Annotated in this window: 50 protein-coding genes and 1 pseudogene (1 of these 51 running past the window's edge); 33 read left to right on the top strand and 18 right to left on the bottom strand. The window is 52.0% G+C overall.

Going from position 1 to position 57671, the window contains the following annotated elements; all coding sequences use genetic code 11:
• Nucleotides 1-450: 450 nt before the first annotated feature.
• A complete protein-coding gene (locus EAH77_RS22925; RefSeq protein ID WP_140475439.1) occupies nucleotides 451-1140 on the top strand; it encodes a FadR/GntR family transcriptional regulator in 690 nt (229 codons plus the stop codon).
• Here the strand turns inward: EAH77_RS22925 and rbsR are convergent.
• The 7 genes from rbsR to kup all read right to left on the bottom strand — a co-directional run bounded on the left by rbsR (nucleotide 1123) and on the right by kup (nucleotide 9059).
• Nucleotides 1123-2133: a ribose operon transcriptional repressor RbsR gene (gene rbsR, locus EAH77_RS22930; RefSeq protein WP_140475441.1), complete on the bottom strand. Its 1011-nt coding sequence runs from the start codon at nucleotides 2131-2133 to the stop codon at nucleotides 1123-1125. The two genes, EAH77_RS22925 and rbsR, sit on opposite strands and share 18 nt — an antisense overlap.
• A complete protein-coding gene (gene rbsK / locus EAH77_RS22935) occupies nucleotides 2134-3063 on the bottom strand; it encodes a ribokinase (protein ID WP_140475443.1) in 930 nt (309 codons plus the stop codon). It lies immediately after the preceding gene.
• Between the two features lie 92 nt (nucleotides 3064-3155).
• Nucleotides 3156-4046, bottom strand: a complete 891-nt coding sequence (rbsB, locus tag EAH77_RS22940) for a ribose ABC transporter substrate-binding protein RbsB (protein ID WP_140475445.1) — start codon at nucleotides 4044-4046, stop codon at nucleotides 3156-3158.
• A gap of 23 nt (nucleotides 4047-4069) precedes the next feature.
• Complete coding sequence (rbsC, locus tag EAH77_RS22945; RefSeq protein ID WP_140475447.1) at nucleotides 4070-5041, bottom strand: ribose ABC transporter permease; 972 nt, start codon at nucleotides 5039-5041, stop codon at nucleotides 4070-4072.
• Nucleotides 5042-5047: 6 nt separating this feature from the next.
• On the bottom strand, nucleotides 5048-6553 hold the full coding sequence (rbsA, locus tag EAH77_RS22950; protein WP_140475449.1) for a ribose ABC transporter ATP-binding protein RbsA: 1506 nt from the start codon (nucleotides 6551-6553) through the stop codon (nucleotides 5048-5050).
• Nucleotides 6554-6560: 7 nt separating this feature from the next.
• On the bottom strand, nucleotides 6561-6980 hold the full coding sequence (gene rbsD, locus EAH77_RS22955) for a D-ribose pyranase (protein WP_140475451.1): 420 nt from the start codon (nucleotides 6978-6980) through the stop codon (nucleotides 6561-6563).
• Nucleotides 6981-7190: 210 nt separating this feature from the next.
• Complete coding sequence (gene kup, locus EAH77_RS22960) at nucleotides 7191-9059, bottom strand: low affinity potassium transporter Kup (RefSeq protein ID WP_140475453.1); 1869 nt, start codon at nucleotides 9057-9059, stop codon at nucleotides 7191-7193.
• 275 nt (nucleotides 9060-9334) lie between these two features.
• On the opposite strand from kup, the gene ravA reads away from it, so the two are divergent.
• The 18 genes and pseudogenes from ravA to rluF all read left to right on the top strand — a co-directional run.
• Nucleotides 9335-10843, top strand: a complete 1509-nt coding sequence (gene ravA, locus EAH77_RS22965) for an ATPase RavA (protein WP_140475455.1) — start codon at nucleotides 9335-9337, stop codon at nucleotides 10841-10843.
• A 3-nt stretch (nucleotides 10844-10846) separates the two neighbouring features.
• On the top strand, nucleotides 10847-12316 hold the full coding sequence (gene viaA, locus EAH77_RS22970; protein ID WP_140475457.1) for an ATPase RavA stimulator ViaA: 1470 nt from the start codon (nucleotides 10847-10849) through the stop codon (nucleotides 12314-12316).
• A 148-nt stretch (nucleotides 12317-12464) separates the two neighbouring features.
• A complete protein-coding gene (asnC, locus tag EAH77_RS22975) occupies nucleotides 12465-12926 on the top strand; it encodes a transcriptional regulator AsnC (protein ID WP_140475459.1) in 462 nt (153 codons plus the stop codon).
• 89 nt (nucleotides 12927-13015) lie between these two features.
• Nucleotides 13016-13459, top strand: coding sequence for an FMN-binding protein MioC (gene mioC, locus EAH77_RS22980; RefSeq protein ID WP_140475461.1), 444 nt, complete (start codon nucleotides 13016-13018; stop codon nucleotides 13457-13459).
• A gap of 379 nt (nucleotides 13460-13838) precedes the next feature.
• On the top strand, nucleotides 13839-15728 hold the full coding sequence (mnmG, locus tag EAH77_RS22985) for a tRNA uridine-5-carboxymethylaminomethyl(34) synthesis enzyme MnmG (protein ID WP_140475463.1): 1890 nt from the start codon (nucleotides 13839-13841) through the stop codon (nucleotides 15726-15728).
• Between the two features lie 131 nt (nucleotides 15729-15859).
• Nucleotides 15860-16480, top strand: a complete 621-nt coding sequence (rsmG, locus tag EAH77_RS22990; RefSeq protein ID WP_140475465.1) for a 16S rRNA (guanine(527)-N(7))-methyltransferase RsmG — start codon at nucleotides 15860-15862, stop codon at nucleotides 16478-16480.
• A gap of 647 nt (nucleotides 16481-17127) precedes the next feature.
• Nucleotides 17128-17526: a F0F1 ATP synthase subunit I gene (atpI, locus tag EAH77_RS22995; protein WP_140475467.1), complete on the top strand. Its 399-nt coding sequence runs from the start codon at nucleotides 17128-17130 to the stop codon at nucleotides 17524-17526.
• A gap of 19 nt (nucleotides 17527-17545) precedes the next feature.
• Nucleotides 17546-18325: a F0F1 ATP synthase subunit A gene (atpB, locus tag EAH77_RS23000; RefSeq protein WP_140475469.1), complete on the top strand. Its 780-nt coding sequence runs from the start codon at nucleotides 17546-17548 to the stop codon at nucleotides 18323-18325.
• A gap of 49 nt (nucleotides 18326-18374) precedes the next feature.
• The gene (gene atpE / locus EAH77_RS23005; protein ID WP_004093904.1) at nucleotides 18375-18614 is read left to right on the top strand and encodes a F0F1 ATP synthase subunit C; all 240 of its coding nucleotides are present in this window, start codon (nucleotides 18375-18377) and stop codon (nucleotides 18612-18614) included.
• A 65-nt stretch (nucleotides 18615-18679) separates the two neighbouring features.
• Complete coding sequence (gene atpF / locus EAH77_RS23010) at nucleotides 18680-19150, top strand: F0F1 ATP synthase subunit B (RefSeq protein WP_056775959.1); 471 nt, start codon at nucleotides 18680-18682, stop codon at nucleotides 19148-19150.
• A gap of 14 nt (nucleotides 19151-19164) precedes the next feature.
• The gene (gene atpH, locus EAH77_RS23015) at nucleotides 19165-19698 is read left to right on the top strand and encodes a F0F1 ATP synthase subunit delta (protein ID WP_140475471.1); all 534 of its coding nucleotides are present in this window, start codon (nucleotides 19165-19167) and stop codon (nucleotides 19696-19698) included.
• A 12-nt stretch (nucleotides 19699-19710) separates the two neighbouring features.
• Nucleotides 19711-21252 carry a F0F1 ATP synthase subunit alpha gene (gene atpA / locus EAH77_RS23020; RefSeq protein ID WP_140475473.1) on the top strand — a complete coding sequence of 514 codons (1542 nt, stop codon included), beginning with the start codon at nucleotides 19711-19713 and terminating at the stop codon, nucleotides 21250-21252.
• Nucleotides 21253-21323: 71 nt separating this feature from the next.
• The gene (atpG, locus tag EAH77_RS23025) at nucleotides 21324-22187 is read left to right on the top strand and encodes a F0F1 ATP synthase subunit gamma (protein WP_140475475.1); all 864 of its coding nucleotides are present in this window, start codon (nucleotides 21324-21326) and stop codon (nucleotides 22185-22187) included.
• Nucleotides 22188-22219: 32 nt separating this feature from the next.
• Nucleotides 22220-23602 carry a F0F1 ATP synthase subunit beta gene (gene atpD, locus EAH77_RS23030; protein WP_140475477.1) on the top strand — a complete coding sequence of 461 codons (1383 nt, stop codon included), beginning with the start codon at nucleotides 22220-22222 and terminating at the stop codon, nucleotides 23600-23602.
• Between the two features lie 27 nt (nucleotides 23603-23629).
• Nucleotides 23630-24052 carry a F0F1 ATP synthase subunit epsilon gene (locus EAH77_RS23035; RefSeq protein ID WP_034794353.1) on the top strand — a complete coding sequence of 141 codons (423 nt, stop codon included), beginning with the start codon at nucleotides 23630-23632 and terminating at the stop codon, nucleotides 24050-24052.
• 271 nt (nucleotides 24053-24323) lie between these two features.
• Complete coding sequence (gene glmU / locus EAH77_RS23040) at nucleotides 24324-25694, top strand: bifunctional UDP-N-acetylglucosamine diphosphorylase/glucosamine-1-phosphate N-acetyltransferase GlmU (RefSeq protein ID WP_140475479.1); 1371 nt, start codon at nucleotides 24324-24326, stop codon at nucleotides 25692-25694.
• 211 nt (nucleotides 25695-25905) lie between these two features.
• Complete coding sequence (glmS, locus tag EAH77_RS23045; RefSeq protein ID WP_140475481.1) at nucleotides 25906-27735, top strand: glutamine--fructose-6-phosphate transaminase (isomerizing); 1830 nt, start codon at nucleotides 25906-25908, stop codon at nucleotides 27733-27735.
• Nucleotides 27736-27845: 110 nt separating this feature from the next.
• Nucleotides 27846-28574 (top strand): annotated as a pseudogene (rluF, locus tag EAH77_RS23050) (23S rRNA pseudouridine(2604) synthase RluF); the annotation flags it as partial.
• A gap of 55 nt (nucleotides 28575-28629) precedes the next feature.
• On the opposite strand, the gene EAH77_RS23055 reads toward rluF, so the two are convergent.
• The 3 genes from EAH77_RS23055 to EAH77_RS23065 form a co-directional block, all read right to left on the bottom strand.
• Nucleotides 28630-30258, bottom strand: coding sequence for an MFS transporter (locus tag EAH77_RS23055; RefSeq protein ID WP_140475485.1), 1629 nt, complete (start codon nucleotides 30256-30258; stop codon nucleotides 28630-28632).
• 111 nt (nucleotides 30259-30369) lie between these two features.
• Nucleotides 30370-32040, bottom strand: a complete 1671-nt coding sequence (locus EAH77_RS23060) for an MFS transporter (protein ID WP_140475487.1) — start codon at nucleotides 32038-32040, stop codon at nucleotides 30370-30372.
• A gap of 152 nt (nucleotides 32041-32192) precedes the next feature.
• The gene (locus tag EAH77_RS23065; RefSeq protein WP_140475489.1) at nucleotides 32193-33842 is read right to left on the bottom strand and encodes an amidohydrolase; all 1650 of its coding nucleotides are present in this window, start codon (nucleotides 33840-33842) and stop codon (nucleotides 32193-32195) included.
• Nucleotides 33843-33976: 134 nt separating this feature from the next.
• Here EAH77_RS23065 and EAH77_RS23070 point away from each other — a divergent pair, with 134 nt between their 5' ends.
• The 6 genes from EAH77_RS23070 to phoU all read left to right on the top strand — a co-directional run bounded on the left by EAH77_RS23070 (nucleotide 33977) and on the right by phoU (nucleotide 40242).
• Nucleotides 33977-35455: a PLP-dependent aminotransferase family protein gene (locus EAH77_RS23070; protein ID WP_140475491.1), complete on the top strand. Its 1479-nt coding sequence runs from the start codon at nucleotides 33977-33979 to the stop codon at nucleotides 35453-35455.
• Between the two features lie 196 nt (nucleotides 35456-35651).
• A complete protein-coding gene (gene pstS / locus EAH77_RS23075; RefSeq protein ID WP_140475493.1) occupies nucleotides 35652-36692 on the top strand; it encodes a phosphate ABC transporter substrate-binding protein PstS in 1041 nt (346 codons plus the stop codon).
• Nucleotides 36693-36790: 98 nt separating this feature from the next.
• Nucleotides 36791-37747 carry a phosphate ABC transporter permease PstC gene (pstC, locus tag EAH77_RS23080; protein WP_140475495.1) on the top strand — a complete coding sequence of 319 codons (957 nt, stop codon included), beginning with the start codon at nucleotides 36791-36793 and terminating at the stop codon, nucleotides 37745-37747.
• Nucleotides 37748-38635 (top strand): phosphate ABC transporter permease PstA, encoded by an 888-nt coding sequence (gene pstA, locus EAH77_RS23085; protein WP_140475497.1) that lies wholly within the window; start codon nucleotides 37748-37750, stop codon nucleotides 38633-38635.
• Between the two features lie 97 nt (nucleotides 38636-38732).
• Nucleotides 38733-39500 (top strand): phosphate ABC transporter ATP-binding protein PstB, encoded by a 768-nt coding sequence (gene pstB, locus EAH77_RS23090; protein WP_140475499.1) that lies wholly within the window; start codon nucleotides 38733-38735, stop codon nucleotides 39498-39500.
• 10 nt (nucleotides 39501-39510) lie between these two features.
• Nucleotides 39511-40242 (top strand): phosphate signaling complex protein PhoU, encoded by a 732-nt coding sequence (phoU, locus tag EAH77_RS23095; protein WP_140475501.1) that lies wholly within the window; start codon nucleotides 39511-39513, stop codon nucleotides 40240-40242.
• A gap of 119 nt (nucleotides 40243-40361) precedes the next feature.
• On the opposite strand, the gene yieH is transcribed toward phoU, so the two are convergent.
• The gene (gene yieH, locus EAH77_RS23100) at nucleotides 40362-41027 is read right to left on the bottom strand and encodes a 6-phosphogluconate phosphatase (RefSeq protein WP_140475503.1); all 666 of its coding nucleotides are present in this window, start codon (nucleotides 41025-41027) and stop codon (nucleotides 40362-40364) included.
• A gap of 161 nt (nucleotides 41028-41188) precedes the next feature.
• On the opposite strand from yieH, the gene EAH77_RS23105 reads away from it, so the two are divergent.
• The gene (locus tag EAH77_RS23105; RefSeq protein WP_140475505.1) at nucleotides 41189-42526 is read left to right on the top strand and encodes an NCS2 family permease; all 1338 of its coding nucleotides are present in this window, start codon (nucleotides 41189-41191) and stop codon (nucleotides 42524-42526) included.
• A 70-nt stretch (nucleotides 42527-42596) separates the two neighbouring features.
• On the opposite strand, the gene EAH77_RS23110 is transcribed toward EAH77_RS23105, so the two are convergent.
• Nucleotides 42597-43169, bottom strand: coding sequence for an NADPH-dependent FMN reductase (locus tag EAH77_RS23110; protein ID WP_140475507.1), 573 nt, complete (start codon nucleotides 43167-43169; stop codon nucleotides 42597-42599).
• A gap of 96 nt (nucleotides 43170-43265) precedes the next feature.
• The gene (locus tag EAH77_RS23115) at nucleotides 43266-43991 is read right to left on the bottom strand and encodes a 4'-phosphopantetheinyl transferase family protein (protein WP_140475509.1); all 726 of its coding nucleotides are present in this window, start codon (nucleotides 43989-43991) and stop codon (nucleotides 43266-43268) included.
• A gap of 331 nt (nucleotides 43992-44322) precedes the next feature.
• On the opposite strand from EAH77_RS23115, the gene EAH77_RS23120 reads away from it, so the two are divergent.
• From EAH77_RS23120 to EAH77_RS23130, 3 genes are all read left to right on the top strand, one after another.
• On the top strand, nucleotides 44323-46218 hold the full coding sequence (locus EAH77_RS23120; RefSeq protein WP_140475511.1) for a methyl-accepting chemotaxis protein: 1896 nt from the start codon (nucleotides 44323-44325) through the stop codon (nucleotides 46216-46218).
• Nucleotides 46219-46342: 124 nt separating this feature from the next.
• Nucleotides 46343-47629 carry a c-type cytochrome gene (locus EAH77_RS23125; protein WP_206664900.1) on the top strand — a complete coding sequence of 429 codons (1287 nt, stop codon included), beginning with the start codon at nucleotides 46343-46345 and terminating at the stop codon, nucleotides 47627-47629.
• A 302-nt stretch (nucleotides 47630-47931) separates the two neighbouring features.
• Nucleotides 47932-48525 (top strand): hypothetical protein, encoded by a 594-nt coding sequence (locus EAH77_RS23130; protein ID WP_140475515.1) that lies wholly within the window; start codon nucleotides 47932-47934, stop codon nucleotides 48523-48525.
• A gap of 259 nt (nucleotides 48526-48784) precedes the next feature.
• On the opposite strand, the gene mnmE is transcribed toward EAH77_RS23130, so the two are convergent.
• The 5 genes from mnmE to rpmH all read right to left on the bottom strand — a co-directional run bounded on the left by mnmE (nucleotide 48785) and on the right by rpmH (nucleotide 52654).
• Nucleotides 48785-50149: a tRNA uridine-5-carboxymethylaminomethyl(34) synthesis GTPase MnmE gene (mnmE, locus tag EAH77_RS23135; RefSeq protein WP_140475517.1), complete on the bottom strand. Its 1365-nt coding sequence runs from the start codon at nucleotides 50147-50149 to the stop codon at nucleotides 48785-48787.
• Between the two features lie 128 nt (nucleotides 50150-50277).
• Nucleotides 50278-51912 (bottom strand): membrane protein insertase YidC, encoded by a 1635-nt coding sequence (gene yidC, locus EAH77_RS23140; protein WP_140475519.1) that lies wholly within the window; start codon nucleotides 51910-51912, stop codon nucleotides 50278-50280.
• 2 nt (nucleotides 51913-51914) lie between these two features.
• A complete protein-coding gene (gene yidD / locus EAH77_RS23145) occupies nucleotides 51915-52172 on the bottom strand; it encodes a membrane protein insertion efficiency factor YidD (protein WP_072009927.1) in 258 nt (85 codons plus the stop codon).
• Nucleotides 52136-52495 (bottom strand): ribonuclease P protein component, encoded by a 360-nt coding sequence (rnpA, locus tag EAH77_RS23150; RefSeq protein WP_034794314.1) that lies wholly within the window; start codon nucleotides 52493-52495, stop codon nucleotides 52136-52138. Before rnpA ends, yidD begins: the two co-directional genes overlap by 37 nt.
• Before the next feature lie 18 nt (nucleotides 52496-52513).
• Nucleotides 52514-52654, bottom strand: a complete 141-nt coding sequence (gene rpmH / locus EAH77_RS23155) for a 50S ribosomal protein L34 (protein WP_140475521.1) — start codon at nucleotides 52652-52654, stop codon at nucleotides 52514-52516.
• A gap of 697 nt (nucleotides 52655-53351) precedes the next feature.
• Here rpmH and dnaA point away from each other — a divergent pair.
• The 4 genes in view from dnaA to gyrB are tightly spaced (at most 19 nt apart) and all read left to right on the top strand, a layout consistent with a single transcriptional unit that may run on beyond the window.
• Nucleotides 53352-54749 (top strand): chromosomal replication initiator protein DnaA, encoded by a 1398-nt coding sequence (dnaA, locus tag EAH77_RS23165; RefSeq protein ID WP_140475523.1) that lies wholly within the window; start codon nucleotides 53352-53354, stop codon nucleotides 54747-54749.
• A 4-nt stretch (nucleotides 54750-54753) separates the two neighbouring features.
• Nucleotides 54754-55854 carry a DNA polymerase III subunit beta gene (gene dnaN / locus EAH77_RS23170; RefSeq protein WP_140475525.1) on the top strand — a complete coding sequence of 367 codons (1101 nt, stop codon included), beginning with the start codon at nucleotides 54754-54756 and terminating at the stop codon, nucleotides 55852-55854.
• Nucleotides 55855-55863: 9 nt separating this feature from the next.
• Nucleotides 55864-56952 carry a DNA replication/repair protein RecF gene (gene recF, locus EAH77_RS23175; protein WP_140475527.1) on the top strand — a complete coding sequence of 363 codons (1089 nt, stop codon included), beginning with the start codon at nucleotides 55864-55866 and terminating at the stop codon, nucleotides 56950-56952.
• 19 nt (nucleotides 56953-56971) lie between these two features.
• Nucleotides 56972-57671: the 5' portion of a DNA topoisomerase (ATP-hydrolyzing) subunit B gene (gene gyrB / locus EAH77_RS23180; RefSeq protein WP_140475529.1), read on the top strand. Its footprint extends 1715 nt past the window's final position; 700 of the gene's 2415 nt are visible here — the first part of the coding sequence; it begins with the start codon at nucleotides 56972-56974; its stop codon lies beyond the right edge, outside the window.

Here is a 57671-nt window from a genome sequence, read left to right on the forward strand (position 1 = left end):
TCTTTAAGACTTGATATTTTTTGCCACCGAGGTGGCTGATATCGTCTTGTGAGTGCCCACACAGATTGTCTGATAAATTGTTAAAGAGCGTTCGTTACCGGATAAGTTCTCGGTAACGCGGGAGGCAGATAATACGCTTTCCCGCTGAAGAGTCAACCTTTTTCTCTTACGAGACGCGGTGTTTTCACCGGGTTGAGACTTCCTGACTGGGCGACTTGGTTCTCGTTAGAGGAGTCGTTGTTCCCGGTCAGTGGAGGCGCATTATAGGGAGTTCTCAGACAGTGGCAACCCTTAATTTAAAATAATTTACTGACCGTTCTTTTTTTCTACAAACAGCGTAAAAACGCACAGCAAGCGTACATTTTTCACCATAAACCCCCCGCGGTAGCCCGCTACGGTGGAGTAAACTGTTTCTTATAATAAGACCACTGCTTATCTGGAAGAGCCTATATGTCCCTCAATGCCCAACAACAAGCTGCCCAACGTAACCTTTCTTATTTATTAGCCGAGAAAATAGCCCAACGTATTTTATCCGCAGAGTATGCCGAGGGCAGCATTCTGCCTGGAGAGATTGAACTGGGTGAGATTTTCGGTGTGAGCCGCACTGCGGTTCGTGAAGCCGTCAAGATTCTGGCGGCCAAGGGCATGTTATTACCACGCCCGCGCATTGGCACCCGGGTCATGCCACAGGGAAACTGGAATTTTCTCGATCAGGAGTTGCTGAACTGGTGGATGACGCGGGAAAACTTTGATCAAGTGATGTCTCACTTTGTCGTTTTGCGACGCGCACTCGAACCTCAGGCTTGCGCGCTGGCGGCGATAACCGCAAGCAAGGAGCAGAAAGAGCAGCTTTCTCTTTATATGGATGAAATGAGGCGATTACATGCATGCTTCGACCGTGAACGCTGGATCAGCGTGGATACTCAATTCCACCAGCTTATCTATGAGGCCGGAAATAATCCGTTCCTCACCTCGTTCTCGAATCTTTTCAGTTCGGTTTATCAAAGTTACTTTCGTGCCATCACGGGCAACGAAGTCATCAAGCTGGAACATCATCAGACATTGGTGAACGCCATTCTGGCCAGTGATAGCGAGAGGGCATTACAAGCCTGTCATCAGTTGTTAATTGCCGTTGAGTGATCCCACCGACTCGCGTACGACCAATTCAGGCGTCAGGACCAAAACCTGCGGGTCTGCACCAGGTTCCTGCAAACGATGCAACAGCGTATCTATTGCCAGTTCACCCAATGAATCTTTCGGTTGATGAATAGTCGTGAGGGGTGGCGTCATATACTGCGCCAATTGAATGTCGTCATAACCTATCACCGCCACGTCCTCCGGCACCCTGAGTCCTTTCTTATATAGAGCCTGATAGACGCCCACAGCCATCGCATCATTGCTGGCAAAGACCGCATGTGGGCGCTGAGGTAACGCCAGCAATTTATCCATAGAGGATAACCCACCTTCAAATTCGAAATCTCCGCACACCTCATACCCGGGCAGAACAGATAACCCCGCGCGATGCATCGCCTGGCGATAACCGTTAAGGCGTTCAAGCGCGGTGGTTTTATCCAGCGGGCCGGTGATACAGGCAATTCGCTGATAACCCCGGCGGATGAGATATTCCGTCGCCATCTCGCCACCCAGCAGGGCGTTATCCTGGATCACATCATTGGCCGCGCCAAAAGGTGCCCAGTCCATCATCACAATCGGTAAAGAAGGATAGCGGCTCAGCGCCACCTGAGAAGGGCGATGATTTTCGGTACACATTAATAGCAAGCCATCGACGCGCTTTTGCAGCAGCGTTTCCATGCTGCGGTTCATACGTTCGGCGTCACCATCAGTGTTGCACAGAATCAAACTGTAGCCGCGCTCGTAACAACTGCGTTCCACGCCACGAACCACTTCCGAATAAAATGGGTTACTGCTGGCAGTCAATAACATGCCAATGGTACGTGTTTGATTAAGTTTGAGACTACGGGCCAGTGCAGAGGGCGCATAGTTGAGGCTATCAATAGCAGCGGTCACTTTGTCGCGGATAGCCTCGCTGACAAAGCGATTGTTATTAATCACATGAGAGACGGTCGAGGTTGAAACGCCCGCCATACGAGCGACATCTTTCATGGTGGCCAATCAGGACTCCTGATGCGCGAGAAAATCATCGATTTCTTTACGCCATGGCACCGATGGCTGCGCACCGGGACGGGTCACGGCGATGGCGGCAGCCGCGTGAGCAAAACGTACCGCACTGTCCATCGGCTTGCCTTCCAGCAATGCAGTGACCAGTGCACCATTAAAGGTATCCCCGGCAGCAATGGTATCCACCGCTTTTACGCGAAAACCGACCACCTGTTTACCTTCACCTTTCTGGCTCAGCCAGACGCCTTTGCTGCCAAGCGTAATAATGACGGTGTCGATGCCTTTATTATGTAGCGCGCACGCTGCCAGAGCAGCATCTTCATTATTATTGACGGCTATACCCGTCAGGCGCTCAGCTTCTGTTTCATTAGGAGTAATAATATCCACCAGCGACAACAGCTCATCGGGCAGGTCACAGGCGGGTGCAGGGTTGAGGATCACCTGGGTCTGATGTTGATGGGCCAGTTTGGCCGCCGCTAATACCGTGTCGAGCGGCGACTCCAGTTGCATCAGCAGCGCAGAGGCATCAATGATATTCTGTTGATACCGATTCAGGTAAGCAGGAGTCACCGCATTGTTGGCACCAGCATCAATACCGATAACATTTTCACCTTCGGCATTCACAAAGATTAACGCAACACCGGTCGTGGTGTCTGAGATGGCTTCCACAGGCGATGTATCGATGTTGTCACTCGCCAATTGTTTGCGAACGCGCTCACCAATATCATCCCCCCCAACGCAGGCAATAAATGAAATATCAGCACCGGCTCGCCCTGCGGCAACCGCCTGATTTGCACCTTTGCCGCCAAAAGCCACCGTATACTGGTTACCGATCACCGTTTCGCCAGGCTGAGGGAATTGTTTGATATTGAGAATATGGTCGGCATTGATGCTGCCGAGAACCACCAGTTTACCTGTTTCCATTTGCGTTCCCTGAGTCATGTTGCGCCACCCGAGAAGGGCAGCGCAGATACTGCAAAGCTATTAAGATAAATTAAAACTGTAAAGCAAAGGTGTTATGGCTGAGCAACCAGTTTCAGATCCACCGGGATAACCGCCGGGACTTTTTCGCCCTTCAGCACTTTATCCGCAGTCTGAACGCCAATCACGCCAATCTGATCGGGACGCTGAGCCACCGTTGCACCCATTTTACCGCTATTCACTGCTTTCATACCGTCTTCGGTGCCATCAAAACCAACCACCAGCACATCGGTTTTACCTGCCGTCTGCAAGGCGCGCAGTGCACCCAGCGCCATTTCGTCATTCTGCGCGAACACAGCTTGTACTTCAGGATGTGCAGTCAGCAAGTTCTGCATAACGTTCAGGCCTTTAGTACGGTCGAAGTCAGCCGGCTGGCTGGCGAGCATCACGAAATGATGTTTTTCAGCAGATTGTGCAAAACCTTTGCCACGTTCGCGGGCAACAGAAGTCCCGGCAATACCTTCAAGTTCGATAACTTTGGCATTCTCACCGATTTTCTTAGCAATGTAGTCACCGGCCATCTTGCCGCCGAAGGCGTTATCAGAAGCAACGTGGCTGGCAACAACGCCTTTGGTCGCCTGGCGATCAAGGGTGATGACCGGGATTTTCGCCTGGTTTGCCATCGCCACAGCGTTACCTACTGCGTCAGAGTCGGTTGGGTTGATCAACAGCAGCTTGGTGCCGCGCACAGTCAGGTCCTGTACGTTAGCCAACTCTTTCGCCGGGTTGTTCTGAGAATCCAAAACCACCAGGTTATAGCCCAGTTTGTCAGCTTCTTTCTGCGCGCCGTCTTTCATCGAAACGAAGAATGGGTTATTCAGCGTGGAGACCACCAGCGCGATGGTGTCTTTTGCCAGCACATTGGCACTGAAAGAGGCGGTGATAGCCGCTGCGGAAACCCAAACTGCCAGTTTTTTCATATTCATGGTCATAATTCCTGTAGGAGAGATTATTTGTTGCTTTTGTTATCTACCAATACCGCCAGCAAAATGACGACTGCTTTGACGATCATCTGGTAGTAGGAGGAGACACCTAATAAATTCAAACCGTTATTCAGGAAACCGAGGATCAGCGCACCGATCAACGTTCCGACAATGCGCCCTTTACCACCTGACAGGCTGGTTCCCCCCAAAACAACGGCGGCAATTGCGTCCAGCTCGTAACCGGTACCGGCAGTCGGTTGCGCGGAAGACAAACGCGCCACTTCGATAATGCCGGCTAAAGCTGCTAATAGACCACACAGGGAGTAGACGATAATTTTTACTTTATCAACGCTGATACCTGACAGACGCGTGGCAGACTCATTACCGCCCAGCGCATAGATATAACGTCCGAGACGGGTGTGATGCAGCATGTACCAGGTCGCTGCGAACACCACCGCCATCAGCCAGACTGGCGTCGGAATACCCAGCGGGCGCCCGATACCAAACCAGCCAAATGTATCGGCAACATCGGTAAATCCGGTGCTGATCGGGCTGCCGTTGGTGTACACCATGGTGACCCCGCGCAGCAGCAGCATCATGACCAGCGTAGCGATGAACGCCTGAACCTTACCTTTGGCGACAATAATTCCGGTCACCGCACCGACAGCGGTACCGACAGCCAACGCCGCCGCCACGGCCACCAGCGCATTCACTTCCAGCCCGACAACCGACGCTGCTACTGCGCCGGTCAGCGCCAGAAGCGAACCCACCGACAGATCAATACCCGACGTCAGGATCACCAGCGTCATGCCGACAGCCATAATGGCGTTGACGGAGGTCTGCTGAAGAATATTGAACAGGTTATTTACCGTGAAGAAATTCGGGCTCATTGAAGAGACCACGGCAATCAATACCAGCAGCGCAATTAGCGATTTCTGCTCCAACAACCATTCTTTAGTGATCCAGCTTTTTTTTGCTGGCAATGTCTGAGAACTCATAGTTGATTACTCCTGCGTCACGCCGTATTGCTTGCCGACAGCGGCTGCCATCAACACTTCTTGCGTAGCCTGTTCTATCGGGAATTCACCGCTTAAGTGGCCTTCGTGCATCACAAGAACCCGGTCACTCATGCCAATCACTTCCGGCATTTCTGAGGAAACCAAAATGATGCTCAAACCCTCGCGCTTGAACTGGTTAATAAGTTGGTAAATCTCTTTCTTGGCGCCGACGTCAACGCCACGCGTGGGTTCGTCGAGGATCAATATTTTTGGCCGGGTCATCAACCCGCGGGCAATCGCCACTTTTTGCTGATTACCACCAGACAGCAAGCCGATCGGCTGCATCATCGACGGCGTTTTGATGTTGAACATGCGGATAAAATCACCCACCGCCTGCTGCTCTTCTGCATGTTTCAGTCGCCCGCCCGCACGGCTGAAATAGCGCAAAGCCGTCAGTGACATGTTCTCTTTCACCGACATGCCGAGCACCAGTCCGTCTCGCTTGCGGTCTTCAGAAATATAGACGATGCCGTTAGCGAGGCCGTCCTGCGGCGAGTGAGTCACCACTTCGCGGCCGTCGAGAGCGACATAACCGGCTTTCCGCGGCAGCGCACCGTAGAGGATCTTCATCAGTTCGGTACGCCCTGCGCCCATCAAACCGGAAACGCCGAGAATTTCGCCGCCGTATAAATTGAAGCTCACGTCCTCAACGCCGGGGCCGGAAACGTTACGCACCTGCAAACGCAGCGCACCGCGTTCCTGATTCAGGCGGGGATACTGCTCTTCCAGTTTGCGACCCACCATCATTTCAATCAGTGTATCTTCCTGCAATTCGCTGACCGGGCGTTCGGCGATGAACTGGCCGTCACGAAATACGGTCACGTCATCGCAAATTTCAAAAATCTCTTTCAGGCGGTGCGAGATATACACCACGCCGCAGCCCGCTGATTTCAATTCACGGATCACGTTAAATAAGGAGGCGGTTTCGGTATCGGTCAGCGCATCGGTCGGTTCATCCATGATGATGACGCGCGATTCAAAGCTCAGCACTTTGGCGATTTCCACCATTTGCTGATCGCCGATCGACAGTTCACCGACCAGCCGATGACTGCTATAACGCAGATTCAGGCGGGCAAGCAGTTTGTCCGCTTCGGCATACATCTTCTTCCAGTTAATGCGGCCAAAACCGTTAACGAATTCGCGACCCAGAAAAATATTCTCCGCGATGGTCAACTGAGGGATCAGGTTCAGTTCCTGATGGATGATCCCAATCCCGGCTTCCTGCGAAGCTTTAGGGCCGCTAAATGCGGCCTCTTTACCGAGAAAATGGACTGAACCGGCATCCTTTTGGTAGATGCCGGTCAGCACTTTCATCATGGTGGACTTACCCGCGCCGTTTTCACCCACCAGCGCCATCACACGTCCCGGATAGACGCTGAGCGCCGCGCCAGAAAGTGCTTTCACGCCAGGAAACGCTTTATCAATCCCTGTCAGTTGCAGCAAAGGTTGCATAAAGGCCTCAGAAGGTTACGCCGGCACACAGAATAACGTTCGCGTAAGGCGAACATTCCCCGCTGCGGATCACAGCCCGGCTTTGTTCAGTTTGTGCCTTGAAAGCATCATGGCTGATGTAATCCAAGGTAATGGTGTTTCCCTGGTGCTGCTCTAGTTGTTTCAACTGCGCGAGTAACGCTTCATGGAGTTGAGGATTCTTTTCGACTATTTCCCCGGCGAGTATCGCCCGCTCAACCTGCATCTCATGTGTCACGACCTTTAAAACTTGTAAAAAGGTGGGGACACCTGCAGTCAGCGCCAAATCGATGCGTTGGGAAGATGCGGGTACCGGTAAACCGGCATCGGCAATAACCAGCTGATCGGTGTGACCTAACCTGGCAATGACATGTGAGATTTCGGCATTCAACAGCGGTGATTTCTTCATGGTTAACTCCTACAGCGAAACGTTTCGCTCACTGATGAGTTTAGGAATCTGCCAGAAACTGGCAATGGGCTTGTGATGAAATTGTGATCACCGTCGAAACGTTTCGCTGGGTTATTTAGAAATGGTCTGAAATTTGAGTTAATGCTTTTAGCCGAGGTTCAAAAAAGCAAAAGGGCATCCGAAGATGCCCTCTTTTGTCTTATCGCAGGATCAGATTTCGACCTGCGTTCCCAGCTCGATAACGCGGTTCGGCGGAATCTCGAACTGGTCCGGCGCACGCAGCGCATTACGGCTGAGCGCCATAAACAGTTTGCCACGGAAGTAGAGATACCATGGCCGTTTGGTCAGGATCAGCGACTCGTGCGACATAAAGAACGAGGTTTCCATCATCCTGCACGGCAAACCTTCCAGACCACAGCGGTGGAAGATCTCTTCCACATTCGGCGTCTCTTTGAAACCGTAACTGGCGAGCACCCGCCAGAAGGTCGGCGATAATTGCTCAATGGTCACACGCCGGACATTATGGACATAAGGCGCATCTTCCGTACGCAGCGTCAGTAACACCACGCGCTCGTGCAACACTTTGTTGTGCTTGAGGTTATGCAGCAACGCAAACGGGATAACATTAATGGCACGCGACATGTACACCGCCGTACCAGGAACGCGCACTGGCGGTGACTTTTCCAGCGAGGCTATCATCGCTTCCAGTGAGTTGCCGTGCTCATGCATACGGCGCATAAGGCGGAAACGCTCGCTTTTCCAGGTCGTCATGACGATAAACATGCACAAGCCCAGCGTCAGCGGCAACCAGCCACCGGAGAATAATTTGGTGGCGTTCGCCGCAAACATCGGCACGTCGATAAACAGAAGAACGATCAGCAAAATCCCCACCAGAAACGGCTTCCAGTGCCAATTTTTCAACGCCACAGTACAAAAGAGAATGCTGGTCAGCACCATGGTGCCGGTGACAGCAATACCGTACGCCGCTGCCAGGTTGCTGGAGTGCTCGAAGCTGGCGATAACAATCACCACGGCGATATACAGCGTCCAGTTGATGGCCGGGATGTAGATCTGTCCCGCTTCCATTTCCGAGGTATGAATAATGCGCATCGGTGGCAAATAGCCCAGACGCACCGCCTGTCGGGTCAGGGAGAACACGCCTGAGATCACGGCCTGCGAGGCAATAATGGTGGCCAGCGAGGCAAGGATCAGCAGCGGAATGAGTGCCCAGTCAGGTGCCAGCAGGAAGAAGGGGTTCTTAATCGCTTCTGGATTTTTCAGCAGTAATGCGCCCTGACCGAAGTAGTTGAGCACCAGCGAGGGCAACACAAAGGTAAACCATGCCAGACGAATAGGGAATTTGCCGAAGTGGCCCATATCCGCGTACAGCGCTTCCACCCCAGTGATTGATAGCACGACTGCGCCCAATGCAAAGAACGAGAAGGATTTGTGCTCAATAAAGAAGTTAACCGCCCACATCGGGTTCATGGCCTGCAACACTTCAGGATTTTGAGCAATACTGTTGATCCCGAGCGCAGCCAGTGTCAGAAACCACAACACCATCACCGGGGCAAACAGCTTGCCGACAATCCCGGTGCCGTGCTTCTGAATAATGAACAACAATGTCAGCACGGTAATAGAAAGAGGAACGATATAGGGGTCAAGCGACGGGGCAGCAATCTCTAAACCTTCCATTGCGGATAGGACTGAAATCGCGGGGGTGATCACCACTTCGCCATAGAAGAAGCTGCCGCCTATTAATCCGAGAATAACCAGCACCGCGGTTGTTCGGGAGGAGGTGTTTCTGCCTGCCAGCGACATCAGCGTCAGGATCCCACCCTCACCGGCGTTGTCTGCGCGCATCACATAAGTGAGATATTTCAGTGAAACAATCAGGATCAGCATCCAGAATATTAGCGACAGAAAGCCGAAAACAACGCTGGGCTCAACATTAAAGCCATAGTGGCCGGAAAAACACTCTCTCAGGGTATAGAGAGGGCTGGTGCCAATGTCGCCATACACCACGCCAATGGCGGCAAGGGTTACTGCCGGGAGTGACCGTTTATGTTCTGTGCTCATAATTGGTTTCTTATGCTGCTCTTTTATGACAAAGAATTCCGTAAGCGAAAGTACGCTCAATCCTTGATGCCCACTAAACGGCGCACAGTATGCACGAATAAAATAGATTGCCTACCTTATATGAGCTGAAAAAAAACCGTCAGGCAGAAAGGAGTCGCAATGTTGATAATAGAAAATTTCTAGTAATCAACAAGCTATCCTACTAAAAAAAATCATGGTTTATTATTCTCGCCCAGTTCACTATTCATTCACTATTGGAAACCGGAAGACTCAGTATGGCGCATTCTCCCTTACTTGCAGAACGGATTGCCCGTCTTGCCAATGCTTTAGAACACGGCTTGTATGAGCGTCAGGAAGCTATCCGTCTGTGCCTGCTGGCCGCGTTGTGTGGTGAAAGCGTGTTTCTGCTTGGGCCGCCAGGAATCGCCAAAAGCCTGATTGCCCGTCGCCTGAAATTTGCCTTTCGCCACGCCCGCGCATTTGAATATCTGATGACCCGCTTTTCCACCCCAGAAGAGGTGTTCGGCCCACTGTCTATCCAGGCGCTTAAAGATGAAGGCCGCTATCTGCGTCTGACGCAGGGTTATCTTCCTGAAGCAGAAATCGTCTTTCTCGATGAGATCTGGAAAGCAGGCCCGGCTATTTTGAATACCTTGCTAACCGCCATCAACGAACGGCGTTTTCGTAACGGTGAACGCGAAGAGGCGATTCCTTTGCGGCTGCTGGTTAGCGCATCCAACGAATTGCCCGAAGCTGACGGCAGCCTGGAGGCGCTCTACGACCGTATGTTAATCCGCCTGTGGCTGGACAAAGTGCAGGATAAACAGAATTTCCGCTCACTGCTGACTACCCGTCAGAACGAAAGCGCCAATCCTGTGCCCGAAGCGCTGAGTATCAGCGACGAAGAGTATCAACAGTGGCAACCTGAAATTGACAAGATTGCCCTCCCAGAACCCTGTTTTGAGTTGATCTTCCAGTTGCGTCAGCGGCTGGACGCGCTGGATACCGCACCCTATGTTTCAGACCGGCGCTGGAAAAAGGCCCTGCGCCTATTACAGGCCAGTGCCTTCTTTAGCGGCCGTCCGTCCATTACACCTATCGATCTGATCTTGCTGAAAGATTGTCTGTGGCACGATCTGAATACCTACACTCTTTTGCAGACGCAAATCGAACAGATGATCACCGAACAGGCGTACCAGCAGCAGACACTATTAATGAAGCTGCGCCAACTGAATCAGGAGTGGATGCAATATCAGCAGCAGCAGAGCTCCCGCCAGTCGATTAAGGTCAACAAGAAGGCCGGTATGTTCAGCCGCAAACCGCAATACACCTTGCCTGATTCACTGTCCGCCACCAGCCTGACGCTGTTATTGCAAACACCACTGCATCTGCACGATATTTCGGTCTCTCATCTGCTGGTGGAACGTCCGGTGCTGGAAGAGTGGCTCAATAAAGGCGGGGCATTGAAAGTGAAGCTCAACGGCATCGGTTTTGCGCAAAATATTGATGTTGAGGTCGATGAAAAGCTGCAACTGGTGGTTCGTGATATCAGCCGCCAGGCAACACCGCTGACCATGCCAGGCAAAGAGCACATTGCCGTACCTGAAGAGATGAAAAATACCCTCGAAGGGCTTAACGCCAAACTCAATCAGCAGCGGCATGAATTCGGCCAGCATCAGAACTGCCTGTTTGTGGCCGCCGAGTGGACCGCAAAAATAGAAGCCAGTCTGGTCGCCGTCTCCGAACAGTTACATCATCAGCAACAGCTGTTCAGCGGGCACTGACAGATGTTCAGCCTGGAATCACTCGATCTCTTACTGTCGATCAGCGAAGGCGAACTGATCGACGAATTGATCATCGTGTTACTGGCAACGCCACAGTTGGCGGTTTTCTTCGAGAAATTCCCCAGACTCAAGCGTGCGCTGACCAAAGATCTCCCTGAGTGGAAGTTCCGCCTGCGCCAGAGGATCCACGACACCCCCGTGCCACCGGACTTAGCCAAAGAGTTCTACCTTTATCAGCACTGTCAGCAGATTGACGCCGCCACTTTTCAGTCTGAGCTGGCAACGCTGGTAGATTCGCTGGAAACGCTGAACTCTCCCTTTATTACCGAAGCCCGTTCACTACAGCAAAATGCCGATGAAACGCGAAGCCCGCGAACCGGCAATAGTTTCCACACCCTGTTCTTACAGCGCTGGCGGCTGAATCTCACCTTCCAGACGGTGACCGTTCATCATCAGCTGCTCGAACAAGAACAGGAACAGTTACAGGAAGAGCTCCAGCAGCGGCTGGAACTGAGTGGTGAACTCTCTCCTTTATTAGCAGAGAACGATGCCGCCGCCGGTCGCTTGTGGGATATGAGCAAAGGCCAGCGCCAGCGCGGTGAAGTACAGTCGCTGGCACGTTACGGCAGTTTTTTGCAGCAACAACCTGAATTACAAAAGCTGGCAGAACAGCTGGGACGCAGCCAGACGGCCAAAACCAGCCCGCATGATGACGCAAAAATGGAAGAGCACCGGCTGATGGTACGAGAACCGGCCACCGTGCCGGAAGAGGTCAACGGTATCCATCAGAGCGATGACATTCTGCGGCTGATGCCAACCGAACTGGGCACGCTGGGCATTCCTGAACTCGAATATGAATTTTACCGGCGGCTACTGGAAAAGCGTCTGATGACCTATCGCCTGCAAGGTGACGTCTGGCGGGAAAAAGTGGTTAAACGGCCCGTGGTGCATCAGCAACAAGAACCCCAGCCGCGCGGGCCTTTTGTCGTTTGTGTGGATACATCAGGTTCCATGGGTGGGTTCAACGAGCAGTGCGCCAAGGCGTTCTGCCTTGCCTTGCTGAGAATAGCCCTGGCTGATAACCGCCGCTGCTACATCATGTTGTTTGCCAGCGATGTCATTCACTACGAACTGACCTCATCCAACGGCCTGGATCAGGCACTGCGTTTTCTGGGTCAGCATTTTCGCGGCGGTACCGATTTGGCAGCCTGCCTGACGGCCACGCTGGATAAACTCTCTTCACCGGAATGGCAAGACGCCGATGCGGTGATCATCTCTGACTTCATCGCCCAAAGGCTGCCAGATGACGTAAAGAAGAGGGTGAAGCGTTTACAGCAGGATAAACATCACCGCTTTCATGCCCTGGCCATGTCCCATTATGGCAAGCCTGGCATCATGCGCATTTTCGACCACATATGGCGCTTTGATACCGGGATGAAAAGCCGCGTTCAGCGCCGCTGGCAACGACCATAAACTTGCAGGTGAACAACACGGAGAGTGAGTACCCCATCAATAAAATGGGCCTAATGCTTAACATCCAACAATAAATATTGCCTCGAAATTCTTATTCCTTCATTTTTAGGAGGAATTCGTAATGAAATAAGAATCTCTGAGGAAAAAGATGACTGAAATTTATCAGATCGATAATCTCGATCGCGCCATTCTTAACGCCCTAATGGAAAACGCCCGCACGGCCTATGCTGAACTGGCAAAGGTGTTTGCCGTCAGCCCGGGAACCATTCACGTGCGGGTGGAAAAAATGAAGCAGGCGGGGATTATCACCGGGGCCAATGTCACCGTGAACCCGAAACAACTGGGCTACGACGTGTGCTGCTTTATTGGCATCATTCTCAAAAGCGCCAAGGATTACCCTTCTGCACTAAAAAAGCTGGAAAGTATTGAAGAAGTCGTCGAAGCCTATTACACGACGGGGCATTACAGCATCTTCATCAAGATCATGTGCCGCTCCATAGATTCGCTGCAACACGTACTTATCAACAAGATTCAGACCATTGACGAGATCCAGTCAACTGAGACCCTGATCTCCCTGCAGAACCCCATTATGCGTACCATCAAGCCATGAGACAAAATTTATATCCCCCTATTATCCACAGGTAGATCCCAGCTGATTCACAGCGTACAATGTCGTTTCTTTTATCGGGTGAGAGCATTATGTCTGACATTACCCTGATCAGTGGCAGTACGCTTGGCAGTGCTGAATATGTCGCTGAACACGTCGCAGAAAAATTGGAAGAGGCGGGTTTCAGCACTCAGACGTTTCATGGCCCTGAGCTGTATGAAGTGCCGACTGAGGGCATTTGGCTGGTAGTGTGTTCAACGCATGGTGCCGGTGATGTTCCCGATAATCTTCAGCCTTTCCTTGAACAGCTGGAAGAACAGCAGCCGGATCTGTCAAAAGTCCGTTTTGGCGCGCTGGGATTAGGCAGCAGTGAATACGACACGTTTTGCGGTGCGATCCGATCCCTGGATCAAAAACTGACCTCTTTAGGAGCAAAACGCATCGGTGATCGCATTGAGATCGACGTTACCCAACATGAGATTCCTGAAGATCCCGCAGAGATTTGGGTGATCAACTGGATTAATTTAATCAAATAAGTGTAAATTTCCAGCGATCAGATGTGGATAACTATGCTTAAAAGCAGGGTAAAACCGGTAGTTATCCCTCTAACAACCTTAGGTCACATTTCATGCTGTGGATAAGTCTTCATTTTGATCCCAGCTTATACTGAGCAGGATCACCGATCATTCACAGCATTCGATCCTCGCTAGGGTATTGATCTTCTTCGTCAATAAGCACTTATGCACAGAGGATCGCGATCCTAATAGAAGTATTAATAAGAGATCTTTAAATAAAAAAGATCTTCTTTTAATTAGGGACGATCCCCTGGGACTTGTGGAAGCTCTAAACTTGAGTAGAATCCCTCCTCCCAACACCACACATCATTTCATCGCATGAACTCCGAGGTGCAGTACCATGTTTTATCCAGAACAATTTGACGTCATCATCATCGGTGGTGGCCATGCAGGCACCGAAGCCGCCATGGCTTCAGCCAGAATGGGACGTCAAACTCTGTTGTTGACCCACAATATCGACACGCTGGGACAAATGTCGTGTAACCCTGCTATTGGCGGGATCGGCAAAGGACATCTGGTTAAAGAAGTGGATGCACTCGGTGGATTAATGGCAACGGCGATTGACCATGCGGGGATACAGTTTAGGATACTAAACGCCAGCAAAGGACCTGCGGTGCGGGCAACACGTGCTCAGGCTGACCGAGTCCTTTATCGACAGGCGATCCGGACAGCGCTGGAGAACCAGCCGAACCTAATGATCTTCCAGCAACCTGTTGAAGATCTTATCGTTGAGAACGATCGTGTCGTTGGCGCTGTAACCCAAATGGGCCTGAAATTCCGCGCCAAAGCAGTGGTGCTGACGGTAGGCACCTTCCTGGATGGCAAGATCCACATTGGTCTGGAAAATTATAGTGGTGGCCGTGCAGGCGATCCTCCAGCCATTTCGCTTTCACAGCGTTTGCGTGAACTGCCATTTCGTGTGAATCGCCTCAAAACCGGTACACCTCCGCGTATTGACGCACGTTCGATCGATTTTAGCTCTCTTGCTCCACAGCATGGTGACAACCCGGCGCCAGTCTTCTCGTTCATGGGCAATGTGTCGCAACATCCGCGCCAAATCCCGTGTTACATGACCTACACCAATGAAAAAACGCATGATGTGATCCGCAATAATCTTGATCGCAGCCCGATGTACGCCGGGATCATTGAAGGGATCGGCCCGCGTTACTGCCCGTCGATCGAAGATAAAGTCATGCGTTTTGCCGATCGGACCTCTCACCAGATCTTCCTTGAACCAGAAGGCCTGACCAGTAACGAAGTCTATCCAAACGGGATCTCTACCAGCCTGCCATTTGACGTACAGATGCAAATCGTCCGTTCCATGCAGGGGATGGAAAATGCCGTGATCGTTCGTCCAGGCTATGCCATCGAATATGATTTTTTTGACCCACGTGATTTAAAACCTACGCTGGAAAGCAAATTTATTGCCGGTCTGTTCTTTGCCGGGCAAATTAACGGAACCACTGGCTATGAAGAAGCCGCAGCACAGGGCTTGCTGGCTGGTATGAATGCAGCTCGCAGCGCCAGTGATGAAGAGGGCTGGGCACCGCGTCGTGACCAGGCTTACCTTGGCGTACTGGTCGACGACCTTTGCACTCTTGGTACCAAAGAACCGTACCGCATGTTTACCTCACGTGCTGAATACCGGTTGATGCTGCGTGAAGACAATGCCGATTTGCGGCTGACAGAAAAAGGTCGTGAGCTGGGTCTGGTAGACGATGCCCGTTGGGCGCGTTTCAACCAAAAACTGGAAATGATCGAGCTGGAACGTCAGCGTCTTCGTGGAATTTGGGTTAACCCGCGTTCTGAGCAGGTAGAATTAGTCAACGCGAACCTTTCGGCGCCGCTTTCAAAAGAAGCCAGCGCGGAAGAGCTGCTGCGTCGCCCTGAAATGACCTATGCACTGTTAACCAGCCTCGCTCCATTCGCGCCATCAGTTCCTGATGTTCAGGCTGCTGAGCAGGTGGAGATCCAGGTAAAATATGAAGGTTATATCGCCCGCCAGCAGGATGAGATCGAAAAACAGCAGCGCAACGAAAACACCCTGTTGCCGCTGGATCTCGACTATCGCGAGGTAAACGGCCTGTCGAACGAAGTGATCGCCAAACTTAACGATCACAAACCGATGTCTATAGGTCAGGCAACACGTATTTCCGGTATTACACCAGCAGCCATCTCAATTTTGCTTATCTGGTTGAAGAAACAGGGTCTGCTGCGCCGCAGCGCCTGAGTTATCTCACCTTCTGGTCGCCGACTGATTTCAGTCAGGCGGCCAAATCCTGCTTTTCCCGCCTCTCAGGCTGATTTATCATTCTTGTCCCGGGCTTCTCCGGGCCTACGTTTTGTCAGAGGACCTCCATTGTGCATAAGAAATTAGACTCGCTGCTTGCTGCGGCAGAATTAACGCTACCCGATCAGCAAAAATTGCAGTTAGTCGCCTACGTCGAAATGCTGCACAAATGGAATAAGGCCTACAACCTGACGTCAGTTCGTGATCCGATGCAGATGTTGGTGCGTCACATCATGGACAGTATCGTGGTCAACGCTCACCTGACCGGCTCACGTTTTATTGATGTCGGAACCGGACCGGGTTTACCAGGCATTCCGTTGGCTATTGTCCGCCCTGATTCACATTTCACTTTGCTGGACAGTCTGGGCAAGCGCGTGCGTTTCCTGCGTCAGGTGCAACATGAGCTGGGTCTAACCAATATTGAAGCCGTACAGAGCCGCGTCGAAACGTTCATTCCTGAACCTCCTTTCGATGGGGTTATCAGCCGCGCCTTCGCCTCGTTGCAAGACATGCTCTCCTGGTGCCATCACTTACCCGCGAAAGGGCAGGGACGTTTTTATGCCCTAAAAGGCGTGCGTCCTGATGATGAGCTAAGTTCACTTCCTGATGGGATTGAGCTTGAAGGGGTGGTTAAATTACGGGTGCCAGAACTTGATGCGGAACGTCATTTGGTGATTCTTAAAGCAAACTAAATTTGCGGTGAGTCAATAAATCTTCAGAATTCAAATGTGTATGAAAGGTAAAATAAGCACGCTAAGCAAATGGGGGAAGTCTTTTCTCATTTACCTCATTTTTACACTTTGATAGCACTTGAATGACCTTTTTGATTTAATCAGGCCTGAAATAGTCTGTTTCGCGAATAAATTATTGGCCTGGCCGCCTTAATGAAAATGTAATGAGAATGTTGTTATTTGTTGGTCTAATGTTTCATCTTGGTGTTGCTATTTCTCATTCTGTTTTAACAATCACTGTTTTTACATCATCATATTGATTATTAAAGGTTTTAAAAGGCTTCTTTAGCTAAAGACAATCCATAGCAGTCGCGTATAAGAGAATAAAGTTAGTAATTATGTGATCGGGCGCACGCTTCTTTGTTAATCAATGGAATAATCAGGCAAATGCACGAGGGCAATTCCCAGCTATAGTTTGCTTATGAAAATAGTGATAAAGGGTAAAATTTAAATAATTGTTCACCTTTTCGCTACTTATCCATTGAATTCGTTTGAGTGGCCCGTATAATTTGCACGTTTTTTGCTGCTTGACTCAAAACCGTAAAGGCTATGATATACGGCACTCAGCATACCTCTAGCTAGGTACTTGTACGGAGAGAACAAACGTCATGTCTGTACCGGGTATTTTAAACAGTAAGAACGGCGCGAAGATGGCCAGGAAACTGTTAATACTGCAGTTACTGACCTTTGTTCTGCTCAGTGCGTTATTTGGCTTTAAAAGCCTGACATGGACGACGTCAGCCTTGATGGGAGGGATGGCCGCCTGGCTACCCAACGTACTGTTCATGCTGTTTGCATGGCGTCATCAGGCGCATACAACGGTATCTGGACGGGTTGCCTGGACTTTTGCCATCGGAGAAGCGCTGAAGGTTCTGATAACGATTATCTTGATGATTATCGCGCTGGGCCTGTTCAAAGCGGTTTTTGCTCCGCTGGGTTTGGCTTATTTATCGGTGTTGATGACACAGATTTTAGCACCGGCCGTCATTAACAGTTACCGTACTTAACTACTAAAGGGTAAGAGGCATCATGTCTGGAGAAATTTCTACTCCACAAGAGTATATCGGTCACCATCTGACTCAGCTTCAGGTAGGGACGGGATTCTGGTCGATTAACATCGATTCGATGTTTTTCTCCGTGGTCCTCGGGGTACTCTTTCTGGTTGTCTTCCATCGCGTCGCTAAAAATGCCACCAGTGGTGTTCCGGGGAAATTGCAAACAGCCATCGAGCTGGTTGTCGGTTTTGTCGATAGCAACGTGCGTGACATGTATCACGGCAAAAGCAAGGTCATTGCTCCTTTAGCTCTGACTGTCTTCGTCTGGGTGTTCATGATGAACATGATGGATTTGCTGCCAATCGATTTGCTGCCGACTATCGGTGAAAAATGGCTTGGTTTGCCTGCTCTGCGTGTTGTACCTACGGCTGACGTGAACATCACGTTGTCTATGGCGCTCGGCGTATTCATTCTGATTCTTTTCTATAGCATTAAGATGAAAGGCATTGGCGGTTTCGTTAAAGAACTGACAATGCAGCCATTCAATCATCCGGTTTTCATTCCGATTAACCTGATTCTTGAAGGTGTCAGCCTGCTGTCCAAACCAGTTTCACTGGGTCTGCGACTGTTTGGCAATATGTATGCGGGTGAGTTGATCTTCATCCTTATTGCTGGCCTGCTGCCGTGGTGGTCACAGTGGATTCTGAGTGTGCCTTGGGCCATTTTCCACATCCTGATCATTACGCTGCAAGCTTTTATCTTCATGGTTCTGACGATCGTCTATCTTTCGATGGCATCTGAAAAACACTGATTTTCTTTCAACACTACTGCGTTTTAACTGAAACAAACTGGAGACTGTCATGGAAAACCTGAGTATGGATCTGCTGTACATGGCTGCCGCTGTGATGATGGGCCTGGCGGCAATCGGTGCTGCAATCGGTATCGGCATCTTGGGTGGTAAATTCTTGGAAGGTGCTGCACGTCAGCCTGACCTGATCCCTCTGTTGCGTACACAGTTCTTTATCGTTATGGGTCTGGTCGATGCAATCCCAATGATTGCTGTTGGTCTGGGTCTGTACGTGATGTTTGCTGTCGCTTAACACCGGGCTTACTCGGGGTTAAACGAACTACATCAAATATTTCACTTTGAAAGAGGCATTGTGCTGTGAATCTTAACGCAACAATCCTCGGCCAGGCTATCGCGTTTGTCCTGTTTGTTCTGTTCTGCATGAAGTACGTATGGCCGCCAATTATGGCTGCCATCGAAAAACGTCAGAAAGAAATTTCTGAAGGTTTATCTTCCGCAGAACGTGCCAAAAAAGAACTGGATTTAGCGCAAGCCGATGCGACCGACCAACTGAAGAAAGCCAAAGCTGAAGCTCAGGTAATCATCGACCAGGCGAACAAGCGTAAAGCCCAGATCGTCGACGAAGCGAAAACCGAAGCCGAGCAGGAACGTAACAAGATCGTAGCGCAAGCTAAGGCAGAGATTGACGCCGAACGCCAACGCGCACGTGAAGAGTTGCGTAAGCAAGTCGGGATTTTGGCTATTGCTGGCGCCGAGAAGATCATCGAACGTTCCGTAGATGAAGCTGCTAACAGCGACATCGTTGATAAACTGGTCGCTGAACTGTAAGGAGGGAGGGGCTGATGTCTGAATTTGTAACTGTAGCTCGCCCCTACGCCAAAGCAGCTTTTGACTTTGCCGTTGAGCACCAAAGCTTAGATCGCTGGCAGTCCATGTTAGCGTTCACGGCTCAAGTCACACGCAATGAACAGATTGAAGAACTGCTTTCCGGGGCTTTAGCTCCAGAGACCATGTCTCAAACGTTTATCGCGGTATGTGGTGAACAACTCGACGACGCAGGCCAAAATCTGATTAAGGTTATGGCTGAAAATGGGCGTTTACGCGTTCTTCCGGAAGTGCTGCAACAGTTCATCGAACTGCGGGCCTCTTTAGAGGCCATTGCTGAAGTGGAAGTCACTTCAGCAACTCCACTGTCCGAAGAGCAGCAGGCAAAAATTGCTGCTGCCATGGAAAAACGTCTGTCTCGCAAAGTTAAGCTGAATTGCAAAATTGACAAGTCTGTTCTTGCCGGTGTCGTAATCCGTGCAGGTGATATGGTGATTGATGGCAGCGTTCGCAGTCGTCTAGAACGCCTGGCAGACGTCTTGCAGTCTTAAGGGGACTGGAGCATGCAACTGAATTCCACCGAAATCAGCGAACTGATAAAGCAGCGCATTGCTCAGTTCAATGTAGTGAGCGAAGCTCACAATGAAGGTACTATCGTTTCCGTCAGTGACGGGATCATCCGCGTACACGGCTTGGCCGATGTTATGCAAGGGGAAATGATTGCGTTGCCGGGTAACCGTTACGCTATCGCCCTGAACCTGGAGCGTGACTCCGTAGGTGCCGTAGTCATGGGCCCTTACGCCGATCTCGCCGAAGGGATGAAAGTAAAATGTACTGGCCGTATCCTGGAAGTTCCCGTTGGCCGTGGCCTGTTAGGTCGCGTTGTTAACACCCTGGGTGCGCCAATTGACGGTAAAGGTCCGGTAGAACACGACGGCTTCTCAGCTGTTGAAGCTATCGCGCCTGGCGTTATCGAACGTCAATCCGTAGACCAACCTGTGCAGACAGGCTACAAATCCGTTGATGCCATGATCCCAATCGGTCGTGGTCAGCGTGAATTGGTCATCGGTGACCGTCAAACCGGTAAAACTGCTCTGGCTATTGATGCGATCATCAACCAGCGCGAATCCGGCATCAAATGTATCTATGTGGCTATCGGCCAGAAAGCGTCCACCATTTCTAACGTGGTTCGTAAACTGGAAGAGCACGGCGCACTGGAAAACACCATCGTTGTTGTTGCGACTGCATCAGAATCTGCTGCACTGCAATACCTGGCACCGTACTCCGGCTGCGCGATGGGTGAATACTTCCGTGACCGCGGTGAAGACGCACTGATCGTTTATGATGACCTGTCTAAACAGGCTGTTGCTTACCGTCAGATTTCCCTGCTGCTTCGTCGTCCACCAGGTCGTGAAGCTTACCCAGGCGACGTTTTCTATCTCCACTCCCGTCTGCTCGAACGTGCTGCGCGTGTAAACGCCGACTACGTTGAAGCATTCACTAAGGGTGAAGTGAAAGGCAAAACAGGTTCCCTGACTGCGCTTCCGATTATCGAAACGCAAGCAGGCGACGTTTCCGCGTTCGTTCCGACCAACGTAATCTCGATTACCGATGGTCAGATCTTCCTGGAATCGAACCTGTTCAACGCCGGTATCCGTCCTGCGGTGAACCCAGGGATTTCCGTATCCCGTGTTGGTGGTGCAGCTCAGACCAAAATCATGAAAAAACTGTCCGGTGGTATTCGTACCGCGCTGGCACAGTATCGTGAATTGGCTGCGTTCTCCCAGTTTGCTTCCGATTTGGATGAAGCAACGCGTAAACAGTTAAACCACGGTCAGAAAGTGACTGAACTGCTGAAACAGAAACAGTACGCGCCAATGTCTATCGTTGCGCAGTCACTGATTATCTTTGCAGCAGAACGTGGTTATCTGGAAGACGTTGACTTGTCTAAAGTCGGTAGCTTTGAAGCTGCGCTGTTGGCTTATGCTGACCGTGAGCACTCAGAGCTTCTGCAACAAATCAACCAAACTGGTGCGTACAACGATGAGATCGAGGGGAAATTCAAAAATATCCTCGATACCTTCAAAGCAACCCAGTCCTGGTAACACTGATCGGCCTTGCTGCCCTGCATTATGCAGATAAGCAGCAGGCCGTTTGGTAATGAGGAGAAGCAGAGATGGCCGGCGGAAAAGAGATACGTAGTAAGATCAGCAGCGTGCAAAACACGCAAAAGATCACTAAAGCGATGGAGATGGTCGCCGCCTCCAAAATGCGTAAAACGCAGGATCGCATGGCGGCCAGCCGTCCTTATGCAGAAACCATTCGTGAAGTGATCGGTCACCTCGCGTTAGGTAATCTGGAATACAAGCACCCGTACCTGGATGAGCGTGACATTAAGCGCATCGGGTATCTGGTGGTGTCTACCGACCGTGGTCTTTGTGGTGGTCTGAACATTAACCTGTTCAAAAAACTGCTGTCAGAGATGAAAGGCTGGTCCGAAAAAGGTGTTGAGGTCGACTTAGCCCTGATCGGTTCCAAAGCAGCCTCTTTCTTCAGTTCCGTGGGTGCCAACGTTGTGGCCCAGGTTACTGGCATGGGAGATAACCCTTCCCTGTCAGAACTGATCGGACCGGTGAAAGTGATGCTGCAGGCTTTCGACGAAGGTCGTTTAGACAAGTTATGCGTTGTTAGCAATAAATTCGTCAATACCATGTCTCAGGAACCACGCATCGTTCAGCTGTTGCCTCTGCCTCCGGCAGAAGATGGCGCGCTGGCGAAAAAATCCTGGGATTACCTGTATGAGCCAGACCCTAAAGCACTGCTGGATACCCTCCTGCGCCGCTATGTGGAATCTCAGGTTTATCAGGGCGTCGTAGAAAACCTGGCCAGCGAACAGGCCGCGCGAATGGTAGCGATGAAAGCCGCAACCGATAACGGCGGCAGCCTGATCAAAGAGCTGCAGTTGGTTTACAACAAAGCTCGTCAGGCCAGCATCACTCAGGAACTCACCGAGATCGTCGGGGGAGCCTCCGCGGTTTAAGCTAGGTTTACGAATTACGTAGAGGATTCAAGATGGCTACTGGAAAGATTATCCAGGTAATCGGCGCCGTGGTGGACGTCGAGTTCCCTCAGGATGCAGTACCGAACGTGTACAATGCTCTTGAGGTAGAAAACGGTACCTCCAAGCTGGTGCTGGAAGTTCAGCAACAGTTGGGTGGCGGCGTTGTTCGTTGTATCGCAATGGGTACTTCAGACGGCTTGCGTCGCAATCTGAAAGTGAACAACCTGGAACACCCAATTGAAGTTCCGGTTGGTGTAGCAACTCTGGGTCGTATCATGAACGTATTGGGTGAACCAATCGACATGAAAGGTGAAATCGGCGAAGAAGAACGTCGTGCTATTCACCGTCCAGCGCCTTCTTACGAAGAGCTGGCAAACTCCCAGGAATTGCTGGAAACCGGTATCAAAGTTATGGACCTGATGTGTCCGTTCGCTAAGGGCGGTAAAGTCGGTCTGTTCGGTGGTGCGGGTGTTGGTAAGACTGTAAACATGATGGAGCTGATCCGTAACATCGCGATCGAGCACTCCGGTTATTCTGTGTTTGCAGGCGTGGGTGAGCGTACTCGTGAGGGTAACGACTTCTACCACGAAATGACTGAATCCAACGTTATCGATAAAGTTTCCCTGGTCTATGGCCAGATGAACGAGCCACCAGGTAACCGTCTGCGTGTGGCACTGACCGGCCTGACCATGGCGGAGAAATTCCGTGATGAAGGTCGTGACGTACTGCTGTTCATCGATAACATTTACCGCTACACCCTGGCCGGTACTGAAGTGTCCGCACTTCTGGGCCGTATGCCATCGGCGGTAGGTTATCAGCCAACGCTGGCGGAAGAGATGGGCGTTCTGCAAGAACGTATCACCTCAACCAAAAGTGGTTCTATCACCTCCGTACAGGCCGTTTACGTCCCTGCGGATGACTTGACTGACCCCTCTCCAGCCACCACCTTCGCCCACTTGGATGCGACCGTGGTACTGAGCCGTCAGATCGCGTCTCTGGGTATCTACCCAGCGGTTGACCCACTGGACTCCACCAGCCGTCAGTTGGATCCACTGGTTGTTGGTCAGGAACACTATGATGTGGCTCGTGGCGTGCAGTCTATTCTGCAGCGTTACAAGGAATTGAAAGACATCATCGCGATTCTGGGTATGGACGAGCTGTCAGAAGACGACAAGCTGGCTGTATCCCGTGCGCGTAAGATCGAGCGCTTCCTGTCCCAGCCATTCTTCGTGGCCGAAGTCTTTACCGGTTCTCCGGGCAAGTTCGTATCGCTGAAAGACACCATTCGTGGTTTCAAAGGCATTATGGACGGCGACTACGATCACCTGCCAGAGCAAGCGTTCTACATGGTTGGCACCATTGAAGAAGCAGTGGAAAAAGCCAAGAAACTGTAACGCTAGTTTGTTGTGAGAGAGGATGACATGGCTGAAAAAGCTTACCATCTGGATGTAGTCAGTGCGGAAAAGAGAATGTTTTCCGGCATGGTACAGAAGATCCAGGTGACGGGTAGCGAAGGCGAACTGGGTATTTTCCCGGGGCATGCTCCGCTGCTCACCGCCATCAAGCCTGGCATGGTGCGCATTGTTAAAGAACACGGTGAAGAAGAGTATATCTATCTCTCCGGCGGCATCCTTGAGGTGCAACCGAGCGCGACGACCGTGTTGGCTGACACTGCAATCCGTGGGCAAGACCTCGACGAAGCACGAGCGCTTGAAGCTAAGCGCAAAGCGGAAGAACACATCAGTGGTTCTCACGGCGACGTCGACTACGCTCAGGCGTCTGCGGAACTGGCTAAGGCGATCGCGAAACTTCGCGTTATCGAATTGACCAGAAAAGCGATGTAACGGCATCAGTTGAAAAGGCGACCTTCGGGTCGCTTTTTTTTTGCCTTTAAAAAAGCCCTTTTTCAGCGTCATTCTCATGACATCACCGCATGTTAAGTGGAATACTAGACACCAAAGCAGACGCTTTATGGTCGATTTACTCTCTATCGTCTATAGCGTGTTCACCCCTTGCTGGCTGTGGCCTGCAGGCGGTTTTTGATGCGAAATATGTAGTAATCCTGTTACCTAACAGGTTACTTTTGTCCCTCAAATTGGATTTGTCAGGTTACCTATGTCTAACAGCGCATTGAGTGTTGTGATCCTTGCCGCAGGCAAGGGGACACGCATGTACTCCAATCTTCCTAAAGTTCTCCATCCACTGGCGGGTAAGCCGATGGTTCAGCATGTTATTGATGCTGCGACGCGTCTTGGCGCGAGTAATGTTCATTTGGTGTATGGCCACGGCGGTGACTTGCTCAAGCAGATGCTGGCAGGCAGCGGGTTAAACTGGGTTTTACAGGCTGAGCAATTGGGAACTGGTCACGCAATGCAGCAGGCAGCGCCGCATTTTGCCGATGACGAAGATGTACTGATGCTGTACGGCGACGTGCCGCTTATCACCGTCGATACGCTGGAGAAATTACTCAAAGCGAAGCCTGAAGGTGGCATTGGATTACTGACCGTTGTGCTGGATAACCCGACCGGTTATGGCCGCATCGTGCGTGAAAACGGCAAGGTCACAGGTATCATCGAACAAAAAGATGCCACTGCCGATCAGCTGAAAATCAACGAAATTAACACCGGTATTCTGGTGGCCAACGGGGCATCGTTCAAACGCTGGTTGAGTCAGCTCAACAACAATAATGCTCAGGGTGAATATTACATCACCGACATTATTGCCATGGCCCACGCCGAAGGGCACCAGATTGCTACCGTCCACCCGGCGCGCAATAGCGAAGTGGATGGCGTAAACAACCGGCTGCAACTTTCCCATCTGGAACGCGTCTATCAGAGCGAACAGGCGGAGCGCCTGCTTCTGGCTGGCGTGATGCTACTGGACCCAGCGCGCTTCGATCTGCGCGGCGAGCTTTCCCACGGTATCGATGTGCAGATTGACGTCAATGTGATCATGGAAGGCCAGGTTAAGCTTGGCGATCGTGTCAAAATTGGTGCCGGTTGTGTGCTCAAAAACTGCGTGATTGGCGATGACTGCGAAATCAGCCCGTACAGCGTGTTCGAAAACGCCGTGCTGGAAGCTGACTGCACCGTTGGCCCGTTTGCCCGCTTACGTCCGGGAACTGAACTGGCGCAGGGCGCGCACGTCGGCAACTTTGTTGAAGTTAAAAAAGCGCGTCTGGGTAGAGGCTCGAAAGCGGGCCATCTCTCTTACCTGGGCGATGCTGACATCGGCGACAACGTGAATATCGGCGCGGGCACCATTACCTGTAACTATGATGGTGTGAATAAGCACAAGACGATTATTGGCAACGATGTTTTCGTCGGTTCTGACACCCAACTGGTGGCGCCGGTGACCGTCGGCCATAATGTGACCATTGCGGCCGGCACCACGGTGACCCGTGACGTCCCCGACAATGGCCTGTTGCTGAGCCGTGTACCTCAGGTGCATAAACCTGATTGGCAGCGTCCGCTGAAGAAAAAATAGAAATTTTGCCGCTACCGTTAAATCAGGCGTAGTTCGCTATGCCTGATTTAACCTCCGATGTTTTGGTTTGTATTTTCTCCGCGAGAATGCAGACCAAAACATAATAATCCCCAACTTCTACCAGGCTCGGGGAACCCGGAAAAAACCGGATATCAATCAGGTCAGGCTTCAAACAAGGTCTGTGAACAGACCTTAAATAGGAATAAAACTGATGTGTGGAATTGTTGGCGCAGTAGCGCAACGCGATATAGCTGAGATTCTGTTGGAAGGTTTACGCCGCCTCGAGTACCGAGGTTATGATTCGGCCGGTCTGGCCGTGATTGATGAACAGGGTAAAATGGGGCGCTTGCGTCGTCTGGGCAAAGTCCAGATGCTGGCTGATGCACTGGATGAACACCCTCTGCACGGCGGTACCGGTATTGCTCACACCCGCTGGGCAACGCACGGCGAACCTTCCGAAGCGAATGCTCACCCACATGTATCTGATCACATTGCGATTGTGCATAACGGTATTATCGAAAACCACGAACCCTTGCGTGAATTGCTGATCGAACGCGGTTACCGTTTTGATTCCGAAACGGACACCGAAGTCATTGCGCATCTGGTGCATTGGGAACAACTTCAGGGCGGTACGCTGCTGGAAGTGGTCCAGCGTGTTATCCCGCAACTGCGTGGCGCCTACGGCACGGTGGTGATGGACAGCCGTGATCCCTCTCTTCTGGTCGCCGCCCGTTCCGGTAGCCCACTGGTGATTGGTCGTGGCGTGGGTGAAAATTTCATCGCTTCCGACCAACTGGCACTTTTGCCTGTCACCCGTCGTTTCCTGTTCCTGGAAGAAGGCGATGTCGCAGAAGTGAAACGTCGCTCCGTCAGCGTGTATGACAAAAAAGGTCATGCGGTAGAACGCCAGGAGATCGAATCCAAAGTGCAGTACGACGCCGGTGATAAAGGCGAGTTCCGTCACTACATGCAAAAAGAGATCTACGAACAGCCGCTGGCGATTAAAAACACGCTGGCGGGGCGTTTCAGTCACGGGCAGGTGGATCTGAGTGAACTTGGCGAGAAAGCTGACGAGATCCTCTCACGCGTTCAACATGTACAGATCATCGCATGCGGCACCTCCTATAACTCCGGTATGGTCGCGCGTTATTGGTTCGAATCGCTGGCGGGCATGCCATGTGATGTGGAAATCGCCTCTGAATTCCGCTATCGCAAATCTGCCGTTCGTCCGGGCAGTCTTATCATCACGCTGTCGCAGTCTGGCGAAACCGCTGATACGCTGGCCGCACTGCGTTTGTCTAAAGAGCTGGGTTATCTCGGCTCTCTGGCAGTGTGTAACGTTGCCGGCTCTTCGCTGGTGCGTGAATCCGATCTGGCGCTGATGACCAAAGCCGGCACTGAAATCGGTGTGGCGTCGACCAAAGCGTTTACCACGCAACTGGCCGTTCTGCTGATGCTGGTGGCGCGTATGGGGCGTCTGAAAGGGATGGACGAGAAAGTCGAACACGACATCGTTCACGCGCTTCAGGCGTTGCCTGCGCGTATCGAACAGATGCTGTCGCTGGATAAAACCATCGAATCTCTGGCGGAAGGGTTCTCTGACAAGCATCACGCGCTGTTCCTTGGTCGTGGCGATCAATACCCGATTGCCATGGAAGGTGCGCTGAAGTTGAAAGAGATTTCCTACATTCATGCGGAAGCCTATGCGGCAGGCGAGCTGAAACACGGCCCGCTGGCATTGATCGACGCCGATATGCCAGTCATCGTGGTGGCACCAAACAACGAACTGCTGGAAAAGCTCAAGTCGAATATCGAAGAAGTGCGCGCCCGTGGCGGTTTGCTGTATGTTTTCGCCGATCAAGATGCCGGTTTCACCGACAGCGACGGCATGAAGATTATTCAGCTGCCGCATGTGGAAGAGATCGTTGCCCCGATTTTCTATACCGTGCCGTTACAGCTGTTGTCCTACTATGTGGCGCTGATCAAAGGCACCGACGTAGACCAGCCACGTAACCTGGCGAAGTCTGTGACGGTAGAATAAGCCCCTTCAGTTCTGTCATATGCCTCTAAGCGCCTTTCGTGGGCGCTTTTTTCTTTCTGTGTGTTCGCAACCTGACGTATAGTCCGCCTTTTACGGAGAAACTCTGCGCAATGTTGACCCACCCATCCATTCGAATTAACAAATACATCAGCGATAGCGGCATCTGCTCTCGCCGCGATGCCGATCGTTATGTCGAACAGGGGACTGTTTTTATTAACGACGTACAGGTCGGATTTGGTGCTCAGGTATTTGTCGGGGATGTGGTGAAAATGAATGGCCAGCTTATCGGGCCGCGCGATGAAGACGAGTTGGTGCTGATCGCGCTGAATAAACCGGTGGGGATCATTACTACGATGGACGAGCGTTTGCCGGATAACATCACGGTTCTCATTAACCACAACAAACGCATCTTTCCTGTCGGGCGTTTGGATAAAGACTCGCGGGGGCTGATCTTATTGACCAATCACGGCGATCTGTTCAACAAGATACTGCGTGCGGGCAATGGTCACGAAAAAGAGTACGTGGTTACTGTCAATAAGCCGGTAACTGACGAATTTATTCTCGGCATGAGCGCGGGTGTGCCGATACTGGGTACCGTGACAAAAAAATGCCAAGTGACGAAAGAGTCGGACTTTGTGTTTCGTATCACGCTGGTGCAGGGGCTCAATCGTCAGATTCGCCGCATGGCTAAGCATTTTGGCTATGAAGTGACCCGGCTTGAACGCATACGCATTATGAACATCAATCTGGACGGGTTGCCGCTGGGTGAATCACGAGACTTGACCAACGATGAGCTGAGCGAGTTATTTAAACGTATTGAAAATTCAGCGTCCGATGATTAACCGGCGAAAAAGCGCAGGTTAATCAGTCCGCCTATCGTTTTGACAGATTTTATCACCCATGCCTTTTTTTACTCCTGCCTTCAGTTCTCTCCAGCGTCACCGGAATTTTCCCTGTCCCCATTAAAAACAGCAACGTCATTACTGTCATGGATAGTAGGCCTGCACGGGTCACTCTTGCGCGCGATCGCTGATAAATCGGGGTGAGCACCGCCAGATCCTGCGGGGCAGCCCCGCTTTTCACTATCATCGTCTGGAAACCCGCATCACTGAGATAGGGAATGACCGTCAGGTTTTTTACCGTCTGGAAGGTTTGCGGGCTCAGCGTGGACACTTCGGCGGTAAATTTCTTCATGCTGAAGGTCATCGCGGTCAGCATCACCATACTGACTAACGCGACGCCCAATGCCTGCCCGATATCTCGGGCCGCCGCCTGAATCCCGCCCGACTGCTGAGCATCTCGTTCCGGTAAGGCGCTGGTGATAAGAAAGGGAGCATTCGCGGCAACCGTGCCCATACTGGCACCAATTAAACATAGCCCCGACGTCACGATAATCATGTTGAAACTCAGCCCCTCAATGCCGCAGGCTGTGAGGGCCGAGCCGGCGATCCCCAGTAATAAACCAACCCGGCATTGCCGTTTTGGATTACGTTGCTGGAAAATTAAAGGCAAACCCATCGAGGAGCCTGCCAGACAGAGGGCAAACGGAATGATCATCAGGCCGGTATGAACGGCATTCAGCCCCGCCACCACTTGTACAAAACTGACCACCACGAAAATCCCCGAACTGTAGGCGAAGAAAATATACATCGTGAGGTATAAGCCCGCGCGCACCTGCGGTGTGCGTAAAAAAGATTGCGGGATCATGGCGCTGCCAGAGGCGGTTTCGCGGAATTTTTCCCAGCGCAGCATCACTATCAGAATCAGCAGACCGCCTGCGACCAGCGCCAAAGCCGGGCTAAAGCCGAAAAGAGTAAAGGGCGGGCTGAACGGGGTTAACAGTCCCCAGGTAGATATCTGCAAAATACCAAAGACCACGAAAAACAGACCGAGCGTTGAAAGGATAAAACCAGCAAAATCAAAACCAACACGCCGTTCCGGTTTGGCGGGTGAGGGAATCAAACGCGAGCAGACCAGTATTACGACCGCCAGCCCGGCCAGAACACCGAAGGCCCAGCGCCAGCCCAATGTATCGAGCAGTAAACCACACAGCACCGGGCCCATCGCAAAAGAGAAACCGCTGGCGGCGCCAAGCGCACCAAAGGCGATAGCCTGCTGGCGCCCCTGAAAACTGCCGGTAATAATGCCAAATACCGCCGGAATCATCAGACTCCCGCCAATGCCTGCCAGGATCCTTGCTGCCCAGATAAAAACGGTTATTGAGGGTGAAAAAACCGCGATAGCTTCAGCCAGAAAATAGAGAATGCAGCCAGTGCGGAAGGTTTTACGCCAGCCGATAATCAGCCCCAACATGCCGCCTGCAATCATAAACGTGCCCGCAACCAGCGGATACATGGTGTTTGCGGTACTGATTTGTGACATTGATGCGCCGAGATCGCGGATAAGTGCGCTGGTGGCGATACTCAGGGTAACGTTATCTGCCGATGCCAGAAACTGAGCCAGGCACAGAACCAGAAGGGGGAGGCCAATGGCCTGTCGGTTAAGGCTTATTTTCTCAGCCATAGCATTTTTCCTGATGATTTCAGCTACGCAAAAGCGCGCAACCTGGCAAACAGGATGCGCGCTAAAAATATCGGAATAATAATCGATGTGTTATTACCCGCGCTGCAACGATTAATTTTTCTTTTTGCGATCCTCCGCGAGGTTATCTGACAGTGCAACTTTGGTTCTCGTTGGCAGATTACGTGTGCCGAACAGGAAGAGCACTGTCATGAGTGCGGTGGCAATCATCCCGGCGCGTGTCGCGTTTAATCTGGAGGTCTGATAAACCTGCGTCAGGGCCGGAACATCTTTTTGCACGATGCCGTGGTCAAGCATCAGGGCAGAGAAGCCAGCGTCACTCAGGTAAGGGATCACGGTCATTTCAGACACTTTGGTCTGAGTATCCGGGCTTAATGCCGGGTCGCTACGTGCGGCACCCTGAACCCCCATGGTCACTGCCGTCAGCATCACCATGCCGCATACTGCAACACCGATGGCCTGACCCACATTACGGGATGTCGCCTGTACGCCACCTGATTGCTGTGCATCCCTTGATGGCAATCCACTGGTCACAATATAGCTGGAATAGGCAGAAACGATACCCATACTCACGCCAATCAAACACATACCCATCGGCACAATGATAGAGAAGCTGGAAGGGCCGAAACCGAAAATACACAGCACCGAGCCGAGTGTGCCGATCAATAACGCTGACTGACACATGCGTTTCGGATTGGCATTTTTCCACACCACTGGCAGCCCCAGCGAGAAGATCACCACGCCTAAGGCGAAGGGTAAAATCATCAGGCCGGTCTGAATGCCGTTCAACCCTGCCACGACCTGCACAAAACTGACCGTCACAAAAATGCCTGAGCCGTAGGCCAGGAAGATAAAGGCTGTCAGATATAAACCGTTGCGAACCTGTGGTGTTGAGAGGAATGACATCGGGATCAGCGCGCTGCCGACAGAAGCTTCACGATGGCGCTCCCATTTCAGCATCAAAGCCAGCACCACTAAACCAAACAGCACCAGGAACGGCGCAGGGCTTAACCCAAAGAGGGTGAACGGTGCGGCGAACGGTGTGAGCAACCCCCAGCTGGAGACTTTCAGGAAGCCAAGAATGACGCTGAACAGACCGATGACCGTCAGCACGACGCCCGGCAAGTCGAAACGCACTTTGCGTTCTGGTTTTGCTGGTGTTGGGATGATGAAAGAACCGACGAAAATCACCACGCACAGGCAGGCGATGGCCGCAAAAGCGTAACGCCAGCCAAACTGGTCCACCAGCGTGCCGCAGATAAGCGGACCTGCTGCAAAAGAGACGCCGCTGGCCGCGCCGATGGCGCCGAACGCGACGGCCTGATCCCGTCCTTTAAAATTACTGGCGATGAGCCCCAGAACCGATGGGATCATAAAGCTGCCGCCGATACCGGAAAGCAGACGGGCACCGTAGGTGAAAATTTGCATATTCGGTGAGAAGAACGCGGTCAGCTCGGCGCAAAACAGTAACGCACAACCGATACGGAAGGTTTTCTTCCAGCCAATAATCAGCCCGACCATCCCGGCTGCGACCATCAGTGAGCCGGCAGCCAGAGAGTACATGGCGTTAGCAATACTGATTAAATCCATCGAGGCATGAAGATCTTTGACCAGCGCGCCCGTGGCGATACTCAGCGTGGCGTTGTCCCCGGAGGTGGAGAGCTGGGCCAGACAAAGCACCAGTAATGGAAGCCATTTGGCCCATCCTGACACCGAAACGGTGGAGGACGGCACAGCAAGTGGCTGAGTGGCATGTATTGCCATAAAAATTACCTCGTCAAAGTTTGCAGAAATAAAATTCTTAAAAAGATTTTGAAAAATGAGCGGCAGGAAGCCGTCCGGCTGTTTCCAGCCGGATAAGCATCTTGTCTAAACGGGAGATCCCTGACCGGTCAGGTCAGGGGTTCAGGCTCAGGTTATCGGGAAAGAGGCTGAACTTTACCGCCAAGTACCGTGCCCCAGACCTGAATGTCTTTCAGGCGCATTGGCTCAACGGTCAGTGGGTTTTCTTCCAGAATGGTGAAATCGGCCAACTTGCCGCACTCAATGCTGCCAATCAGATGATCGAGCTTCATGGTGTACGCGGCGCCGACGGTCATGGCATGCAGGGCTTCTTCAACGCTGATTTTTTCGCGCTCGCCCAACACGCGGCCTGAGGCGGTAACACGGTTCACGGCGCACCAGCCGGTAAACAGTGGGTTGATTGGCGTAATGCCGCAGTCACTGTGGAAAGCAAACGGAATTCCATGGCGAACGGCGCTGCCGCAGGCATTCATGCGGTTGGCACGTTCCGGCCCCATGGTTTTACTGTAATGTTGATCACCCCAGTAGTAGATGTGGTTACTGAAGAAGTTAACGCACATGCCGAGGCTTTTGATGCGTTTGAACTGATCTTCGCGCAGCATCTGCGCATGCTGCATAGTGGCGCGATGATTCGCTGCCGGAATGCGGTTCAGGGTTTTCTCTACCGCCTGGATAAAGGCTTCTGAGGCTTCGTCGCCGTTACAGTGGCAGTGGATCTGATAACCGCGTTTCATGATTTCGTACACCTGATTTTCAACTTCGGCAGGTGTCGCATTCCAGGCACCATTCTTCTGGGTTTTGAAATAACCCGGTGCCAGCATCCGGCCGGACCCCCCCTGAATCGAGCCATCGAGGAAGATTTTCATCGGGCCGAAAATCATTTTGTCGTGACCGTGCTTCATCACATCGACCGCGAACTCCACGGCTTCAATAAAAGGCTTTTTCACAAACGGAGGGCCGTAAGCCACCAGCAGGCGGATTGGAAATTCTTCGGCGCGGGTCATACGGATGTAGTTGGCGGCCAGTTCAGGGTTATCAAAGTCGGTTAAGCCCATATCTGCCGCTGAAGTACAGCCTGCGCGGAAAGCTTCCTGACCAAAATTGCGGATGGCTTGTTCGGTAGTCAGTGCGTCCCAGAAACCGTACTTTTGCAGTACCGGCCCCATGGCAGCAAATTCCACCAGTTCGCCGTGCAGCGAACCATCTTCGTTTTTAACAATGCCTTCGATTTTGCTGTCAGCATGAATACCGCAATCGGCCAGCGCCGCCGTATTGGCGCCCATCAGGTGGATGCTCATATGAATCACGGCCACCGGACGGGTGGTAGAAACGCGGTCCAGATGTTGGCGGCCAAGCTTCTCGCTGCCGAAGTAGATAGGGTCGACGCCCCAGGCAATCAGCGGCGCGTCCGGGTCAGTCATGGTTTTTTCGACTTTCTGCAGCGCTTCAACCACTTCATCAAATGAACGGCAGCCTTTCCAGACTTTACCGGTGTGATCCGGGCGGTCGTAAAAACCGACATAAGGGAATTGCCACATGCCGCCGCCGGTGGCGTGCGAGTGGGCTTCAATCAGGCCTGGAATAATGACTTTGTCGGCAAAGGTGTTATCAACGACACAATCGCCCCATTCTTTAAGCTCATCCAGTGAACCAACACCCAGGATCCGTCCGTCTTTGACTGCCACATGGCTGGCTTCCGGCTGGGAAGGGCACATAGTGATGATTTTCCGGGCTGAATAAATCACAGTAGTTTGAGCAGACATAAATAATCCTCGTAGAGATTTAATTTCCCTGGCTCGCCTGATGCGCTGCCAGCGGATTTGTATGATTGGCGCTATGCTATTCCTGATATTGGATGTATAAAAGAGCCAAAACACCCCTATATAAAGGTGCCAATTTGCCCGCTTCGTTACCTTTTGAACTCACCGGACTGACCCTTAAGCCGGGGCGAAAGCTCTCCATGCAGCTTTATGACGCGTTGCGTGAATTAATTATAGGGAACCCCAGAAGCAGCGGAGCGAAACTTCCGGCCAGCCGCGAGTTGGCGGAAATGCTGGATATCTCCCGCAACACGGTGGTTAACGTCTATGAACGTCTGTTCGCCGAAGGTTTTATCGAAACGCGGGTGGGGGATGGTACCTATGTCGCGCAACTGCATTCGCCACCCAAAGCCTTACCGTCAGGTGATGTGCTAGCCATTGAGCCGCAGATGCATATCGGATACCGCCTGCCCGCTGCGTCTCTCTTTAACCACCACCGCATTCACGAAGGCGCGCCGAAAGCCTTTCGCATCGGCATGCCGGCAATAGATCTTTTCCCTTTTGACGTATGGGGACGCCTGCAAACCCGCTTTTGGCGCAGTGAACCGGTGGCACATATGGGTTATGGGCATCCGGCGGGGGAGCCGCAGCTGCGGGAACTGATTGCGCAATATTTGCGCCATGCGCGTGGTTTAAAATGCGATTCTTCGCAAATCGTCATCACGCTGGGCGCGCAACAGGCGATCATGATCTGTTCGGCATTATTGTTATGCCCCGAAGATGAAGCGGTGATTGAAAACCCCGGCTACTGGGCCGCCGCCGGCGCGTTCTCTTGTCTGGGGGTAAAAATGCACGGTATCGGTGTGGATGACGAAGGGTTGCTGACCGCGCAGTTACCGCAGATCCCTAAAGCCCGCATGGCCTACGTCAGCCCCTCATGCCAGTACCCTACCGGCGCCACGCTCTCGATGGCACGCCGGATGGAATTATTACAGTGGGCCGAAGAGAAAAAAGCCTGGATCATCGAAGATGATTACGACGGCGAATACCGCTACAGCGGTACGCCACTGACTCCGCTGGCGGCGATTGATCAGAGTAACCGGGTGCTGTATATCGGCTCTTTTTCCAAGGTGATGTATCCGGGATTGCGATTAGGCTATCTGGTGGCGCCGAAGCAGCTGGTGGAGCAATTTTTGCTGGTGCGCACCATGGCCAGCCGCCAGCCACCGATGAATGACCAGATGGCGATGGCACTGTTCCTCAGTGAAGGACATTTCCAACAGCACAGCCGCCGTATGCGCCGCGCCGCACTGGCACGGCGTGATGCCCTGCTCGAAGCCTGGAATCTGCACCTCAGTCACATTGGTGACATGCCGCTGGTCTCCTCAGGTCTGCATGTCACGATTCGATTACCCACTCTCGAAAAAGAACAGAGTCTGATTGCGCTGGCGCTTTCTGCAGGAATCGAAATCACGCCACTTAGCGCATCCTGGTTACCCGGCAGTTCAGAGACGCAAAATGGCCGCTACGGGCTGGTGCTGGGTTTTGCCTGTGTAAAGGTCCCTGATATTGTTCTGGCGGTCGAAACCTTAAAACGCATCTGGCCGCAGCCGTAGCCCGGCAGAGCTTCATTAACCCCGCTGTTTACGCGGGCGCTGCTCAGATTGTGACCGTCGTCATAAAACTGTCATATTAAGTACATTTTACTGTCACCAAACTGTCCTATTTTCCTCCTGTGCCAAACACTTTATCAATCTCGAACTGGGTCGAATACCTTTGCTCGAACAAATAAGAAACCACTAGGAGTGGAACATGAAATTGATGCGTAACACCGTCGCCGGTCTTGTAGCAGCGACTTTTTCCCTCACAGCAATGTCTGCTTTCGCTGCTAGTAATCTGACTGGCGCTGGCGGTACCTTCCCTGCACCTGTATATGCCAAATGGGCTGACGCTTATCAAAAAGCCACCGGCAATCAGGTTAACTATCAGGGCATCGGTTCTTCCGGTGGCGTAAAACAAATCATTGCTAAAACCGTTGATTTCGGTGCGTCTGACGCCCCGATGAAAGAAGAAGATCTGAATAAAAACGGTCTTTTCCAGTTCCCTACCGTGATCGGTGGCGTCGTACTGGCGGTTAACCTCCCTGGTATCAAATCAGGTCAGCTGACGCTGGACGGTGCAACGCTGGGTGATATCTACCTCGGCAAAATCAAAAAATGGAACGACGCGGCGATCACCAAGCTGAACCCAGGCGTGAAACTGCCAGATACCAACATCGCGGTTGTTCGCCGTGCTGATGGCTCCGGTACTTCTTTCGTCTTCACCAGCTACCTGGCTAAAGTCAGCGCTGAATGGAAAGATAAAATCGGTGCAGGCTCTACGGTCAACTGGCCAACCGGTCTTGGCGGCAAGGGTAACGACGGCGTAGCGGCATTTGTACAGCGTCTGCCTGGTTCAATCGGTTACGTTGAATACGCTTACGCGAAACAAAACAGCCTGGCCTACACCAAACTGGTTGATGCTGACGGCAAATCGATCAGCCCGACGGAAGAGTCCTTCAGTGCAGCCGCTAAAGGCGCTGACTGGAGCAAAACCTTCGCTCAGGACCTGACTAATCAGAAAGGCGATAACGCCTGGCCAATCAGTTCCACCACCTTCATTCTGATTTACAAAAATCAGTCGAATGCAGAACACGGCGCTGAAGTGCTGAAGTTCTTCGACTGGGCTTATAAGAATGGCGGCAAACTGACCACCGATCTGGATTACGCCACTTTGCCAAAAGCTGTCGTTGAACAAGTTCGTGCCGCATGGAAGACCAATATTAAAGACAGCAGCGGTAAAGCCCTTTACTAACTGGTATCTAAACTCGCGGCTGAGTTAGAGTATGAGATGTTGTACCTCATTCCCTCTCCATCAGGAGAGGGAATTAAATCTGAAGAGAAGAGAGTGGTATGGCTGAATACAAGCCGTCTATCAAAGCACCAAGTAAAAATGGGGACATCATTTTCGGCGCGCTGGTTAAGCTGGCAGCGCTGATTGTGCTATTGCTGCTGGGCGGTATTATCGTCTCGCTGTTTATTGCCTCGTTACCCAGCATTGAAAAATTTGGATTGTCCTTCCTGTGGAATAAAACCTGGGATGCCCCGAATGAGCAATTCGGTGCGCTGGTACCTATTTACGGTACCGTTGTGACCTCGATTATCGCCTTGCTGATCGCTGTACCTGTCAGCTTCGGTATCGCACTCTTCCTGACTGAACTGGCACCGAACTGGCTACGTCGCCCGTTGGGTATTGCTATTGAACTGCTGGCGGCTATTCCCAGTATCGTTTACGGCATGTGGGGCCTGTTCGTCTTCGCTCCACTGTTTGCTACTTATTTCCAGACCCCGGTCGGCGACGTGCTGTCCGGTATCCCGATTGTCGGTGCGCTGTTTGCCGGTCCGGGGTTCGGTATTGGTATTTTGGCCGCAGGTGTGATCCTCGCCATCATGATCATCCCGTACATTGCCTCCGTCATGCGTGACGTGTTTGAGCAGACGCCGGTGATGATGAAAGAATCGGCTTACGGCATCGGTTGTACGACGTGGGAAGTGATCTGGCGCATCGTGCTGCCGTTCACCAAAAACGGCGTGATTGGCGGCATTATGCTGGGCCTTGGCCGTGCTCTCGGTGAAACGATGGCGGTGACCTTTATCATCGGTAACACCTACCAGCTCGACAGCGCCTCACTGTATATGCCGGGCAACAGTATTACCTCGGCGCTGGCGAACGAATTCGCCGAAGCCGAAGCCGGTCTGCACACTGCGGCTCTGATGGAACTCGGTCTGATCCTGTTTGTTATCACTTTCATCGTACTGGCCTTGTCCAAAGTGATGATCCTGCGTCTTGCTAAGAAAGAGGGCCGCTAAATGACGACGATGGAAATGCAAAGCAACGAAGCACTTTTACAGTCACGCCGCAAACGTCAGGCGTGGCGCCGTCAGAAGAACCGCCTCGCGCTGTTGCTGTCGATGGCGACCATGGCCTTTGGCCTGTTCTGGCTGGTATGGATCCTGTTTACCACGGTCGTCAAAGGTGTCGACGGCATGTCGATGGCACTGTTTACCGAAAACACACCGCCACCTAATACCGCCGGCGGCGGGCTGGCTAACGCCATCGCGGGCAGTGGATTGCTGATTTTATGGGCAACGGTAATTGGTACGCCGCTCGGCGTTCTGGCCGGTGTTTATCTGGCGGAATATGGCCGTAAATCCTGGCTGGCCGAAGTGATTCGCTTCATCAACGACATTTTGCTTTCCGCGCCGTCGATTGTGGTGGGGTTGTTCGTCTACACCATTGTGGTGGCGAAAATGGGTCACTTCTCCGGCTGGGCGGGCGTTCTGGCGCTGGCGTTGTTACAAATTCCGATTGTTATCCGTACCACGGAAAACATGCTCAAACTGGTACCGGACAGCCTGCGTGAAGCGGCTTACGCGCTGGGTACACCGAAGTGGAAGATGATCTCGGCCATCACGCTGAAAGCCTCTGTCTCCGGCATCATGACCGGTATCTTGCTGGCGATTGCCCGTATTGCCGGGGAAACCGCACCGCTGCTGTTTACGTCGCTCTCCAACCAGTTCTGGAGCACCGACATGATGCAGCCGATTGCCAACCTGCCGGTGACCATCTTCAAATTTGCCATGAGCCCGTTTGGTGAGTGGCAGCAGCTGGCCTGGGCGGGTGTACTGCTGATCACTGTGTGCGTGCTGGTGCTGAACATTCTGGCGCGTGTGATTTTCGCCCAGAAGAAGCAATAAGCGAATTCATTATTGAGGGCTGGCGATCCCGGCTGCCCTCACTGTTTACCCGGCGTCGCCACGCGGCGCGCGAAAGATAAAAGAGAGATGTCTGAGAATGACTGATGCATCCAACAGCAAAATCCAGGTTCGCGACCTGAACTTTTATTACGGCAAATTCCACGCGCTGAAAAATATTTCCCTGGATATCGCCAAAAACGAAGTCACGGCTTTCATCGGCCCATCGGGCTGCGGTAAATCGACGTTGCTGCGTACGTTGAACAAAATGTATCAGCTGTACCCCGATCAGCGAGCAGAAGGCGAAATCCTGCTCGATGGCGAAAATATTCTGGTCGATAAACAGGACATCGCGCTGTTGCGTGCCAAAGTCGGCATGGTCTTCCAGAAGCCGACACCGTTCCCGATGTCGATTTACGACAACATCGCCTTCGGCGTCCGTCTGTTTGAAAAGTTGTCGCGTACCGATATGGATGAGCGTGTGCAGTGGGCGCTGACCAAGGCGGCGCTGTGGAACGAGTCGAAAGATAAACTGCACCAGAGCGGCTACAGCCTGTCTGGTGGCCAACAACAGCGTCTGTGCATCGCGCGCGGTATTGCCATCCGCCCTGACGTACTGCTGCTCGATGAGCCATGTTCGGCACTGGACCCTATCTCCACCGGTCGTATTGAAGAGCTGATCACTGAGCTAAAGTCTGACTACACCGTGGTTATCGTCACGCACAATATGCAGCAGGCGGCGCGCTGTTCTGACCGTACGGCGTTTATGTATTTGGGCGAATTGATCGAATACAGCGATACCGACTCCCTCTTTACTTCTCCTGCGCGTAAGCAGACGGAAGACTACATTACTGGCCGCTACGGTTGAGGTAAGAAAAATGGATAACCTGAACTTAAACAAACATATTTCCGGCCAGTTCAATGCAGAGCTTGAGCACATCCGTACCCAGGTACTGGCGATGGGCGGGCTGGTGGAACAACAACTGACCGACGCCATTACCGCGATGCACAATCAGGATGGCGAACTGGCGCAGCAGGTCATCAAAGGCGATGACAAAGTGAATATGATGGAAGTGGCGATTGATGAAGCCTGCGTGCGCATTATTGCTAAACGCCAGCCGACCGCCAGTGACTTACGTTTAGTCATGGCGATCATCAAAACCATTTCCGAGCTGGAACGTATCGGCGACGTGGCAGATAAAATCTGCCGCACGGCGCTGGAGAAATTCTCGCATTTGCATCAGCCGTTGCTGGTCAGCCTGGAGTCTCTGGGTCGCCACACCGTGCAGATGCTGCATGATGTGCTCGATGCCTTTGCCCGTATGGATCTCGACGAAGCGGTGCGTATTTACCGTGAAGACAAGAAAGTGGATCAGGAATATGAAGGCATTGTGCGCCAGCTGATGACCTACATGATGGAAGATCCACGTACCATTCCCAGTGTGCTGACCGCGCTGTTCTGCGCCCGCTCTATTGAGCGCATCGGTGACCGTTGTCAGAACATCTGTGAATTCATCTTCTACTTCGTCAAAGGTCAGGATTTCCGTCACGTAGGCGGTGATGCGTTGGACAAATTACTGACTGAAAATAAAACAGACAAAAAAGAGTAAATTGTTGTCTGCGCTAAAAACAGCAAAGGCCTCGTATGAGGCCTTTGCTGTTTTTAGCGACCGGGCCCCAGAAAGTCACCATTGCGGTACTCAGTTACCCTCTGTGCAGCACGGCATCCTTAACGGGTGATGTGATAACCCATGTCACGCCACAACGCGGGCAGTTCGTGCATGTGGTAAAAAACAGTGACTAATGGATGGTCGATCGGCGGATTGTGCGGATCGGCGCAGTAGTAAAATACCGGGATCCCGGCGGCAATGCCCGCCTGGGCGCCAGCCACGGAATCCTCCACCAGAATGCAGCGGTCGATATCTATCTGCATCACTTCCGCCGCTTTGTACAGTACCGCCGGGTCCGGTTTCCAGCGTTGCAAATCATAGCCGCTGAACAGGTTATCGCCCATAAACGGCAACAGACCGGTTTTTCCCAGTGACATCTGCATTTTGCTCACCGGGCCATTGGACACCACGCACATCGGTACCGTGATTTGCTCGAGCACTTCACGCGCGCCTTCAATCGGTTGTAGTTTGCTGTCGAACAGTCGGGCAACGTGCTGGCGGAACACCACTTCCATCTCCTCTTTCGGTACGTCCAGCCCCTGCTCTTTATTGATGATGGCGATGATCTCGTAAAGTTTTACCCCTTTGTAGGTTTTGTACATCTCATCAAAAGAGACCCTAACGCCGAAATGCGCGAACATTTCCACGTAGGCTTCACAACAGAGCAGTTCGCTGTCGACCAGCGTACCGTCACAGTCAAAAAGCACACATTTAATCGGGGACATCGTTCTTCCTTAGACATTTCGCATTATTGGCTCAACTCTAACCCGAACAGAGTGAAATGTGCCGTTAAATGCCAGAAAAAAGAGTGTGAGCTGCATCAAAAATGGCACTTTTTGGGTTAGGATAGCCTTCGACCGCCATTCCCCCTTTTTCGGAACTCATAATGAGCAAACCACAAAGCAATGTCTCCAGCGGACAGGGCCTGTTCGAACGTCTGTTTAAACTGACGCAACACGGCACTTCCGTTCGTACTGAAACTATCGCCGGGCTGACCACGTTCCTGACCATGGTCTATATCGTGTTCGTGAACCCGCAGATCCTCGGTGTGGCAGGCATGGATAAGCAAGCCGTCTTCGTGACCACCTGTCTGATTGCCGCCTTCGGCAGTATCCTGATGGGCCTGATTGCTAACCTGCCAGTGGCTTTGGCCCCTGCGATGGGCCTGAATGCGTTCTTCGCCTTTGTGGTGGTTGGCGCGATGGGTATTTCATGGCAAATCGGTATGGGTGCTATCTTCTGGGGCGCAATCGGTTTCCTCTTGCTGACCATTTTCCGTATCCGCTACTGGATGATAGCCAACATTCCGGCCAGTTTGCGCATCGGTATCACTGCCGGTATCGGGTTATTCATCGGAATGATGGGGCTGAAAAACGCGGGTATTATTGTGCCGAACGCGGACACGATCGTGACTATCGGCAACCTGACGTCGCATAATGTGCTGCTCGGCGCGCTGGGCTTTTTCATCATTGCGGTTCTGGCGTCGCGCAACATTCATGCTGCCGTGCTGGTGTCTATCGTGGTGACCACGGTGATTGGTCTGGCAATTGGTGATGTCCACTATGTGGGAATCTTCTCGATGCCGCCAAGCGTGATGTCGGTGGTCGGTCAGGTTGATATAAAAGGGGCGCTGAATATTGGTCTGGCGGGGGTGATTTTCTCCTTCATGCTGGTCAACCTGTTTGACTCCTCCGGTACGCTCATCGGTGTGACCGACAAAGCCGGGTTGACTGACGCCAACGGCAAATTCCCGCAGATGAAACAGGCGCTGTACGTTGACAGTATCGCCTCAGTGGCTGGTGCGTTTGTCGGGACTTCCTCGGTTACTGCGTATATCGAAAGTTCGTCCGGTGTTTCCGTCGGTGGCCGTACCGGCCTTACCGCTGTCGTGACCGGTATTCTGTTCCTGCTGGTGATCTTCATCTCTCCGCTGGCCGGTATGGTGCCTGCTTACGCCGCTGCTGGCGCGCTGATTTACGTCGGTGTATTGATGACCTCAAGCCTGGCCCGCGTCACCTGGGATGACCTGACCGAAGCCGTACCGGCGTTTGTCACTGCGGTGATGATGCCATTCAGCTTCTCGATCACCGAAGGTATCGCACTCGGCTTTATCTCCTACGTGGTGATGAAACTCGGTACTGGCCGCTGGAGAGAAATCAGCCCGTGTGTGGTGGTGGTTGCGCTGCTGTTCGTGCTGAAAATTGTGTTTGTTGACAGCCACTAAGCCTTCGACTGACACCATAAAAAAAGCCCGCTAAAACATCAGCGGGCTTTTTTGTGTCTGCGCGGTGGCGTTATTTCAGCGCTACCCGGCGGGTGTGATCAGCGAACGCGGTCAGTTGGCCAGTCAGGAAATCGAGCGTGCCTTGTTCCACCACTTCACCAATCTGCTCATCCACTTTGCTCTGAATCACGCCCCCCATAAATTCAGGACGGTTCATCACCATTGCGTCGAGGAACACCAGGATCTGGCGCAGGTGATACTGGCAGCGTGCGCCGCCAATCGGCCCCATAGAACTGGTCTGGATCAACACTGGCTTACTGGCCAGCGGCTGATTGGGCAGACGCGATAACCAGTCGATGGCATTTTTCAGGCCGCCGGGCACCGAATAGTTATATTCCGGGGTCACGATGATCACGCCGTCGGCCTGACGGATCTGTTCCGCGATGGCCTCAATATCAGCTGGGAAGCCTTCTCCCTGTTGAATATCTGCATCGTACAACGGCAGGCTGCCTATCGATGGCAAAGCCTCAATCGTAACACCGGCCGGGGCCAGTTTTGGCAAAGTGCGGGCGATCATGGCGTTGTAAGAGCCCTTACGCAGGCTACCTAACAGTGTGACAAACTTCAGTGGTTGCGTTGACATTGACTACTCCTGTTATGGACGGCTTCTGAAATGGCGATCAGCCTAAATCTAGACCAGATTGATTGTGCCGGACAGGGCGTGGCCCGGCGAGCAGAATTATTTTGCCGGAGGCAGGCTGGTGAACTTCATAAAATGCAGCGAGTCGGACTGCTGCTGTGGTGACAGCGTTTGCGTGCGGGTGAAACCGTTGTCTGGGTCATAGCGCCAGCACAATAGCCGGGCGATAGACGGAGAGTGGGCACAAGCCCAGGTCAGGGAGCCGTCAATGTCACTCATCACCTGCGCTTCGGGCGTCATGACCGAACGGAGGCGGCCCGATGCCGGGTTCAGACTCAGGCTCTTTTCGCCATATTCACTCAGACCTGACAGTTTCAGCATACTTTGACGAATACACCAGAGCTGAAGTGCAGACTCCACCGGATCGCTTTGCAGGTTTATCCATGTCTGTTCAACAGCGGACAGCGACGCCTGCTGTTGCTGATTGATCAGCGCGCTTCGGGCATGAATGATCTCCAGATCCAGCCCGACCTTACCTTCGCTGCTGAGCATCACGCCAGCCGTGCTGCCTGCAAAGGCCAGACTGAAGTCAGGCAGATTGGGCGATTCGAAGCTTGGCCGCCCGCTGGGCAAAATGATGATAGAGGGCAACTCGGTGATGCCGTACAGATAAAACATCATTTCTGCCAGCAGAACACGGCCGGTCAGGAAACGCTTACGCTGTTTTTCGGAAAGAGTTCTTGCGGATAAAATTACGTTGGTGGGAAGGCGGTGAGTATCCGGCTCTGGATCCGCTGCTACCCATTTAGCAAAATGGCACGCCATTGTTCACTCCATGATTAATGGTTCGGCTTATTTTCTCTCAGGGCTAAAAGAATAGCATTAAGAGAAATCATTAAAAACTGCTTAAAAGCTGCTTAAAAACCAGTTTTAAATGCATTTTTCATGCTTAAAAAAACAGTAAAGGAGGAAAAAGGTGAGCGGCTTCACATCGTTATGTCGTTTAGGTGAGGATTACATGTCGGACGCTATTTTTGATGGCGTTTGATCCCGTGTGCTAAACGATATATCCGCAAAAAGCACATAAAGAAACGCCAGAAAATGCCGTTAGTAGTAGAGCAGCGATCTCGCTGCTTTGCCTGTGAGTACCGCGAATATGTTAAAAACAACGCAATCCCGCTTTATTACCTTAATCAGCTTATTTTTCATTTTACTGATTATCGTTACGCTCATCGTCATCCAGGTCTTTATCTCTCCTAAACTGAAACAGGCTGAAAGCACGTTGGTCGCCAATCAGGTGGGGGACATTGCCGTCGTTATTAATGACCGTCTGAATAAAGTCGAGTCTCAGGTTCGCAGTATTACCCAAAGCGTGGCGCAGATGGACAGCGCGTCAATCGATACACTCTTACCCTCGCTGGTGGATCAGTACGGCGACCGTGCAGTGTTTGGCGGCGGTATCTGGCCGCTACCCAATCAGCGCGATCCCGCGAAGGTAAAATTCAGTACCTTCTTCGCCCGCAACGCGAACAATGAATTGACCGTCAACACCTTCTGGAACAGTGCGGAATCGCCTAATTACTTCGAGCAGTCCTGGTATCAGGCGGCGTTAAAAGGTGAAAAAGGCCAATGTATCTGGGCACCAGCCTATTTTGACGATGCCAGCACCCAACCGCGAACTAACTGCGCAATGGCTATTTATAAAGGCGACAAGCAGTGGGGGGTGGCCACCATCGACGTGACTCTGGGCTTCTTCAACCAGTTGGTCACCGACATGGAGAAAAAGGTTCATGGTGTCATTTATATTGTTCAGCAGGACGGCACTATTGTCGGTACCAGCCACAGCAGCGATGAAAAACTGCCGAAGCTGACTTCACTCGGTGAGCAGTCACCGCTGGCAGCACAGATCCGCAGAAGTCTCGATCAGATAAAAGACAGCAGCAATCTGGTGGCGGATTACAACAATGATGGGACCGATCACACCCTGTTTATGAGCAACATTCAGGGGCCGTGGTACATCGTGACCGACATGCCAACCAGTCAGCTGTTGCAGCGCACCCACAGTATTCTTACCAGCCTGGGGTTGGTGCAAATCCCGATGGTGTTACTGCTGTTGCTGGTACTGATTGTGGCGATCAAAATTTTCATGCGTCAGCTTGCGGCGCTGCATAAAAACATCAGCCAGCTTTCTGCTGGTGGTGCCGATTTGACGCAGCGTTTACCGCAAAGCAGCAGCCCGGAATTTGACGCGGTGAACCACAGCTTCAATGACTTCCTCGACTTCCTGCAATCAATACTCAAACAGGTGGGTGACAGCACATTGGCGATCGCCTCGGCATCACGCCAGATTGCCAGCGGTAACCTTGATCTCTCGGCGCGAACCGAGGAACAGGCGAGCTCCATCGAACAAACCGCAGCATCTATGGAACAGTTGACCAGCACCGTGAAGCAAAATGCCGGGAATGCTGAAGGGGCAAACCAGCTGGCGCGTGATGCTTCAGCGGTGGCAGAGAAAGGTACGCGGGTGGTGCGGCAGGTCGTGGACACCATGGGATCTATCAATGGTTCCTCGAAGAAAATTGTCGACATCATCAGTGTGATTGACGGAATCGCTTTCCAGACCAACATTCTGGCGCTGAACGCGGCGGTTGAAGCGGCTCGTGCGGGTGAACAAGGGCGTGGCTTCGCGGTGGTTGCCTCAGAAGTTCGCAGTCTGGCACAGCGCTCGGCGACCTCCGCGCGCGAAATCAAGAAGCTCATTGAAGATTCAGTCGCTGACATCGCCACCGGTAGCCAACTGGTCGCCACCGCAGGCAGCACCATGGATGAATTGATGGTGGGTGTTAATAATGTGGCAACACTGATGAGCGAGATTATGTCCTCGAGCCAGGAGCAGAGCCTTGGTATTGAGCAGGTGAATATCGCGATCACTCAGCTTGATAACACCACGCAGCAGAACGCCGCGCTGGTGGAACAGGTTTCTGCCGCCGCTCAGGCCATGCAAGACCAGACGCTGCAACTGGAAACCGTGGTAGCGGGTTTTAAACTCTGATTTTGTGCATACAGACTCAGGCCCGGCAGGCAACTGCCGGGTTTTTTCTTTTTAGCGCAATATATCCTGCAAGCCAGGCTTAGACGTCGCACACTTAAGGATGAGGGAATATATGAGGATGCGAATGAAAATGCGAACGGGATGGTGTGCCGCCATAGCGCTGGGAAGCTATCTGAGCTGCGCCGGGGTTCAGGCTGCGATGGTAAATCTCGCACAAATTAAGTCGGGCGAGTATTTATCGCGTGCGGGGGATTGCATCGCCTGCCATACCGCCGTGGGTCGCCCGTCTTTCGCAGGTGGCCTGAAAATGATGATGCCATTTGGGGCAATCTATTCGACCAATATCACGCCTGACGTTGAAACCGGTATTGGCAACTATTCGGAACAAGACTTCAGCCGGGCCTTGCGCGAAGGTATCGCCAAAGATGGCCATCATTTATACCCTGCAATGCCCTATCCTTCGTTCAGTAAAATTACCGACCATGATGTACATGATTTATATGTTTATTTTATGTATCAGGTTCCGGCTGTCAGGCAGGAAAATCGGCACAGTGACATCCCGTTCCCTCTTAATCAGCGTTTTCCGTTGGCGCTGTGGGATAATATTTTCGCGGCATCACAGACTTACTATTCCGATCCGCAAAAAACGGCAGACTGGAACCGGGGGGCTTATCTGGTTCAGGGATTAGGGCATTGTGGCAGTTGCCATACGCCACGTGGCGTGGGTTATCAGGAAAAAGCGCTGGATCAGACCTCGACCCGTTATCTCTCTGGCGGCACGCTGGAGGGCTGGCATGCCCCTAACCTGCGCGGTGATACCACAACCGGTTTGGGGCAGTGGAATGAAGGGGAAATCAGCCAGTTCTTGAAGCTCGGGCACATTGAAAGAGCGACGGCGTTCGGCTCCATGGCGGAGGTCATCCACAACAGCACGCAATACCTCAGTGATGCTGATCGTCAGGCGATAGCGGCCTACCTGAAGTCATTCCCTGCGGACGGAAATTTCCGGGTGCAGGTTAACGATAATGGAACCACCAACAGGCTGGATAATGCAGTCGCTTCGATACCCGGCGCACAACTTTACCTGGACCACTGTGCTGATTGCCATCTTTCCAGCGGGCAGGGCGAGACAAACCGTTATCCGCCGCTGGCGCAAAACCCCGTTGTGGTCAGTGATGATCCGTCCTCCCTGATTAATTTGGTGCTTAACGGATCGCATGCTCCGACGACGCAGTTCACTCCCAAAGATATCAAAATGCCGGGTTTTTCGGCGGAACTGGATGATAAAGAGATCGCCGATGTCTTGACCTTTATCCGTCATGGTTGGGGAAATCAGGCTCGCGCAGTCACTGCTGCGCAGGTGAATGAGATGCGTAAACTAACGGCGAAGCAAAGTCAGGTCAGTAATTGACGGTACGTCCAGAAGTGGAAAGTTCTGTCGCTTAGCTCACAGCGTTAAATGCCCTGTTTACCGATCGCTTGGGTGAAACAAACCATGTCGATGCAGTGCAATGGACCCGCAATGGCGTCGACCGTTTCCGCTTGAAAATTAGCTTCTAAGATGAAGCACTCCAACGAAAGGACGAAAATCTTTGTCGTCTTTTAGTAAGCTATGTGGCCAGTCATATAATGAAAGGAATAGAAAAAGCAATACAGCCACACACTGATTAATTTAGTATAGAATATATCCCCACCCTTTAATGAGAAAGCGATATGCGGATCGAAAAAGCGAAGCTTGAATATTTCCAAGCTATACTGAGTCCTGCCTTTGAATCACGGATGAATATGATTCCGATCAGTTCTAAGGCGAGAATTCAAGAGGAAGTATTCAGGGGGGATATATTTTCTTTAAAATTAAACAGTGGGGTTTATGCATGTCAAAATATTGATGACCCAGGGTTAATAAGAATACCCAATGGTAAATGGATTTATGTTGTCACTGTGGATAATCCTTTTGAGTTAATTTTAATGGCTGAAAATGATATTGAAAACATGGTGTTAAAAACAAGTAAGACATATCTTGGACATACCAGCCTAACAAGAGAGTTGTTTGATACAAATAACTCAAGTAAACAGAATACTTATGCGAATTTTAGATTAAAAATAGCAAACAGAAGAAATAGAACGCCTGGAAATGTTTATGCGAAAGATGTTTATCTTGCGGGTGATATGCTGTTTAGATTGGGTATTTTACAGGAATGGACTAATGATTCAGGGCACTATAGAATTAAAGATAATATAGTTAAATTTAATATACCAGCACCATTATCACATATGATCCCCATCAAATTATTTAAAAATGTATAGTCTCAAAAAATCATAATGTAATGTCAGTGGTGAGCACTTTTCATATTTATTCTGTACTGAGAATTATCATTCATCCTGCCCCTTATAGTGCCTGGAAACTGGGGGCCGGGTTCAAATACCGTCAGACAGGCTCTGCAAGCCCCTGAGGTTTTTGGTACACCAGACCGGACGTGCTTATCAGGTCTGCTGAGCTGGATTTCATTAACCCAATAAAAAACCCACATTTTTCGATGTGGGTTTTTGTGTTTCTGCGGTCAAATCACTTACCAATACAGAAACTGGAGAAGATGCGTCCCAGTAAATCATCGGACGTGAACTCGCCGGTGATTTCACTCAGCGCGAGTTGTGCCATGCGCAGCTCTTCGGCCAGTAGCTCTCCAGCGCGTGCGCCGATAAGTTGGTCTTTACCCTGAATCAGGTGCTCTGCCGCCAGTTCCAGCGCCTGTAAGTGGCGACGACGGGCCAGAAAACCGCCTTCCATATTGTGATTAAAACCCATCACCTGTTTCAGATGGTCACGTAGCAGGTCGATGCCATCCCCCGTACGCGCTGACAGACGAATAAGTGAGTGAGCATTCACTTTTTCCATGCTTAGGGATTCGCCTGTGATGTCGGCCTTATTTCGGACAACAACGAGAGGTAATGTGGCGGGTAAGCGGGCCATAAATTCCGGCCAGATTTGCGCGGGTTCAGTGGCGCTGGTGGTGGTGCCGTCAACCATAAAGAGCACTAAGTCGGCCTGTTCGATCTCATTCCACGCACGTTCGATACCAATTCGCTCAACTTCGTCGCTGGCCTCACGCAGCCCGGCGGTGTCGATGATATGCAACGGCATGCCGTCGAGGTGAATATGTTCGCGCAGTACGTCGCGCGTGGTACCGGCAATATCCGTCACGATGGCTGTTTCGCGACCGGCCAGCGCATTGAGCAGGCTGGACTTTCCGGCATTCGGGCGACCGGCAATCACCACTTTCATCCCTTCACGCAGCAGGCTGCCCTGACGCGCCTCGGCGCGCACGGCATCAAGGTCGTCAATGACCGTGTTGAGCTGGGCTTCAATTTTACCATCAGACAAGAAATCAATTTCCTCATCCGGGAAGTCGATTGCCGCTTCGACAAAGATTCGCAGGTGAGTGAGCGCTTCCACCAGATGGTGAATACGCCTGGAGAAGACGCCCTGCAACGAGTTAACTGCCGAACGTGCTGCCTGCTCGGAACTGGCATCAATCAGGTCGGCGATGGCTTCAGCCTGCGCTAAATCGAGTTTGTCATTGAGGAACGCACGTTCAGAGAACTCGCCGGGGCGCGCAATACGTACGCCGTCTAACGAGATAATACGTTTTAGCAACAGGTCGAGGATCACCGGACCACCGTGACCCTGCAATTCAAGCACATCCTCGCCAGTAAACGAGTTCGGGCCGGGGAACCACAGTGCAATACCCTGATCGAGCGTTGAGCCATCAGCATCTCGAAACGGCAGATAATCTGCGTAACGGGGTTTCGGCAATTTACCTAAGATTTCCTGCGCAATCTGGCTGGCAGCACGGCCCGAAACGCGCAGAATGCCGACTCCGCCCCGGCCGGGAGGTGTGGCTTGGGCAACGATGGTCTCTGAGGTGCTCATAGCGGTTTGTCTCTGTTTTGACGCAGTGTTGAAGAATGAATGTGCAAAAGGCGGTCAAATGACCGCCTTTGTCTTTGTATCATCCGTTTGGCTATCAGGACGGAACCCGTCCTGAGCTTAGCGTAAACTTATGATTTTTTCTTGTCGCGGCTGTGCAGGCCACGTTTTTCCAGACCGCGATAAATCAACTGCTGCTGGAGAATGGTTACCATGTTGCTGACGATGTAGTACAGCACCAGACCGGATGGGAACCACAGGAAGAACACGGTGAAGATGACCGGCATGAAGGTCATGATCTTCTGCTGCATCGGGTCTGTGACGGTGGTCGGCGACATCTTCTGAATGAAGAACATCGTGATACCCATCAGGATCGGCAGAATGTAGTACGGGTCTTGCGCTGACAGGTCATGGATCCACAGGGCGAACGGCGCGTGGCGCAATTCAATGGAGCCAGACAGCATGTAATACAGCGCCAGGAAGATTGGCATCTGGATAACCAGCGGCAGACAACCTCCCAACGGGTTCACTTTCTCAGCTTTATACAGCGCCATCATCTCCTGACTCATGCGCTGTTTGTCATCACCAATACGTTCACGCATCGCGGCCAGTTTCGGCTGCAGCATACGCATTTTGGCCATCGACGTGTACTGAGCGCGGGTCAGTGGGTACATGATACCGCGGACAATAAAGGTGATGATGATGATGGAGAAGCCCCAGTTACCGATGAAGCTGTGGATAAACTTCAACAGTTTGAACAGCGGCTGAGAGATGAACCACAACCAGCCGTAGTCTACGGTCAGGTCAAGGTGTGGCGCGATAGCGGCCATTTTGTCCTGAATTTCCGGGCCAACCCACAAGGTTGAAGCAACTTGTTGCTGCGCACCTGGCTGAACAACAAACGGCGTGCCTTTAAAGCCGACGGCCGAGATACCGTTGTTGGTGGTGGTGTAGAAGTGGTTGGTATCGTTCGCTGATGGGATCCACGCAGTAGCAAAATATTGCTGCAACATGGCAACCCAGCCGCCTTGCGTCGTGACATTCAGCGCATCGCTCTTATCGAACGCATACTTCTGATATTTGTCATCGCTGGAAGAGTACGCCGCGCCGCGGAAAGTATGCAGAGCGAAGTTATTGCTTCCGGTGTCTTTATGTTTCGGCAGGTCAGTGGTTTGACGCAGTTGGCCGAACATGGTCATTTCAAGCGGTGCCGGGGTGGTGTTGTTGATGTTGTACTCAACATTGACGGCGTAAGAGCCACGCTTGATAACGAAGGTTTTGGTGATCACTGCGCCATTCTGAGCCGTGTAGGTCAGAGGAATGCGCAATTCAGCCTGGCCTTCACCTAAAGTGAAGTCATCCTGGCTTGCTTTGAACAGAGGACGTTCGCCGTTAGCCGGGTTATCAGGACCGTTTTTACCTGTCAGACCGCTTTGAGCCTGATAGATGAAATTAGGTGTCGTTTCCAGAAGCTGGAACGGTTGGTTTGAACCCAGAGACGTTGGGTAAGCGGTCAGTAAGGCCTGCTCAATGTCGCCACCACGGGTATTGATGGTTAATGAAAGCACGTCAGTATTAACCGTGATCATTTTGCCCTGTCCGCTGCCAGGAACGGCCTGGTTAGCAGCATCGCCGTTAGCAGTATTCGCTGTCTGTTGTATGGTCTGGTTGGCTGGTTGCGGAGCGTGGTCCGTCTGCCAGGCCTGCCAGATCATGAAAGACACGAACAGCAGAGCGATGAGAAAAAGATTGCGTTGCGAATCCATCGTTAGAGTTCTCTGTTATTGTCGGTTTTCGGCGGCACGGGGTCATCACCACCTGGGTTCAAAGGATGGCATTTTAATACGCGTTTCAATGTCAACCAACTGCCTTTTAACATGCCAAAACGACCAATTGCTTCAATACCGTATTGAGAGCAGGTTGGTCGAAAACGACAATGCGGCCCAAGCAAGGGACTGATAAAAAGCTGATAACCACGTATCAGCCCGATCAGGATGCGGGAGCCTGCCGGCAATGTCGACGCCATAATTTCTCCAACGCTTCCGTCAATGCGCGATTGTCTAAATCGGCGACACCCTTTTTGGCAACCACCACAAAATCCATCGAAGGCAACTTATGCTGAAGTAGCCGGAAACTTTCGCGGGTTAGACGTTTGATCCGGTTACGCTCATGAGCGCGTTTGACGTGTTTTTTGGCGACAGTGAGACCCATGCGGGGATGCCCCAGCTCGTTCAGGCGGCCGAGTATCGTAATTTGCGGCGTGCCAGCCCGTTGTGGCTGCTGGAAGACGAAAGTGAAATGACGGGGAGTTAACAAGCGTAACTCCCTGGGAAAAGCGAGCTTAACCACTAAATAGGTTAGCTTTTATTACTTAGATGCTGACAGACGGGTACGGCCTTTCGCACGACGGCGGGCCAGAACCAGACGACCATTTTTGGTTGCCATACGAGCACGGAAACCGTGGCTACGGTTGCGCTTCAATACGGACGGTTGGAAAGTGCGTTTCATAGCGATTTCTACCTAAACTTAAATTATTACTGATCAGTAAACGCGTTGGCTGTCGGCGAAAAAACGACCGATGCCTTTATCGCAACATATAAAGAAGCGGGATTGTAATAACTGTACAGTCCTGAGTCAATTTACATTACCAGAAAGTCGCCAGATCTATTTACCAGAGATGCCATAATGGCCCGTGGTCACCGCTTAATCCCATCTGGCTATGACCATCAGGAACACAGGCATCACACGTAGGGCTGAGGATTATACGGACTCCTCCATAAAGCGCAAGGATCCCCGCGCGATCCTGATGCATTTCTCCCCGAATCCCATGATCGTCGTGCGCAGAAATGCGTCAGTGGAATCCTATTTTTTCGCCACCGTGACGATAACGTCACCTAATTTTTTAAGGATCGGCTAAGCTTACCCACCTGCGGATCGGAGCCTGTGGATAAAAAGGATCTAATCTGTCAGGAAGGGGAGGATCTCTGTGCCGGATTGCGTTATGATCCGCCATTCCGATCGCGATCCTAGCCGATTTGCTTTCGATAAAACCGCAAAAAGTGGTTCGCACGTTGCTTCAAATTGCTGACAGGGTGATGTGAAGATTTATCCTCCGCGATGCCGGGCGGAACGTGTGCCAAAAATCATGATTTAAAAAATATCCTGATCCTTTTCTTTTTTTGATCTTGTTCGAGTGGAGTCCGCCGTGTCACTTTCGCTTTGGCAGCAATGTCTTGCCCGTTTGCAGGATGAGTTACCTGCCACAGAATTCAGTATGTGGATACGCCCTTTGCAGGCGGAACTCAGTGACAACACTTTGGCGCTTTACGCACCGAATCGTTTTGTCCTGGATTGGGTGAGAGATAAATACTTAAACAACATCAATGGATTGCTCAACGATTTCTGTGGCCCTGCTGCGCCATTGCTGCGGTTTGAAGTGGGCAGTAAGCCGCTCATCCAGCGTGTGAATCAGCCTGTTACCACCGCAAGCGTCAGCTCTCCGGCAGCTCACCAACCGGTACCGCGCCTTGCACCTTCGCGGCCTAGCTGGGACAGCTCTGCGGCGCAACCCGAATTGTCTTACCGTTCTAACGTCAACCCTAAGCACACCTTTGATAACTTCGTTGAAGGTAAATCGAACCAGTTGGCCCGCGCAGCGGCACGCCAGGTGGCTGATAACCCGGGCGGCGCATACAACCCTTTATTCCTTTATGGTGGTACCGGTCTCGGTAAAACCCACTTATTGCATGCGGTTGGCAACGGCATCATGGCGCGTAAAGCCAATGCAAAAGTGGTGTATATGCACTCCGAACGTTTTGTCCAGGACATGGTTAAAGCCCTGCAAAACAATGCCATTGAGGAGTTCAAACGCTATTACCGATCGGTCGATGCCCTGCTTATCGATGACATCCAATTTTTTGCTAATAAAGAGCGTTCACAGGAAGAGTTTTTCCACACCTTCAATGCCCTGCTGGAAGGTAATCAGCAGATCATCCTGACGTCAGATCGCTATCCAAAAGAGATCAATGGTGTAGAAGATCGCCTGAAATCCCGCTTCGGTTGGGGTTTGACCGTAGCGATCGAACCGCCTGAGCTCGAAACCCGCGTGGCGATCCTGATGAAGAAAGCAGACGAAAATAATATTCGTCTGCCGGGTGAAGTGGCGTTCTTTATTGCTAAACGTCTGCGTTCTAACGTCCGTGAACTTGAGGGCGCTCTGAACCGGGTTATCGCCAATGCCAACTTTACCGGACGGGCGATCACCATCGACTTCGTTCGTGAAGCGCTGCGCGATTTATTGGCGCTGCAAGAGAAGTTGGTCACCATTGATAATATTCAGAAAACGGTGGCCGAGTATTATAAGATCAAGATCGCAGACTTGCTTTCCAAACGGCGTTCCCGTTCGGTTGCCCGTCCACGCCAGATGGCGATGGCGCTGGCAAAAGAGCTCACCAACCACAGCCTGCCAGAAATCGGCGATGCGTTCGGTGGTCGCGATCATACAACGGTGTTGCACGCCTGCCGAAAAATTGAGCAGCTGCGTGAAGAAAGTCACGACATCAAAGAAGATTTCTCCAACTTAATCAGAACATTATCCTCCTAGCGCTATGAAATTTATTGTTGAACGTGAGCATTTGCTAAAACCACTGCAACAGGTCAGTAGCCCGCTGGGTGGACGACCAACGCTGCCTATTCTCGGTAACCTGTTATTGCAGGTCACTGAAGGCTCGCTGTTGCTGACCGGGACCGATCTGGAAATGGAGATGGTGGCGAAAGTGGCCCTGTCCCAACCCCATGAAGCGGGCGCGACCACTGTACCGGCGCGTAAATTCTTTGATATCTGCCGTGGTTTGCCTGACGGTGCGGAAATTTCCGTGGCGTTGGACGGCGACCGCATGTTGGTGAAATCAGGCCGCAGCCGTTTCTCGCTGTCGACCTTACCCGCTACCGATTTCCCCAATCTTGACGACTGGCAAAGCGAGGTGGAATTCACCCTGCCACAGGCCACGTTGAAACGTCTGATTGAAGCCACACAGTTCTCTATGGCGCATCAGGACGTTCGTTACTATTTAAACGGCATGCTGTTCGAAACCGAAGGTGAAGAACTGCGTACCGTGGCCACCGATGGCCACCGTCTTGCGGTCTGTTCCATGCCAATCGGCCAGGCGTTGCCTTCGCATTCGGTGATCGTGCCGCGTAAAGGTGTGATGGAACTGGTGCGTCTGCTTGACGGCGGTGAAGCGCTGCTGCGGCTGCAAATCGGCAGCAACAACATTCGTGCTCACGTTGGCGAGTTCATCTTTACCTCGAAGCTGGTTGATGGTCGTTTCCCTGATTATCGCCGCGTATTGCCGAAGAATCCCGACAAAACCCTGCAAGCCGGTTGTGACCTGCTGAAACAGGCGTTTGCCCGCGCAGCGATCCTCTCCAACGAGAAGTTCCGCGGCGTTCGTCTATATGTCAGCCATAACCAGCTGAAAATTACGGCGAACAACCCTGAGCAGGAAGAAGCGGAAGAGATCCTGGATGTGGGCTATGAGGGCACCGAAATGGAAATCGGTTTTAACGTCAGCTATGTATTGGATGTCCTCAACGCGCTGAAGTGTGAAGACGTCAACTTGCTGCTGACCGACTCGGTTTCCAGCGTGCAAATTGAGGACGCAGCCAGCCAGTCGGCAGCCTACGTTGTCATGCCGATGAGGCTTTGATTTGAATTAATGGCTCTCACGCGCTTACTGATAAAAGATTTCCGCAACATCGAGGCGGCGGATTTAGACCCGTCGCCCGGTTTCAATTTTCTGGTCGGTCCCAATGGCAGCGGTAAAACCAGCGTGCTGGAAGCGATATACACGCTCGGGCACGGGCGTGCTTTTCGCAGTTTGCAGGCCGGGCGGGTTATCCGCCACGATCAGGCTGAATTTATTCTGCATGGCCGCATTAATGACGGTGGCGAACGCGAGATCTCCGTCGGTCTGAGTAAAAGCCGGCAGGGAGACAGCAAAGTACGCATTGATGGCAGCGACGGGCACAAAGTCTCTGAGCTGGCACAGATGTTGCCGATGCAACTTATCACGCCCGAAGGCTTCACCCTGCTTAATGGCGGACCGAAGTACCGGCGGGCGTTTCTCGACTGGGGTTGTTTCCACCACGATCCCGGTTTTTTTATCGCCTGGAGCAACCTGCGACGGTTACTCAAGCAGCGCAACGCCGCGCTGCGCCAGGTGAGCCGCTATGCGCAAGTTCGTGCCTGGGATCAGGAATTAATCCCGTTAGCCGAGCGCATCAGCGAATGGCGGGCGGCTTACAGCGACGCAATCGCAGCTGATATCAGCGCGACCTGTGCGCAGTTCCTGCCAGAGTTTGCCCTCAGCTTCTCTTTCCAGCGTGGATGGGACAAAGAGACGGAATACGGCGAGCTACTGGAGCGTAACTTTGAACGCGACAGAGCCTTAACTTATACCGCATCGGGTCCGCATAAAGCCGATTTTCGCATCCGTGCCGATGGTACGCCGGTGGAAGATTTGCTATCACGCGGGCAGTTGAAATTATTGATGTGTGCGCTTCGGTTAGCGCAGGGTGAGTTCCTCACCCGACAGAGCGGGCGGCGTTGCCTGTATCTTCTTGACGATTTTGCCTCCGAGCTGGACGCCGACCGACGTCGGTTGCTGGCCGATCGCCTGAAAGCCACCCAAGCACAGGTATTTGTCAGCGCTATCGGCGCTGAGCAAGTTACCGATATGGTGGGTGAAAAGGGCAAGATGTTCCGCGTGGAACAGGGTAAAATAGCCGTTCTATCACAGGACTAAAAATGAGCGAGAAACGTTGATGTCGAATTCTTATGACTCCTCAAGTATCAAGGTATTAAAAGGGCTGGACGCGGTGCGTAAGCGCCCCGGCATGTATATCGGCGATACCGATGACGGCACTGGTCTGCACCACATGGTATTCGAGGTTGTGGACAACTCTATCGACGAAGCCCTCGCTGGCCACTGTAAAGAGATTCAAGTCACGATCCACGAAGACAACTCTGTTTCCGTTCAGGATGATGGCCGTGGTATTCCGACTGGCATCCATGAAGAAGAGGGCGTTTCCGCCGCTCAGGTCATCATGACCGTTCTGCATGCTGGCGGTAAATTTGATGATAACTCGTACAAAGTGTCTGGCGGTCTTCATGGCGTGGGTGTTTCCGTCGTTAACGCCCTGTCGGAAAAACTTGAACTGGTTATCCGCCGCGAAGGCAAGGTGCATGAGCAAACTTACGTCCACGGCGAGCCGCAAAACCCGCTGAAAGTGGTGGGTGAGACCGAAGCAACCGGCACGACCGTGCGCTTCTGGCCGAGCTACAACACCTTCACCAATAACATAGAGTTTGAGTATGACATTCTGGCGAAACGCCTTCGTGAACTGTCTTTCCTCAACTCCGGTGTAGCGATCCGCCTGCTGGACAAGCGTGATGGCAAGAACGATCACTTCCACTACGAAGGTGGCATCAAAGCCTTCGTGCAGTACCTGAACAAGAACAAAA

This window comes from Ewingella americana (assembly GCF_006438725.1).
Classification (GTDB): Bacteria; Pseudomonadota; Gammaproteobacteria; order Enterobacterales; family Enterobacteriaceae; genus Ewingella; species Ewingella americana_A.

Coding starts and splice junctions, on each gene's coding strand:
- EAH77_RS22925 (WP_140475439.1), top strand. CDS start 451: ATGTCCCTCAATGCCCAACAACAAGCTGCCCAACGTAACCTTTCTTAT.
- kup (WP_140475453.1), bottom strand. CDS start 9,059: ATGAGCACAGAACATAAACGGTCACTCCCGGCAGTAACCCTTGCCGCC.
- pstB (WP_140475499.1), top strand. CDS start 38,733: ATGACTGATGCATCCAACAGCAAAATCCAGGTTCGCGACCTGAACTTT.
- pstA (WP_140475497.1), top strand. CDS start 37,748: ATGACGACGATGGAAATGCAAAGCAACGAAGCACTTTTACAGTCACGC.
- EAH77_RS23125 (WP_206664900.1), top strand. CDS start 46,343: ATGAAAATGCGAACGGGATGGTGTGCCGCCATAGCGCTGGGAAGCTAT.
- rbsA (WP_140475449.1), bottom strand. CDS start 6,553: ATGCAACCTTTGCTGCAACTGACAGGGATTGATAAAGCGTTTCCTGGC.
- asnC (WP_140475459.1), top strand. CDS start 12,465: ATGACTGAAATTTATCAGATCGATAATCTCGATCGCGCCATTCTTAAC.
- pstC (WP_140475495.1), top strand. CDS start 36,791: ATGGCTGAATACAAGCCGTCTATCAAAGCACCAAGTAAAAATGGGGAC.
- EAH77_RS23105 (WP_140475505.1), top strand. CDS start 41,189: ATGAGCAAACCACAAAGCAATGTCTCCAGCGGACAGGGCCTGTTCGAA.
- pstS (WP_140475493.1), top strand. CDS start 35,652: ATGAAATTGATGCGTAACACCGTCGCCGGTCTTGTAGCAGCGACTTTT.
- rbsD (WP_140475451.1), bottom strand. CDS start 6,980: ATGAAGAAATCACCGCTGTTGAATGCCGAAATCTCACATGTCATTGCC.
- rbsC (WP_140475447.1), bottom strand. CDS start 5,041: ATGAGTTCTCAGACATTGCCAGCAAAAAAAAGCTGGATCACTAAAGAA.
- atpA (WP_140475473.1), top strand. CDS start 19,711: ATGCAACTGAATTCCACCGAAATCAGCGAACTGATAAAGCAGCGCATT.
- atpD (WP_140475477.1), top strand. CDS start 22,220: ATGGCTACTGGAAAGATTATCCAGGTAATCGGCGCCGTGGTGGACGTC.
- atpE (WP_004093904.1), top strand. CDS start 18,375: ATGGAAAACCTGAGTATGGATCTGCTGTACATGGCTGCCGCTGTGATG.
- mnmE (WP_140475517.1), bottom strand. CDS start 50,149: ATGAGCACCTCAGAGACCATCGTTGCCCAAGCCACACCTCCCGGCCGG.
- ravA (WP_140475455.1), top strand. CDS start 9,335: ATGGCGCATTCTCCCTTACTTGCAGAACGGATTGCCCGTCTTGCCAAT.
- glmS (WP_140475481.1), top strand. CDS start 25,906: ATGTGTGGAATTGTTGGCGCAGTAGCGCAACGCGATATAGCTGAGATT.
- EAH77_RS23130 (WP_140475515.1), top strand. CDS start 47,932: ATGCGGATCGAAAAAGCGAAGCTTGAATATTTCCAAGCTATACTGAGT.
- yieH (WP_140475503.1), bottom strand. CDS start 41,027: ATGTCCCCGATTAAATGTGTGCTTTTTGACTGTGACGGTACGCTGGTC.
- atpI (WP_140475467.1), top strand. CDS start 17,128: ATGTCTGTACCGGGTATTTTAAACAGTAAGAACGGCGCGAAGATGGCC.
- yidD (WP_072009927.1), bottom strand. CDS start 52,172: ATGGCGTCGACATTGCCGGCAGGCTCCCGCATCCTGATCGGGCTGATA.
- phoU (WP_140475501.1), top strand. CDS start 39,511: ATGGATAACCTGAACTTAAACAAACATATTTCCGGCCAGTTCAATGCA.
- rbsK (WP_140475443.1), bottom strand. CDS start 3,063: ATGGAAACAGGTAAACTGGTGGTTCTCGGCAGCATCAATGCCGACCAT.
- atpH (WP_140475471.1), top strand. CDS start 19,165: ATGTCTGAATTTGTAACTGTAGCTCGCCCCTACGCCAAAGCAGCTTTT.
- dnaN (WP_140475525.1), top strand. CDS start 54,754: ATGAAATTTATTGTTGAACGTGAGCATTTGCTAAAACCACTGCAACAG.
- viaA (WP_140475457.1), top strand. CDS start 10,847: ATGTTCAGCCTGGAATCACTCGATCTCTTACTGTCGATCAGCGAAGGC.
- EAH77_RS23120 (WP_140475511.1), top strand. CDS start 44,323: ATGTTAAAAACAACGCAATCCCGCTTTATTACCTTAATCAGCTTATTT.
- rbsB (WP_140475445.1), bottom strand. CDS start 4,046: ATGAATATGAAAAAACTGGCAGTTTGGGTTTCCGCAGCGGCTATCACC.
- mioC (WP_140475461.1), top strand. CDS start 13,016: ATGTCTGACATTACCCTGATCAGTGGCAGTACGCTTGGCAGTGCTGAA.
- EAH77_RS23110 (WP_140475507.1), bottom strand. CDS start 43,169: ATGTCAACGCAACCACTGAAGTTTGTCACACTGTTAGGTAGCCTGCGT.
- rpmH (WP_140475521.1), bottom strand. CDS start 52,654: ATGAAACGCACTTTCCAACCGTCCGTATTGAAGCGCAACCGTAGCCAC.
- EAH77_RS23115 (WP_140475509.1), bottom strand. CDS start 43,991: ATGGCGTGCCATTTTGCTAAATGGGTAGCAGCGGATCCAGAGCCGGAT.
- EAH77_RS23035 (WP_034794353.1), top strand. CDS start 23,630: ATGGCTGAAAAAGCTTACCATCTGGATGTAGTCAGTGCGGAAAAGAGA.
- EAH77_RS23055 (WP_140475485.1), bottom strand. CDS start 30,258: ATGGCTGAGAAAATAAGCCTTAACCGACAGGCCATTGGCCTCCCCCTT.
- mnmG (WP_140475463.1), top strand. CDS start 13,839: ATGTTTTATCCAGAACAATTTGACGTCATCATCATCGGTGGTGGCCAT.
- atpG (WP_140475475.1), top strand. CDS start 21,324: ATGGCCGGCGGAAAAGAGATACGTAGTAAGATCAGCAGCGTGCAAAAC.
- EAH77_RS23065 (WP_140475489.1), bottom strand. CDS start 33,842: ATGTCTGCTCAAACTACTGTGATTTATTCAGCCCGGAAAATCATCACT.
- EAH77_RS23060 (WP_140475487.1), bottom strand. CDS start 32,040: ATGGCAATACATGCCACTCAGCCACTTGCTGTGCCGTCCTCCACCGTT.
- recF (WP_140475527.1), top strand. CDS start 55,864: ATGGCTCTCACGCGCTTACTGATAAAAGATTTCCGCAACATCGAGGCG.
- yidC (WP_140475519.1), bottom strand. CDS start 51,912: ATGGATTCGCAACGCAATCTTTTTCTCATCGCTCTGCTGTTCGTGTCT.
- glmU (WP_140475479.1), top strand. CDS start 24,324: ATGTCTAACAGCGCATTGAGTGTTGTGATCCTTGCCGCAGGCAAGGGG.